The following is a 57,671-nucleotide window of genomic DNA, read 5'->3' as shown; positions in this document are numbered from 1 at the left end:
AGCTCGTCACCGGTCGGCGCCGTCTCGAACGCCCTCGCGACCAGCGGCGTGATAAGTGGGTCGATCCGGTGGAACACCTCCGCCGGATCGATGCCGACGTCGCCGAACAGCGTCCACCACCATGCGTTGGCGGCACAGTTGGCGATGACTCCGGAAACCACCGTCACGCCACGCATCCCTCAGGGCGGCGGAGGCTTCCGCCGTCACCCCGGCGCTAGCGCCTTCGACGGCGTAGCCTGCTCGGACCTGTTCATGGTTTGGGGCATCGATGGTGAATGAGATGGCGGCTGGTACCAGGACATCGGCCTCAGAAGACAGCCAACCAGCGCGGGCCAGCGAACAGGCCGTGCAGCGCGAGCGGGTCGCAGACCGGACCAGCGCGGTGAAGTTAGCTGCGGTCACGTCCTGCTCGCCCACCTCGGCGGCTGAGCAGCGCGGCGTAGCCGGCGCGGACAGACTCGTTCTCGCTCAGGGCAAACGCTTCCCGTTCACCTGGCCCCTGGGTGGGACGTCGCCGCCATCTACACCAGCCCTACACCACTTGCCCTGAGGAGCACCTGTGAGCACTGAGATCGATGTCCTTGTCCTGGGCGGCGCCGGCGTGGACACCATCGTCTACGCACCGCAGTTGCCCCTTCCGTTCGCTGACAGCTACATGGTGCCGGCGATCACGACCCGCCCGGGGCAGACCGGCGACTTCGTGGCGATGGCGGTCCACGCCCTGGGCCTGCGTACCCACCACGTCGATGTGATCGGCGACGACCACGAGGGCGACTTGGTCCGCGCCCTGCACGCCGAGCGGGGCATCCCGCTCACCGTCTCTGCGCTGCGGGCCGGTACCCGCCGTGCGGTCAACCTCGTCGCCCCGGACGGACGGCGGTTGTCCCTGTACGACAGCAGCCGATCCGAGGCGGGGGACCGGCTCCCGGTGGAGACGGTAGCCGCCCTCGCCGCGGCGAGCCGGCACGCCCACGTGTCGATCACCTATCCGTGCGCCTTCGCCCTGCCCACGCTGCGCGCGGCGGGCGTAACCATCTCCACGGACCTGCACAACTGGGACGGCAACGAGCCGTACCACGAGGACTTCGCCTACGCGGCCGACCTCGTCTTCGTGTCGTCGGCCGCGCTGGCCGATCCCGAGAAAACGATGCGGCGCATCGTCGAACGCGGCCGGGCCCGCACGGTCGTTGCCACCGCCGGAGCCGAGGGGGCGTACCTGCTGGTCGACGGCGAGTTCAGCCATGTTCCTGCGGTCGATCCGCCGGCGCTGGTGGTGGACTCCAACGGTGCGGGCGACGCCTTCGCCGCAGGCTTCCTGTTCGGCTGGCTCGCGGGGGAGCCGGTGCGGCGGTGCGCCCTGTACGGCGCGATCTCCGGGGCCTACGCCTGTACCGTGGCGGCGACGAACGTCGACTTGATCGACCGGGGCGCGCTGCTCGCCCGGGCGGCGGAACTGGACCCGTCCGCGGGTTGAGGCCGCCGCTGGTGACGGCGAGGCGTGGCGAGGACGGGACGGCCAGGCGCGTGCGTGGGGAGTGCCCGACGCGGCGGCGCCGGCGGGGCTGTTGGCGGCGCTGCCCGTGGACGATGGGCCGAGCCCCGGCGCTTGCTCGGCGCGCACCCGGCGGCGGCGCGACGGACAGCCTTCATGCTTGTGCGGCCCGAAGCGGTCCGTCAGGGCCAGGTTCCGGACATCGTCGCGTGGCTGGGCGAGCGGGGCTTCGGCGTGACCGCCCTTAAGGTGGTGCGCCCGCACCACTGTCGGCTCGAGGAGCTCTACCGCTACACCCAGGTGAGGCTGATGGACGCCGGCGGCCGCCCGTTGTGGTGGTATATGCCGCGCTACTACCGATTCGGCCCGGCGGTGGCGCTCCTCCTCGACCGTCCCGGCGACCGAGTGGCTCTCCGAGCTCAAGGGGCCTTCCAACCCGGGCCTGTCGGAGCCCGGCCTGCTGCGGTACGAATTCGGCTCGCAGAACATGGTGATGTGCGTCGTCCACACGTCCGACCTGCCGGAGACGGCGGTGCGGGAGTCCTGCCTCTTTCTCGGCAGCGACGCGGTGGGTCCGTCCTGCGCGGTGCCGACGGCGGCACCCGCCGTGACCTGGCGCCGGCCGAGGTGGTCGATCGGCTGGTTGCCGGCGGTGGACCCACCCGGGCCGTGCGGCTGCCCAACTTCCACCAGGTTCTGGCTGGCCTACAGGCCCGGATCGTCCGGCGGAGCGCCAGCCCCACCTCCGATTGGGCGGCGCGGTCCCTCGAGCAGCTCGCTCTCGGATCCCGACTATGGCCGTCGTACGGCGGCACTGCATGAGGGTGGAGCCATCCGTCCGACGATGTCGGCGGCGTCGGTGTTCGTGGCGACGTGGTCGACCTCGTCGGGGCGGATGTTGGCGAATCTGCCGGTTTCGTGTGCGCTGCTCATCGGGTCATCGTGCCTGTTATGTAGGAAAGTCGGTCTTTCGGGGTCGGCTAGCTTTGATGTTGCGGGGCGGGCTGGTGGTGGTGCGTCGACATCCGCCCCTGGGTCACCCCTGTTGCGATCCCTTCAGGGGTGATGAGCGCCCCGAACCTTAAGTCGCAGGTCACGGCCCGCATTTCCACGGTCAAATACAGCCACGCTTGGCAGCGATCCGTCGGTAGCGCATCTGCGCTGGTCACAGTACTGCAGCCCACGAGAAGCGCGCAGCCCTTGAACCACCGCGATCTCCCACCGGATCGGCGGTAGTCATGCCGAGGCCTCCCCCTGCCCGGACGTGGCTGAAGCGTTGTCGGGCTTCACTTGATGCGTTACACGATGGCTCCAGCTGATGGATTAGACCGCGCGGAGTGGACCGGCACAGATCGTGATGTCGGATGCACCGCGACCTGGTGCGCCACATATCCGCTTCTGTCGATGTGGAGGTGGCGCAGCAACGAGAAGGCGCGAGTTAGATGGCGCATGCCCCAGCGGTCGTGCACCATGCTGTCTGTGTGTATCGAGCGGTTGAGCTTCTTCGTCGAGTCTGTCCATGTCTTCCCTGAAGGCTGGCGTCTGGAGGGTGGGCCGGGGTATCACCCACGGCATTGGGCTCGTCCTGGAGACCGCTTCGACCGTGCATGCGACGAACACGGCCGGCAGGAACGGGACGTGGACCTGGTCGTGGTGGAACTCAGCGCGTCTCACGCCATCGTCACTGGCTCTGGCCGCGATCAACTCCGACCCGACGATGTCCTTTCGGGGGAGCGCGTAGCGGAGCCTGACAGAGACCACAGCACCGGGAGCGACATGGCAGAGGCCCTGGGTGAGATTCTGCGTCTCCCGGCGCTCAAAACCGGAGGCAGAGGTGGTTTCGACTGGTCACCTGTCGAGGCGAAGCTGGGTGCCACTCTTCCGCAGGATTACAAGCGCTTCATCGACTCCTACGGTGCCGGACTCATTGACGATCACGTCGCCGTCTGCGCCCCCGACGAACCGCGCGACTGGGCAGACCTGCTGCAGCACAACGTCTATGCCCAGGAGTGTGTTCGCTTGGATTTCGGCGGACCCGACAACGACTCCAGAGGTTGGCACCTGGGCGACTCGCTGCAGTGGGAACCTCGGCGTGAGGATGTCCCATCCTGGTTCAACCCTGGTGACAACCTGATCTCGTGGGGGCACACCGGCAACGGCGACCTGCTCTTTTGGCACATCAAGCCCGGCGTGGCCCCCGACGACTGGCCGGTGGTATTCAAGGAGGAAGGACCGTACTGGGAGCAGTATCAGTCCGGCTTTTCGGCGGCACTCGTCGGCTTACTAACGGGCGCGATTCGGTCCGAATACCTGAGCCGCTGGCTTGGAGGACCTCACTTTTACACATCCTGAAGCGAACCGTCGGACTAGCTCAGGCATCCGGTCATGGTCACTGACCGAAGGTCTTGACCGACGTTCTTGATTGCCTGCCCCGACAGGCCGCGCATCAGTAGCGGACCGTGATGCCGGTCTTCGAAGGCGGCTGCTGATTGTCACCCGTCAAGCGAAACCGGTATGTAGCGCATCAACCGGAGTCGGACAGGACGTGGCTGAAGCTGCCTGGTCTCGCATGATGGTTGACGAATCGGCGTCGCAGGATGCTTGACGCCAGGTCGAGATCGAATAGTGCTGGTGTTTCGGTCGATGGTAGGGGTGTCGGGCCCTGAGTGGTCATGGTCCTGTGGGCCGTTGCGCCTGTAGGATCTGCTGATGATCGAACCGTCGCTGGTTACTCGGTCGTCGTTGCGGCGCGTGTTGCCGATCGTGGCACCGATACCGATGGCCGAGCTGCCGACCCGTATGTGGTCCGACGAGCATTGGGAACGGATCAAGCTCGGTTACAAGGCTCGCGGCATGGACGAGAAGTGGAACGTGTTCGTTGAGGACCAGGTCGCGTTCCTGCATCGCAGTTGGACCGGCAACGGGGTCTTCGAAGTGTCGTTTGCGCCCGTTGGTGGCGGTGGTTGGCGTATTTCAGCGGCAGCGGTGGAGTCCGACCCGTCGCGTTACCGTCGCAGCTCTGAACGATGCGACCGGGTGATGGTCGAGCTGGTGCTCAGCACGATCGTGCTCGGTGAGCCTGCCCTGGATCTGCGCGGCGAGCTGGTCGCGCTGACATCGCAGGAGTCTGGACGCACCGATCTCCCTGCGGGCGTCACCGAACACAGTGCGCTCGGGCAGAGGTCCGCCCCATAGCCGACGACAAGTTGCCAGGTCACGCCCGAAGGCGAGGCTGACCCGGGGTGGTGATCTGGTGTTTGGCTCTGGTGCGGTTCAGTTCGGTGGTGCTGCGGCGGGGAACGGCCGCGATCGGGGTCTCGGCGTTGTAGACGGTGATGGTGTGCTCGTCGAGGGCGACGGTGACGAGTTTGCGGGCGTGGACCTTCCCCACTTGGACTTTCTGTCCGGCGACTTGGAAGCTGCCGTTGATCGACACGACCCGCTCGACGGTCGGGGCGGTGGCCGGTGGTGGGACTGGTGAGGCGGGTCGGGCGTCGCGGATGCGGCCAAGCGCGGTAGGCGGAAGTGGGCAGCGCCCTTCGCATCGTTTCAGGCGAAACTGAGACTGTTCCAATAGGACAGCGCGAAGCACGGCTGGCAGGGATATCCCTGCCAGCCGTGTGCTAGTTGAGTAAGGTCAACAAAGACCGGACAGGCGGTGATGGACGAATTGGGTGAGTCGCCACCCTGTGTCGAACACGAAGATCTGTCCTACGTACAGGTCGATGTCATCCGGGAAAGGCTTTAATCACTACACCGTGTAGTTCACGCCGACGGTAACCAGCCACGCATACTCGTGGCATCGCGCGCTGGAAGTTGCACCACTGGCTTTCCAGGATCCGTAGGCGGTGTACCTGTTCCCGCTGTTTTCTTCACACAGAACCTTCACCTGATGCTGCTTTACTCCAGAGCAATTCGAGTATCCCCATCCGCCGTAGCTACCTGACGACGAGAGGTTGCAGGACGGGGCGGCTTGCGCCGGGGCTGCCGCTAGGGCCACTGTGCCGGTTGCCATAGTGATCGCCACTGCTGTCGAAATCCCCATTTTTCTGATGCTGCTCATCCATTGCTCCTCTAGCAAATCGTCCGGTGCTGAATGTTGCAAGGTGCAAGACAGGCTTAGATGTGACCCATTATCAGATGCTGGAATCATATCAGCACGCTGACGCTTGTCAAGGCGTAATCAACGCGCTGACGCTTGTCAAGGCGTAATTAGCACACTGGGGTTTGTCAAGTCATAAGTTGCATGCTGACAGAGCTTTCGCTGCTGGAGCAGGGCTATTGCAAAGTCGTGTCGCTGCTGGTCACGTACGGTTTTCCGTCGTCACGGTGGTGATGAGGTCGTGGGGGCAGTGGTTGGCTTCTCGGGTGGCTTCGGCGATGTTGGTGGCACCGTTGAGGCGGTGGTACCCGTCGAGGCGTTACGGAGGGTGGCGAATGCGGCGGGCCGTGGCCAGTTCGGGCTTGATGTGCGTCTTCACGTAACGTGACGTCCCGCACATAATCGAGACGGTTCTCGATGTGTCATTCCGAGCGTGCCCACGTGCCCAGATCTGCGGGCCGGGCCTGTGCGGTGGGCAGTAAGATCGTCAGGTACGCCGTCTCTCGGCTGGTCTTGCCCTTGATCGTGCGAGTGCGGGTGATCCGGACGGCCTGTTCAGCGTTCGGCAAACCCAGCCCGCCCGGCGTCTTGACGGTCAGCGCCTTGACCGTGCGGGTCTCCTTGCGGCCGTGACCGGGTCTCGCGGGTCTGCGTCCCGACCGGGACCTGCGCCCAGGGCAGGGCCTTGAGCTGGGCGAACAGCTTCGGCTGGTTGGCCTTCGCCGTGACCATCAGATGCGCACCGTGCTCGGCGAGCAGTTCGGCGTGCCCGGCCTGGGCATGCAATGCGTCGGCCACCACCAGGACACCGCCGAGGGATCCCAGAACGGACTTGACCAGGCGCAGCAGTGGCGTGAACGCCGGGATTTCGTTCGATTTCGCGGCGATCTGGACCTGAGCGAGCACGATACCGGTGCTGGTGTCGTAGGCCGAGAGCAGATGAACCTGGCGCCCACCGTCAAGCCGGGCACCTCGTTCGACCCCATCGACGGCAATGACCAGAGGCCACCACCGGCCGGCGGCCAGGACCGGCGTTGCCCGACCCCGTAGCCAGCGGGCCAGGACCTGCGACAACACCTCGCCGTCGATACGGATCAGCAACCGCCACACCGTCGTCGCGGCGGGAACCCAGCCGGTGAACCCGAGCCGTGCCCACACCGTGCGGTCCTGGAAACGCACCCAGTCCGTAACCGCGGCGAACGTGCACGCCCCAGCCATCACCGCGCACACCGCTGCCGCCAGGATGCTGACCAGCGGATACCGCCGACCCCGCGGATCCCGCGGGTCGTCCACCGCTTCCAACGCGACGAACCGGCTCAGTCGATCACCGTCGGTGACCGTGGTCAGGCACGGCATGCCCGGGGGTCACTGCGGCAGCACGATCTCGGTCAGTGATGCTGACATCAGCGGGTGCGGTCTTATTCTCGATCACGGTTGTCTTCGCAAACACCATGATCACCAACGGGCCGCACCCGTCCTACATAGACCCCACGGGCAACAGGGCCCCCAAGCTCCAGGTCAGCACCCCTCAACCGACTACGCAACAGCCCTGGCTGCTGGAAGCTGGTACTCGAATGCCACGAGTAGCTTGCTCGTTCTAGGTGCGATGCCAGCGGCCCCGTTGGAATGCGTGACGGTGGTCAACGGCGGCCAACTCCTAACTTGATCTTTAACCTGTGCGGCGCGGCCGGGGATTGGTCGATTTCTTCTTCGAAGAGGTTGTCTTCCCGGTCGCGCGACGGCCGGCCGCGCCCGCGCCGCCCGCCGGAGCACCCCACGTGCGTGGGGAGGACGCCGCCGCGCTGATCGTCTCGGATCCACAGTCCGGAGCACCCCCACGTGCGTGGGGAGGACGACGCACTCCACCACGCCGCCGCACAAATCGCCGGAGCACCCCCACGTGCGTGGGGAGGACAGGAGGATTTGCGCGGAAATCCTATCGAGCCGCGGAGCACCCCCACGCGCGTGGGGAGGACCGATGAAGTGCACCGGCCGCGATGTCGACAGCCGGAGCACCCCCACGTGCGTGGGGAGGACCCATACCCGAAGTACCGACACGCAATTGCAGCCGGAGCACCCCCACGTGCGTGGGGAGGACTGGAGGCCATCCAGGTCGCGGGCAGCATCCAACGGAGCACCCCCACGTGCGTGGGGAGGACAACCGGGCCGGCCTGCACGAGGCCCTGTCCGACGGAGCACCCCCACGTGCGTGGGGAGGACCGCCGCAAAGGCTGCTCGTGTCGCCGAAACCCGGAGCACCCCCACGTGCGTGGGGAGGACTCTCTTACACAACGCAGGCGTTGTAAAAACTCCGGAGCACCCCCACGTGCGTGGGGAGGACGGTTTCGAGGTTCGCGTAGTGCGCCACGCCCTCGGAGCACCCCCACGTGCGTGGGGAGGACCACCTCCACCACTCTCCGTAAAGCAACCGAGGCGGAGCACCCCCACGTGCGTGGGGAGGACGTGGTTGCCCAGGGCTCCAACCCGGCGCAACACGGAGCACCCCCACGTGCGTGGGGAGGACGTCCCTCCTGTCCCTGGTGTCCCCCAACCCACCGGAGCACCCCCACGTGCGTGGGGAGGACGATCGGCGTTCACCACTACCGGTGTGCAGGACGGAGCACCCCCACGTGCGTGGGGAGGACTGTCTGCGGATGAACCGCCGCGCCGATGTCGGCGGAGCACCCCCACGTGCGTGGGGAGGACCCACTAACGCCGGGCATCCCGCCGGTACTCGTCGGAGCACCCCCACGTGCGTGGGGAGGACGCCAGCCACACGAGCATGCCCCAATCCGGGTCCGGAGCACCCCCACGTGCGTGGGGAGGACGCCCATTTGCCGCAACCAGTGAGCCCGAGCGGCGGAGCACCCCCACGTGCGTGGGGAGGACATCGCGGCGTCGATGTCGTCGGCCTTGGCTCCCGGAGCACCCCCACGTGCGTGGGGAGGACGAGCAGCGTCAGGACACGCTCGGCCAGGTCGGCGGAGCACCCCCACGTGCGTGGGGAGGACACTTCGTGACCTGCGCGTCTATCAGCCGTGGGAGCGGTTTTGCGTCGGTCGAGTCGTGGTGTCGTATGGCTGTGGTTGCATGCTGATGCCCTTGCCGAGCGGGTACGAATGGAGGGGGTCGGATTGGGGGTCGATCATGACGGGGTCGATGCTGGGATTTGGGGCAAGTCTAACCATCTCCTGAGACCGTATCCGTTGCTCTGGCATCTGATTGATACCGCGGCCGTTGCTGGTGCCTTGTGGGATCGCTATCTGGCCCCGAACCAACGGAGGGTCATCGCGGAGGGGCTGGCCACCAACGACAGTCACGCTAAATCGTTGATCATGTTTTGGGCGGGATTACACGATGTCGGCAAGGCAACCCCGGGGTTTCAGAAGAAGGATGGGAGCGCGTTTGATGCGCTGCGGAGTGCTGGTTCGTATGAGGATGTTGTAGGCGATGGCTCGTTGAGGCATGACACCGCTGGTCAGTTGGCTTTGCCGGATCTTCTTGCTCCTTTGGGGTATCCGCAGTTGGTCAGGCGGGTCAGTGAACGCTTGGCCTATCGCGTCGCTCAGATCGTCGGCGGCCATCACGGGCGTTTCCAGCAAACCAGTGGTCCCCATGGTGGCCGGGCGCAGCTGGGCAAGGGCGGCTGGTCGAAGCAGCGCGCGGCCCTGGTACGGGTGGTGCACGAGGCCGTGGGTTCACCCGAGCGGCCGCCGGCGATAGGTGCCGCGGCCAGTGTGCTGGTCACGGGGGTCGTGATCCTCGCGGACTGGCTGGCCAGCCAGGAGCACTTCTTGCGTCTGCAGTCTTCACGAGTGCCGCAGTACACGGGCGCCGAAGCTGTGTCGACTCATCTCGCGGCCTTATCCGCGCCCGCTGCCGCCCTGCTCGACGACGCCGGCTTGGGGTCACCGTCGTTTCGGGCGGTGGGTTTCGATGATCTGTTCCCGCACCGTCCGAACGCTCTTCAGCGGTCGATCATTGAGGAGTTGCTGCCGGTGGTCGACAGTCCGGGCCTGTTGGTCGTGACAGCGGCTATGGGGGACGGGAAGACCGAAGCCGCTCTGGTGGCTGCCAAAAGGTTGGCCGAGGTATGCGGGGCGCACGGGTTCTTCTTCGCTTTGCCGACTATGGCGACCTCCGACGAGATGTATCGCCGGGTACGGGCGTTTGCCGCCCGGCTTGCCGCCGGTCCGGCGCCGGTCACGCTGTTGCACAGCATGTCGTGGTTGAACGCTGAGTACGAGGCTCGGGCGGTTGTCGACCCCGGTGGTGCGGCTGAGGTGGTGTCCGATGAACCCAGTGGTGATGTGGTGGCACCGGAGTGGCTGCGCGGCCCCAAGCGGGGGCTGCTGGCGCCCATGGCGGTGGGTACGGTTGACCAGGCGTTGCTTGCCGTGCTGACCACCAAGCACAACGCGCTGCGTCTGCTCGCTCTCTCGGGCAAGGTGTTCGTCGTTGACGAGGCGCATGCGTACGACGACTTCACGACCTCCCTGCTGTGTCGCCTGTTGAACTGGTTGGGGGCCTACGGATGCCCGGTCGTCCTGCTGTCGGCGACGTTGCCCTCGTCGCAGGCGGCGACTCTTGTAGGGGCGTACGAGGAGGGTGCTGGCGTCGGGCCGACCAACACGTCTGTGCCATATCCGGGTTGGACGTTCGTGCCGGCGATCCAGGGGCGCCCCACGGTTTCGATCTCACCAACGATGCGGGAGGCCCTGGTCTCGGGTAGGACCGTGGAGTTCACGCTCGACGTACGCCCTGTTCGTCACCTCGTCGGGTCGGAGAGCGACCCAGCGGATCGTAGGGCCGTGGTGCGGCAGGTGCTGGCGCCGGTGGTCGAGCAGGGTGGGTGCGCTGCCGTGGTCTGCAACACGGTCAACGACGCCCAGCAGACCTACCGCGTCGTTCGTGACTGGGCGTCCGAGGGAGTGGATGTGGTGCTGCTGCACTCCCGTTTCCCGGCTCGGTGCCGGGAGGAGATCACGACGCAGATCATCGGTCGGCTGGGGAAGGACGGCAATCGCCCTAGATCGATGATCGTAGTTGCTACGCAGGTGCTAGAGCAGTCACTTGACCTGGACTTCGACCTGTTGGTGACGGATCTGGCGCCGATGGCGCAGCTGTTGCAGCGTGCTGGCCGGTGTCATCGACACCGCAGGACGAGGCCGCCTTGGGCTGCGCAACCGCGGGTGGTGGTTCTCGACCCGCGGGGCCCGGACGGTGTCGAGCATGTCAGGCCGGCTGCTTGGGGAGACGTGTACGCGCGGTACCTACTACGGGCCACACACCTTCGGCTGATTGGTGTCGATATGTTTGCTGTTCCACGCGCGGTGCAGGGTCATGTGGAAGCGGTGTATGTACCCCAGGAGATCCACAACGACCCGGTAATGAGCGCGGAACACAACGAGTATCGCGCCCAGGCGATGGCGGTACGTGGGATGGCTGAGCTCGGTGTCAATCCGGAGCCCGCCGGGTTGGCCGACCTGGTCGCGCTGAGTCAAACCGAAACGCCGGAATGGCGTGCATCCACCCGACTGGGAGCGGAATCAGAGCGGGTCCTGTGCTGCTACCACGACTCTGACGGCATGCAGTGGCTCGACCCCAAGGGACGCATCCCTCTTCCGCAGAGGGGATCCGGGCGCGACGGCCGTTTCCGCAGCGAGGAGGTTCGTGCCATTCTCCAGGAGACGATCCCGCTTCGCGCGGACATCCTCACGGGATACGAGCCGCCCGCCGCCTTACCAGCAAGCTGGGGCAACAACGCTTGGCTGAAGCGTATCCGACCGCTGTGGCTTCCGATCCTCCCGATGGGCCCAGGCCCGGCCGCCTGGGCCCATCGATCGGTGCACCTTGACCCCGAGCTTGGCCTCGTCGTCGGAACCGCAGGAGCGGAGTAGGGGCTGTTGTTAGTCATTAATCCGACATGGGGCTTCGCGCTGGACGAGCGGCTCGGCAATATCAGGCGATCTGTCGTCAGGAGTCATACTATTGACGAAATCTTTCGATCTAGTTGATCAGCTGTGGATACCGGTCGCGGCAAACGGCGAGCCGGAGTTGGTCGGCCTTCGGGAGCTTTTTACCCGTGCGGCCGAGTTCGATGACCTGGCTGTTCCGGTGCCGCCGGCGGCGTCCGGGTTGTGGCGAATTCTCTACGCGATCACTGCCCGGGTGACGGGCCTGGACATGCTGCGCGGGCCACAGTGGCGGCAGCGGCAGGAGTGGCTGCTTGACCAGGGCGGGTTCGCCGCCGGCGACGTCGATGCCTACTTTGCGAAATACTCAGACCGCTTTGACCTGTTCGATGCGCTTCGTCCGTGGATGCAGGACCCCCGGCTTGCTGTCGAGTGTCCGAAGTCCTCCGGGGTCAACAAGCTGGTGTTCGACCGTCCAGCGGGCAACTCTCAGGTGTGGTTCGGCCATCACACGGATGCCGACGCGGTGGCTCTGGCTCCAGGGGAGGCGGCGTGGTATCTGATCGCGCAGCTGTATTACGGCGCATCTGGGCGGTGCAGCAGCCGTGAGGTGGCCGGGCAGAAGTTCGCCAACAGCAACGCCGGCCCGCTGCGGGGGGCCATGTCTTATCACCCGCTCGGGGAGAACCTGTTCGAGTCGCTGGTCGTGGGGGTGCCCCCACGGGTGTCATCAGGGCAGGACGAGGGGCTCGACCTGTGTCCGTGGGAGCGCGATGAGTTGCCGGATCCGCTCGGTGCGCCATGGTCGGTGTCGTGGCCGTGTGGCGCGTTGACGGGCCGTGCGCGGCATGCTGTGCTGCTGGTTCCAGACGTCGCCGGTGAGGCCGTGTCGGATGCCTACGTCACCTGGGCGTGGCGGCTTCCCGGGGCGGCGTCCCCTGATCCGTACGTGGTGCGTCGGCAGAACAAGGAGGGCGGCTGGTACCAGCTGCCGGCCGACGGCTCCCGGGCTCTGTGGCGGGACGTCGACGCCCTGCTGGGCGGCAACACCGAGGTCAAGACGCACCGTCCCGACATCATGGCTGTCGCCGCCGACCTCGGTCTCGACGGACGGGTGCGCGCGTATGGCTTCGATCAGGACGGGCAGGCCAAGGATCGGCAGTGGTTCATCGCACTGACCCCACCAGTTCTTGGCTGGTTGAGTGAGCGCGACCCGGTGACCGCCGACGGCGTGGCCCTGTTGACCCGGGCGGCGGAGTCGATCGGCCGGCGTGTCGGGGTCGCACTGCGGCAGGCCTGGCGGGAGCTGGTTAGCGTCAAGGACCGAGAGGGCCCGTGGGCTCATACGGGTGAGGCGTACTACTGGACGCGAGCCGAGGCGGTGTTCTGGGAGCACGTGCGAGACGGCCGTTTCGCCGAGGGCGGGCGGGCTTTCGCGCGGTTAGGGCACGAGGCCATCGACCACGCCACGGATGGCGATGCCAGCTCACCGCGGCTGGTGCGGGCCACGCAGACAGCGCATCGGCTGTTGACAACTCCGTTGAGGAAGGGATCGGGCGCGTGATGTCCACGGAGATTGAAGAACGGCCTTCCGACCGGTTCGCGAGGCGGGTCACCGAGCGGTGCCGCCGTGATCGTGGTCAGCGTGCGGCGCTGCGCCGAGGTCTACGTCGTCCTCCCGAGCAGGCGCACACCATGCATGCCGTTGTCGCCCCATTGCTGTCGGCGTCGGTGACGCGGGAACACGAGTATGCCCACTACGCCGTAGCGGCGATGATCGCCGCGTCGGTTCGTGACAGGCCAAACGTCGAACCCACCGACGTCGAGCCAGCGAACGTCACTGACGCCGAGCAGGTAGCCGCAGCGGACGTCGACATCACGCCGGGGAACCGCCCCAATCTGGGGCAGTCGTTGGCCTGGGCGGTGTGCCGGCCGGGCCTTGGCCGTCGGGCGATGAACCGAGCTACCGCGGAGAAGCGTCTGCATCTGCTGGTCCGGCAGGGCTACCCCGGCGTCTACCAACACCTAGCCGGGGTGGTGCGGCATCTCGCCACGGTCGAGGTCCAGGTGAACTGGGGGCAACTCCTTGACGACCTCTGTCAGTGGCGGTACCGCCGTGACCAGGTCGCCAAGCGATGGCTCCAGTCCTACTACCGCACCCTGCACGAAGCCGACCGCCGCGTCGAGCAGCAGAAAAACAACCCGAGCCTGGAGGAGCCCGCATGATCGCCCGTTACGTCGACATCCATGTGCTGCAGACCGTCCCATACGCCAATCTCAACCGCGACGATCTGGGCTCACCGAAGACTGTGCGCTTCGGCTACGCCGATCGCACCCGGGTCTCCAGCCAATCCTGGAAGCGAGCCGTTCGGCGGGAGCTGGAGGAATCGTCAGGTGACAAGGCCAAGCGCACCCGGCGACTGCCGCAGGCCATCCAGGCTCGGCTCACCGGGCCCGACTGGGACTCGGAGCTGGCGGCCTTCGCGGCGACGCAGGTCATGGCCACGCTCGCCACGATCGCGGTCAAGGCCGACGGTTTCAAGGTGGACAAAGCCACCGGTGAGGCACAGGTGCTGTTCTACCTGCCGGAGCGGGCCTTCGACATGCTCGCTGATGTCTGTGTGCAGCAGCGTGATCGGCTCATCGGCCTGCGGTCCGGCGCGCTCAAGCTCAAAAGGGTGAGGCGCCTTTGCCGGCCGACGCCGTCCGCGCGGCGATGGAACACCGCAGCGATGTGATCAACCTGTTCGGACGGATGCTGGCGGAACTGCCCGGCAGCAACGTCGACGGGGCGGTCCAGGTTGCCCACGCGTTCACCACCCACGGCACGGACCCGCAGGTCGACTTCTTCACTGCCGTCGATGACCTCAAGCAGGACGCCGACCAGGCCGGCAGCGGGCACATGAACAGCGCCGAGTTCAGCACCGGCACGTTCTACCGGTACGCCAGCGTCAACCTGGAAGACCTTGCCCACAACCTCGGCGACCCGGCCACCGCGGTCGAGCTGACCAGGGCGTTCCTGTCGGCGTTCATCACCGCCATGCCGCAGGCCAAAAAGAACGCCACCGCACCGTTCACGGTTCCCGAACTGGCCTACATCGCGGTTCGCACCGACCGGCCGGTATCACTGGCCAGCGCCTTCGAAACCCCGGTACGGGCCACATTCGACAGCGGATACGCCGAGCCGTCACGTCGGCAGCTCGCCGAGTACGCCGGACAGATCTACCGACTGATCGGCGACCAGGGAATGGTCTACCACGGTTGCGCTAGCGTCGACGACAAAGGCCTGGAACAGCTCGGCGAGACTCGCCAGAGCTTCGACAACCTGATCGCCGCCGCCGTCGACAAACTGAGGGCGAAATGACGGGGCTGCTGCTGCGGTTGGCCGGGCCCATGCAATCGTGGGGTGACCACAGCACCTTTAGCGTCCGAGACACCGGCACCGTCCCCACCCGATCAGCCATGATCGGCATCATCGCCGCCGCTCAGGGCAGGCACCGCGGCGAGCCGCTCGGCGACCTCGCCCCGGTGCAGTTCACTGTCCGCGTCGACCGGCCCGGCACGGTCATGTCCGATTTCCACACCGTCGGCGGTGGTACACCGCCGGAACGCACCGTACCGACAGCAGAAGGCAAACGCAGGACGGCGGGTGCCGGCACCATCGTGTCGCGTCGGTTCTACCTGGCAGACGCGGTGTTCACCGTCGCGGTCACCGGCCCGGACGATCTCGTGGGTCAAATTCACACGGCCCTGAACAACCCGGTCTGGGGTCCGTATCTCGGACGCCGCTCCTGCCCCGTGGCGCACCCGTTCCTGGTGTCCGGCCCGATCCCCGACCCCATCGGCCACCTAGAACACCTGCCGCTCAACCGACGCCGCCCCACGGGCGACGAGGAGACGGTCCGGGTGGACTTCGTCACCGGGGCACCCCACGGCGACGGCTCCATCAGCCGGATGACACTCAACGACGTACCCATGGAACCAGTGCCCGGAAGCCCTGACCCACGTCGACGGCGATACCTCACCCGCCAGGTTTACGTCACCACCCGCAGCCTGCCCGCCGATCTGTGCGCCGGCACCGGCCTCAACTACCTGGACGCACTGGACGAGCACCTGCGAGGAGTCCGAACGTGATCGCCTGGCTGACCCGGATCGCACTTGACCTCCGCCATTCGGCGGCACGACGGGACCTACGCGACACGACCGCCCTGCACCGTCGCGTGATGTCGCTGGTGCCGGATGGTCTGGGCGAACAGCCACGACACCACGCGGGCGTGCTCTTCCGGCTCGACCACACCACCACTGGCCCGATGCTGCTGGTCCAGACCACCCTGCCACCTGACCCGAATCGGCTGCCCGACGGCTACGCCACCGTCGACACCCGCGACATCAGCCCGCTACTGAAGGCCCTGACCAACGGAATGGCGATGCACTACCGGATCGCTGCCAACGCATCCAAACGAGCGTGGAAGGGCAACAGCGCCGGCAAGGTCATCGCCTTGTCTGGCCAGCAGGCTGAGCAGTGGTGGCAGCGCAAGGCCGAGGCCACCGGACTCGATCTGCGTCACCTGCGCGCCCAGCCACAACCGGCCGCTCGCGGACGCGCCATCCCCGTACGCCACGCCATCACCCTGTTCGAAGGACAAGCGGTGATCACCGACGCGGACCAGGTCCGCGCAGCGGTGCTGGCTGGCATCGGCCGCGGACGCTCGTTCGGCTGCGGTCTACTCAGCCTCGCACCGATGCGATGAGCACCAGCGCCCAGCGGCGACTCGCCGCACCGACCCTGGCCATGCTGCCCCGCGTGGCGGACTCGCTTAGCTTCCTCTACGCCGACATCGTTCGGATTGTCCAAGACGACACCGGAGTCCTCGCCCAGGTCGATACTCCGAAAGGGGCCGAACGCGTCTATCTGCCCACAGCCGCGCTCAGCTGCCTTCTCCTCGGACCCGGCACCTCGATCACCCACCACGCCCTATCCACCCTCGCCCGCCACGGCACCACCGTCGTCTGCGTCGGCTCCGGCGTCGTCCGTTGCTACGCCGGCATCACCCCCACCTCTCTGACCACCAACTGGCTGGAAAAGCAGGTCCGCTGCTGGGCCGACGACAACACCCGACTGTACGTAGCGATACGCATGTACGAGCAACGCTTCGGCGAAGCCGTCCCCGAGGGCACCACGCTGGCCCAGCTCCGCGGTATGGAAGGCCAGCGTATGAAAGCGCTCTACCGCCTGTTGGCCCAGAAGTATCGAACCGGCAAATTCCGCCGCAACTACGACCCCAACAAGTGGGACACCCAGGACCCGGTCAATCTTGCGCTTTCGGCGGCCAGCGCCTGCCTATACGGAGTGGTCCACGCCGTCATCCTCGCTTTGGGCTGCTCACCGGCGCTCGGCTTCGTACACAACGGCACCCAACACGCCTTCGTCTACGACATCGCCGACCTCTACAAGGCCAAGGTCACCGTGCCGCTCGCCTTCTCCATGAGCACCTCCGCCCAACCCGAACGCGACGTACGCCGCAAGCTGCGCGACGGGTTCCGCCTGCTCAAGCTGATGCCGACGATCGTTACCGACATCCAACATCTACTCGACCCCGACAGCACACCTCAACAGCGGCAACCCGCCGCCGAAATCACCTCACTCTGGGATCCAGAGATGGGAGCCATGCCGTCCGGAGTCAACTACAGCTCAGACCCCTGGGACTAGCATGGCTTCCCTTGTCGTCCTGGCGACCACCGCCGTACCCGATCACTTAAGAGGCGCACTCAGCCGCTGGATGATCGAAGTGACACCCGGCATGTTCGTCGGAACGCTCTCAGCCAAAGTCCGCGACGAGCTATGGAACGCAGCAAGCAGCGTCGTCGGCGACGGCGCCGCCGTCCTTATCCACCCAGACGACACCGAGCAAGGCTTCTCCCTACGGACCGCAGGAGCACGCAGACGCCGCCCGGTCGACTTCGACGGCCTCACCCTAGTAGCCATGAGCCCCAATGAACACCACGACGACGCTTGCACCCCAGCAGAAACCATCTGGCCGGAAGGCTGGTAGAACCGCAGGTCAGTAAGTGTCCTCCCCACGCACGTGGGGGTGCTCCGAGGTACGGCCGATCGTGGCACGCCGTCTGGACGTCCTCCCCACGCACGTGGGGGTGCTCCGGGAACGGGTGATGCCATCCCGACTCAGATCCGGTCCTCCCCACGCACGTGGGGGTGCTCCACCACCACAACACCCCACCCGCCGAACTGGCGGGTCCTCCCCACGCACGTGGGGGTGCTCCGGACCGAGGCGTGACCTGGAGTGTGCCGGTCGTGTCCTCCCCACGCACGTGGGGGTGCTTGTCGGCGACGCGTGAAAAAAAATCGGGCTCTGGCACACATTTTGTGAGTCGCGCTCGTCGGTAGTTCGGGTTGGGTTGCCGGGATGGAGATCATTCCGGCGTTGCTGCCGCACCTGATGGGCTTGCGGTTGGAGGCGGTGGTGGTCCGGGCCGTCGGGGTCAGGATCACTGCGGCGACGCAGACGGTGCGGGCACGGTGTGGCGCCTGTGGCGTGTGGTCGACCACTGTGCATGGCCGCTATGTGCGGCGGCTGGCCGATGTCAGGTTGGGTGGTCATGAGGTGCTGGTCGCGTTGACGGTCCGCCGATTCACCTGCGCCAACACCGAATGCTGGCGGCGAACGTTCGTCGAGCAGGTGCCCGGGCTGACGCGGCGGCATGCCCGTCACACCGTCGTGGCCGCGGGCGACCTGGAAGCCGTCGCGGTGGCGCTGGGCGGTCGACCGGGCAGCCGGCTGGCGCATCGGTTAGCGGCATCGGTATCGCGCTCGACGTTGATCCGGATGATCCGCCGGATGCCCAACCCGCCGCCGGTGACACCGACAGCGCTGGGCGTGGACGACTTCGCCCGCCGTCGGGGCCACCGATACGCGACCGTGCTGCTCGACATGCACACCCGCCGACCGATCGACATTCTGCCCGACCGCACCGCAGACACCCTCGCCGCCTGGCTGCGCGACCATCCCGGCGTTCAGATCATCTGCCGCGATCGAGGCGGCAGCTATGCCGACGGCGCCCGCAAAGGGGGCACCTGACGCGATCCAGGTCGCCGACCGGTGGCACCTGCTGAAGAACCTCAGCGACACCGTCGAGAAAGTCATCCGCGGGCACCGCCGATGCCTACGCACCCACGCCGAACCGACATCTGCCCTGGCCGCCCCGGCCGACGAGCCGAGCGAGGCGGGGCGCCGGGCGGCGAACACACGCCAACGCCACGCGGCCGTGCACGCCCTGCGAGCCGAAGGACTGTCGATCAAAGCNACCGCCCGCCGCCTCGACATGAACGTCAGAACCGCCCGCAAATACGCCCACGCCGCCACCGCCGAAGCGTTGATCGGCCCGAACGCCAGCAGCCGACCCAGTGTCCTCGCCCCGTTCCACTCCTACCTGCGGCAACGCCTCACCGACGGCATCCACTAGACCGCTGACCTGCACGCCGAGATCGTGGCCCGCGGCTACCACGGCAGCTTGCGGGTGCTGCGCGACTGGCTCACCATCAACCGCACCCGGCCTGCCCCGGCGACCGCTGTCTGGGTGCCGTCGGCCCGGCGGATCACCGCCTGGATCATGCGCCCCGGCCACAAACTCACCGACGACGACCACGCCAATCTCGCCGACGCCCGCCGCCGCTGCCCGGACCTCGACACCGTCGCCAGCCTCGCCCGCGGGTCCGCCACCAAGGCACCGGGCAGCACCTCGACGCCTGGATCGACCGCACCCGCCACGCCGGATACCCCGAAATCCGCGGCTTCACCGCCGGCCTGGCCAGCGACCGCGACGCCGTCGTCGCCGGCCTCACCCAGCCTTGGAGTTCGAGTCCGGTCGAGGGCCAGATCAACCGCATCAAGACGATCAAGCGGCAGATGTATGGCCGGGCGAACCTCGACCTCCTGCGCAAACGCGTCCTGACCAACTCGTGAACCGCCACCAAGATCAATCACAAAATATGTGCCAGAGCCAGTTTGGCTCTGGGTTTGTTCTCGGTGGCTACATGGCCATGTCGCGTCGGGTGGTCAATTCCGGGGCGTTGTTCAGCTACGTGTCCCGTGGTCTGGGCAGGGTTGCCGGTGTCGGGGCGTCGTTCGTCGCGGTGGTGGTCTACGCCACGACGCAGATCGGCCTGTACGGCGCGTTCGCCGCGTGGGCCGTGATCGCGGTCCTCGGGATGCGGCGCATCGACCTCAGCGGCCGGTGCTATCGACCCACCGTGTGGCAGCCTGCTGAGGTGGGAGAACATCCAGGGGACCCGCTTACCGACTCCGAGGTGGCAACCATGTTCCGCTTGTTGGCGCGGTTTGCTGAGCACGATCTGGACCAGTGGGACAACTGGCGACTGAACACGTCCTACGGGCCGGTATATGTCAATGTCAGGCGAGCGCTGGGACCGGGCTGGCAGGACGACGCGTTCATCCCCGTTTGGCCGCTGCTGCCACGTTTCAAGGAGGCCGGCCGAGGTGATGCTTACGGCGGGTAGTGCCTCCGGCCATACGACCCGGAGACGGCCTCCGGCGGCCGGGGCTACTCGCCCCGGACCTCGGCGACTCTGGAATGCCTCGGCCGCGACCGGGGACCGTCGCACACCGGAGGCCACCAGACCGCGTGGCCCGGCAAGGCGGAGCCTGCGCGACAGGATGCCGGATTTGGCTCGCAGCGGGCAACTGAGGGCTTCATGCTTGACCGTTACGGTCGCTACTTCGACGCCGGCATCGTGCTGCTTGAAGATGCCGGCGTGCTACGGCTGGAGGCGCTGATGGAACGCGATCCCGCCGCGGCGGCCAGGCCGACATCGATGGTCCTCAGGTCCTGTGTGTTGGTCGGCGTCGGTGGGTGGCGAGGGTCAGGGCTGTGCCGGTGAGGGTGAGGAGGAAGCCGGTGGTGAGGATGGTGGGTAGGTTGGCGCCGGTGACGGGGATGGTGGGTTTTGGGCTGGTGGGGTTGGGGATGGTGACTGTGGTGGGGTTGGAGGTGGAGGCTGGGCAGTTGTTGTCGCCGTTGTAGCGCGCCTGGATGTGGTGTGTGCCGGGTGTCAGGTGTGTGGCGGTGAGGGTTGCGGTGGTGGTGGGGTTTCCGGTCAGGGGTGTCGTGTCCAGGGTTGTCGTGTCGTTGTGGAAGGTCACGGTTCCGGTGGGGGTGCTGCCGGTGCAGGTCACGGTGGCGGTGAGGGTGAGGGGTTGATCCGGTGTCGGGTTGGGTGGGGTCGCCTGCAGGGTCGTGGTTGAGGTCGACGGGACGACAGCCAGACTGTGGAAGCTGCCGGCGGCGGTGGCGGTGATTGTGGTGTCGGCTGGCAGGTCGACCGCGATGGGGGTGCTGCTGTTGCTGTTGGTCCCGTCGCCCAGCTGGCCTGAGGCGTTGTAGCCCCAGGCCAGTATGGTGCCGGTGGAGGTCAGCGCCAGGCTGTGGCCGGCCCCGGCGGCGACGGTGGTGATTGTGGTGTCGGCCGGCAGGTCCACCGCAATGGGGGTGTTGCTGGTGGTGGTGCTTCCGTCGCCCAGCTGGCCGGAACCGTTGCCGCCCCAGGCCAGCATGGTGCCGGTGGCGGTCACTGCCAGACTGTGGCCGCTGCCGGTGGCGACGGCGGTGACCGTGGTGCCGGCCGGCAGGTCCACCGCAACCGGGGTGCTCCTGTTGGTGATGGTCCCGTCGCCCAATTGGCCGGTGAAATTGGCGCCCCAGGCCAGCATGGTGCCGGTGGAGGTCACCGCCAGACTGTGGCTGCTGCTGCTGGCGGCGATGGCGGTGATCGTGGTGCCGGCCGGCAGGTCCACTGTCAACGGGGTGCTGCTGGGGGTGGTGGTCCCGTCGCCCAGCTGGCCGGAACTGTTGGTGCCCCAGGCCAGGACGGTGCCGGTGGAGGTCAGCGCCAGACTGTGGGCGTTGCCGGCGGCGACGGCGGTGACCGTGGTGCCGGCCGGCAGGTCCACCACAACAGGCGTGCTGCTGTTGGTGGTGGTTCCAGCGTCTAGCTGGCCGGTGACGTTGAGGCCCCAGGCCAGTACGGTGCCGGTGGAGGTCACCGCCAGACTGTGGCGGTCGCCGGCGGCTACGCCGGTGATCGTGGTGCCGGCCGGCAGGTCCACCGCAACGGGGGTGCTGCTGGGGGTGGTGGTCCCGTCGCCCAGCTGGCCGGAACTGTTGCCGCCCCAGGCCAGCACGGTGCCGGTGGCGGTCACCGCCAGGCTGTGGCCCTGGCCGGCGGCGACGGCGGTGATCGTGGTGTCAGCCGGCAGGTCCACTGTCACGGGGGTGCTGCTGTTGGTGGTGGTCCCGTCGCCTAACTGGCTCTCGGCGTTGTCGCCCCAGGCCAGGCCGGTGCCGGGAGGGCTTGCTGCCGCCGACGGCACGCTCTGCGCGAGCACGGGTGCCGCGCCGACCGAGGTTATGCCCAGCACGATCGCCACCATCAGCGGCGCCGCGAACAGCTCCCGCAGACTCGCGGGCCGGACCCAGCTTCTTCTCACGTCCGCGACCGTGCCGGTCCAGAAGCTCTCCACCTACCCCTACCCCTCTGTCTCCCCGTCACCGGCCGCGTCCGACCACGGCCTGTACAACGACTCCAGCCGGCCGCAGGTCTCGACCGCGTCGGGGAGGTCGGTGCGGGTGCGGTTGGCGCGGTAGAGGCCAGCGTCGTAGCGGCCGCTCAGCGCGGGGCTGACACGGGTGTGCGCCTGAAGAAGTTCAGCCGGCGTTGACAGTGTCGTTGATGAGTGGTTCGTGGTGATCTCCTTGGAGACCACCACTGGTCGCGGGGCTCCAACGTATGCGGACAGGCCCCGACGGCTTCCTGGGATCGCGGGCTTTCGGAGCGCCGTTGACAAGGCGATTGACGCGTCGTACGACAGCGTGCTCGTCTACACGCTTCCTCCTGCCCCGCCTGTGGCGAGGCAACCAGAAAGGGCTGGGCGTCTGGCGGGACCCACCGCTGTGCACCCTCTCCTGAGCACGATGGCGCTGGTCGCCCGGGTCTTTGTGTCTCGGCCACGCACGTCACCGGGCGGGTGCGGAGCTACTGGGGACCGGGCAGCATCCGGTGCAGGGCACGGCGGTCGACCTTGCCGGTGGAACTGAGCGGCACTTCGGGCAGCACCAGCCAGCGGGCCGGGATCATGTAGCCGGGCAGCCGTGCGCCGAGCGCCATGTTCAGCCGCCGCGGCAGCGTGCCCGGCGAGTCGCCGCCCGCGGCCAGGACGAACCCGACCAGCATTGAGTCGGGGCCAGACCCGACCTTCTCCACGAACGCGGTGTCGACGAGCCCAGTGGCCAGGACCGCGGATTCGACCTCCTCCAGCTCGATCCGGAAGCCCCACAGCTTGATTTGGCGGTCGAGCCGGCCGAGCACCTCGTAGTCGCCGTCCGGCCGAAGCCGGGCCAGGTCGCCGGTGCGGTAAATAGTCTCGCCGGTGTCGGGATCGGTGACGAATCGTGGCGCGGTAAGGTCGGGCCGGCGCAGATAGCCGAGTGCGACGCCGGGGCCGCCGACGCACAGCTCGCCAGTCCCGCCCGGCGGTACGGGGCGCAGGTTCTCGTCGAGGATCCGCAGCGTGGTCTGCTGCAACGGCCGGCCGATCGGGATCCGGTCCAGATCGGAGAGACTCGCCTCGGTGCAGTCGAAGTAGGCGGCGAAGGTGGTGGTCTCTGTCGGCCCGTACCCGTTGACGATCCGGCCGGGCGGGCCGGCGGCGAGGACTCGGCGGACCGCGGTCAGGTCCAGTTGCTCGCCACCGACGACGAGGTTACGCAGCGGGGCGAGCGCGGCCGGTCGTTCCCGGGCGATCAGGTGGAACAACGACGTGGTGAGAAACATGGTGGTGATGCCCGCCGAGGTTAGCAGCGCGTTCCATTGGGCGAACGTCACGTCGGTCAGCGCCGGGAAGACCACCACGGTGCCGCCGGCTACGAGCGTGTTCCACACCTCGAATGTGGTGGCGTCGAACGCGGGGTTGGCCGCGTGCGCGACCCGGTCACCGGGCGCGATGGTGCAAAACAGCGGGTTGACGGCGAGCCGCCGCACCGCGCGGTGCGGCACCACCACACCCTTCGGCGCGCCAGTGGACCCGGACGTGTACATGACGTAGATCGGGTCGTCTGGGGTGGTCGCCGGCGGCAGTGCGTTTCCGGCGGACGCGGCGTTCCGGTGCGCGACCAGCCGCAGGCCGCGGGTGACCGGCGTGCCGTCGGCAGCGCTGGCCGGCTGCAGAATCGCGGCGATCTTGGCCTGGCCGAGGATCGAGGTGATTCGGTCCGGCGGCGCGTCCGCGTCCAGGCACAGATAGGCCGCGCCGGTCCGGGTGACGGCCAACATCGCGATCACCAGGTCGACGGAACGGTTCATTCGCAGGCTGACAATGTCACCGGCGCCGACGCCGCCATCGGCCAGGTCGACCGCGAGCGCGCCGGCCGCCGACCACAGGCCGGCGTAGGTGAGCGTGTCCCCGGTCGTCGCGTCCGTCACGGCCGGCGCGTTCGGGCGCGCTGCGACCTGTGCCTCCACCAGGTCGTGGACGCCGTCGCCGCGCGCGCTGCGCGGGCGCTGATCGGTCCATATCCTGCCGATGTGGTCTAGGCACTCCACGCGGCTGCCGGTGAACCCGGTCTCGCGCCAGCCGTCCGGTGGCGCTGTGCCGCCAGCCGGCCAGATCGAGTACTGCTCCTCATCGTTGACCACCACGAGGTGTGTCATCGCGCGCCCCCGTTCAGGAGTCTGACAATCTGCTCCACGAGCCCGTCCACGGTTGCCGTGCGGTGCACTCCACTGCCGTGGTGTACGGCGAGTCGCAACCGCCCATCGCGCAGCTCTCCGGCGATGTCGAGCAGGTAGGGCCAGCGGCCCTCCGGGTCCTGGGCAGTGCCGGACGGGTGTGTTGACGGCCGCAGGATTCGGGCAGCCGGCTGCCGGTCCCAGGAACCGATCTCGCCCAGGTAGTTGAAGCTGACCTGCGGCCCGGCCGATCGCGCCTGTTCCTCCCGTACCGCCGGATCGGGGTGTGCGTGGGTGAGGAGGCCGTGCCCGAGCCCGTGCATCGGCACCGCGCCGATCTGCACGCGCAGCTCGCCGGCGAGCCGTGGCAGGGATGATGTGTGGCCCAGGCGCAGACGGAGCGGGTAGAAGTACTGAAACCAGCCGACTGTCCGCGTCACGTCGACGTCGTGACCGGGTGGCCCGCTGCGGCCCGGCGCGGCCAGTGCGACGGTCACCTCGTCCCCGCCCTGCCACGCGGCGATCGTGACGGCGGTGGCGGCCAGCAGTAGGTCGCTGAGGCCGGCACCGGCTGCGCGGGCCTCCGAGGCAAGCCGCGCGGTGACGTCGGCGGTGAGGACCCGGTGCACTCCGGCCCGTGAGCCGAACCGCACGGCGGTACCGGGTAGATCGACTGGCAGGTCCTCGGCGCGGGCCTGCGCGCGCCAGAATGCGCGCTGGCCGGTCAGCTCCGGGGCGGCGGCCGCCGCGCTGAGCAGGCGCGCCCATGCGGCGTACGGCAGCGACGGCGGCGCCGGCCGGGCAGCGGGGTCGAGCATGTCGGCGAGGTCGTTCATGAGCAGCGTGCGGGAGAAGCCGTCGACCAGCAGGTGATGGCAGATGAGGAGCAGCCGGTCCGGCTGCCCGCCGGGCATCCGGAAGTGGACGGCCCGCATCGGCGCTGTCGACAGGGACAGGCCGCGCTGTGCGGTTTCCGCGATGTCCGCGCCGAGCCGGTTTGCCTCTTCCGCGTCGGCGTCGCGTAGATCGTGCGTGTCGAATGGTACCGGCCCGGTGTCCGGGGTGCTGATCTGCCGCCGCTGTCCGGCGCCGTCGGGGACCAGCCGCAGCCGTAGCGCGTCGTGCCGTCGGGTCAGCGCGTTCACCGCCCCGGACAGCTCGGTCGCGGTCACGGGCCGGACCAGTTCCGCATGGTACGGATGGTTGAAGTGCCCGGGACGGCTCAGGTGCGGCAGGATCTCGGTCAGAAACCACGCCTGCGCTGGGGTCGGCGGCACATCACCCGTGACCACCGTCTCCCGTCGCTGTGGCTGACGGCGTCCCAGGGCGGCGAGTCCGGCGACGGTGGGGTGGCGCAGCAGGTCGCCCGGGGAGAGGGGCAGCCCGGCGGCGGCCGTCTCGGCGATCACCTGGATCACCTGCATGGAGTCGCCGCCTAGCTGGAAGAAGTTGTCGTCCGCGCCGATCCGGTCCACCCCGAGCACCCGCGCCCAGACACCGGCCAGCAGTGTCTCCGTTGGAGTGCCCGGCGCCCGGTAGGCGGCCGCCGCGGGTGCCGCCAGGACCGTGCGGACCCCGTCCGGTATCGGCGCAAACCGGCTGATCGGCTGGTCCGCACCGCTCGCCATCCGATCCAACAACCCGATCAGGTCATCCGCCCACGCGGCCACGTCCGGCTCGTCGAGGTGGCCGGCGAACCGGCACACGCCGGCCATCCCGCCACCCGCGCCGACCGTGACGGTCACGAACAGGTCCATGTCGGTACGCCCGGCCGGCGCCGGGTCGAGCAGGAACCGCGCCCCGCCGCCGTGCCGCTCCGCGACCGGCGCGTCGAGCAGGCTCAGCATGGTCTGGAACAGCGGGTTGTGCCGGTCCCCGCGGGTCGCGCGTAGGGCCCGAACCACGTCCCCGAACGGCACGTCCGCGTTTGCCTGGGCTCCGCCGACGGCACGGTGGGCGCGACGCAGCAGCTCCCGGACTGTCGGGTCGCCGTCCAGGTCGAGCCGCAGCGCCTGCGGGTTGTAGAAGCAGCCGACCACCCGGGCCAGTTCCGGTCGGGTACGCGTGCTCGCCGGCACGCCGACGATCATGGTGTCCTGCCCGTTCGTACGCCGCAGCGCCAGACTAGCCGCGGTGAGCAGCGCGGCATACCGCGTCACCCGCTCTGCCCGCAGCAGCCCGAACAGCGCGGTGGTCCGGCTGGCCGGCAGCTGCAGCGGCACCTGCCCGCCTGGCCCGGACTCGGCCCTGGCCCGGTGCGCCGGCAGCGTGGACAGCGGTGGCGTGCCGCGCAGCGTATTCGTCCAGTACGCAAGCCCGCGTTCCCGGTCCGCGGCACGCTCCGCGGCGCAGTGCTCCCCGAACTGGTGGCCGGCGTCGGCGGACCTGCGATGCCGGCCGGCGACCGCGTCGTCGTACGCGGCGGCCAGGTCGTCGAGGACGATTGTCACCGAAGTCGCGTCGAAGACGATGTGGTGCACGGCGGCCAGCAGCACGGTCTCCCGATCGCCGAGCTGGACCGCGTGCAGCGCCACCGGCGGCCCGTTGGTCAGGTCGAAGGTCCGGATCCCGTGCTCGGCCGTGAGCCTGTCGAACGTGGTGTCACGCTCCGGCGCCGGCAACCCGGACAGGTCGGTCCAGGCGAGCGTGGCGCGCAGGTCGTCGCGGACCACCTGCGCCGGACCCTCCTCGACGATGACGGTGCGCAGCGCGCCGTGTCGGTCCAGCACCGCCCGGATCGCAGTCTCCAATGCCTGCCGGTCGAGCGGGCCGGCGATTCGGATCGCGAACGGCACGGTGTACGCCGGGTGACGTGGCGTCAGCGTCTCCAGCAGCCACAGCCGTTCCTGGGCGGGGGACAGCGGCCAGGACGCTGCCGATACCGCCGGGCGTTCCTCGGCGTTCTGCCGGCGTCGGCGCAGCCGCAGCCGTTGCAGGAACAGTCGCTGCTGTTCTGGGGTGAGCCCGGCCAGCTGCGCGGCGAGAGGATCGCTCATCGGTCCGCCAGCAGCTGCGCGCGCACCCGGGTGAGGAAGTCGGCCACCGCCCGGCCGCTGGTGACCCGGTGGTCGAAGACCGCGGTCAGCGTCATCGGGCGGCCGGGCAACGAGGTGTCCGCGCCGACGCCGACTGCGAGCGTCTGGTCCTGGTTGATCCGCGGCTGGAATTGCAGGATGTTCTGCCCGGACAGGTCGCTGACGGTGACGGTGGCACCGGCGACATCGTCCGCGTGGAGGCTGCGATCGTGGTAGGCGGCGAGCAGGTCGAGCAGCTCCAGCGTGATCTGTTCCGGATCGAGCCGGTCCGCGTGCTTGACTACCGGTACTCGCAGGCCGTGCCCAGCGTCCACCGCCACGCCGACGTTGATCTCGGTGTACTGCTCCACGTGGTCACCGGCGAACCGCGCGTTCAGTCCGGAGAAATCGGTCAGGGCACCGGCCAGTGCGTGAATGATCAGTGCCAGCGGCAGTGGTGGCACGTTGCCCTTGGTCGGGGCCCGGTCGAGCGCGTCCGCGCCGAAGGCGACGGTGAGTGCGCTGGCGAGTGCGGCGCCGCCCGCGTGCAGGCGGGCAATCTCGGTCTGTTTGGCCGGGCCGATCGGCGCACGCCGCACTGCGGGCCCAGTTCGCGTCAGCTCCTCAGCGGTCCGGCGGACGATGGCGCCGGTGACGAGGCCGCGTTCCTGGAACAGATCCGCGCTCAGGTCGAGTCGTCTCAGTTCGCGCAGACCCTCGGCGGAGAAGCGCGGCCCGCTCACGGTGGGTACCGTCTCGTCATCGCCCGGCCCGCTCACGGTCGGTGCCGTCTCGCCAGAGCCCCGTGCGGTCGCGGTCAGCTCGTCCAGCGAGGGGAAGAGCAGCGCGATCGGCGTGCCGGTGGGAACCACGTCGCCTTCGGCGGCGAGCTGGCGCAGGTACCCGGGACCGGGTGACTCGATGACGGTGACCGCCTTGGTCGACTCGACCTCGAGCAGGTTGTCGCCGGCGGAGACCTGCTCGCCGTCGGCGACCAGCCAGCGGAGCACTTCGGCGGCGTCGTCGTTCGGGTTCTGTTTCGGCAGGGTCACTTCAGCCGGCACCGTGCAGCACCTCCAGCGTGGCGGTGACGACCGAGTCGGCCGCGGGTAGGACCGCCCGTTCCAGCGAACGGGCGGCCGGGATCGGAACCGGCGCGGCGGCGACCCGCGCCAGCCGGGGACTCCCGGGGACCGGGCGCTCGGCGAGCTGGGCCAGGACCTCGGCACCGAAGCCGGCGAAGCCCTGCCCCTCCTCGGCGACCACGATCGCGCGACTGCCGGCCAGCAGGGGGCGCAGTGGGCCAAGGTCGAACGGGAAGATCTGGGCCGGGCAGAGGACCTGGGCGAGGACATCGTGTTGGACAAAGAGCCGGTCGGCGGCGGTGAGTAGCTCGTCGAGCATCCCGCCGTAGCCGATGAGCGTGACCTCGGCGGTGGTGTCGTCCGGGGCCACCCGCACGGTCGGCAGCGGGTCCGCGGTCTGCCAGGCGATGAACCCGTCCGGCAGGCTCGCACCGAGCCGGCGGCCGTAGAGCAGCTTGTTCTCCAGCACGACCGCAGGGTCACTGTCCCCGTCGAGCAGTCCACGGTAGATGGTAAGTGGGTCGAGCAGGCTGTGCAGTGCGGCGACTCGCAGGCCGGGGACACCGACGAGGTGCCGGTCGAGCGTTTGGCTGTGGGTAGGCCCGTAGCCGCGATGTCCGCCCATCGGGGTGCGCAGGACCAGGCGGCCGGGCCCGCTGGCGCCGTAGACCGCGTGCAGCTTCGCCGCCTGGTTGATCAGCTGATCGGCGGCGAGTAACACGAAGTCGCCGAACATGATCTCCACGAGCGCGCGCCGTCCGCCGAGCGCGAGCCCGGTGCCGACTCCGACGATCGCGGCCTCGGAGATCGGCGTGTTGCGAACCCGGCCGGGGAACAGCGTGCTCAGCCCGGCCGTGGCCTTGAACGCGCCACCGTACGGATCCTCGACGTCCTCGCCGAGCAGGAGTACGCCCGGGTCCGTGTCGAGTAGCGCCTTGAGGCCATCGCGTAGCGCGGTGACCACACGCCGGCCGTCGGCGGCGGCCATCTGGTGGAAGCACGCCGGCTCCGGGTCGGCCGGCCGGGGCAGCAGCACGGTCGGGTCCGGTATCGGCGAGGCCCGGGCGGTCTCCACCGCCTGCTCGACCCGCTCGCGCGCGGCCCGGTCCAGCGCGGCGATGGTCTCCCCGCCCTGGTCCAGCGCGCGGCGTAGCGGGTCACGGAACCATCTCGCGGCGATCTGCGCGGGGTCGCGGTGGTCGTCGCCCTTGGAGTGCGGGGCCAACCGGTACGTGTCGATGATCAGCATCGCCGGCCCCGCACCGGAGCGGACCGTGTGGGCGGCGTGCGCTGCGGCGGCGGACAGCGCGGCCGGATCCGCGGTGCCGGTTTCCACGACCGGGATGCCGAACGCCTCCGCGCGCCCGGCGGCGGTGCCGGCGGTGGTGGTGCGGGTGTCGGTCGACTGCGCGACGCCGTTGCGCTCCAGGACCAGCAGCAGCGGCAGGTGCCAGAGCGCGGCCAGGTTCATCGTCTCGTAGAGCACGCCCTCGCCGAGCGTGCCGTCGCCGATGAGCGCGACCGCGATTCCGGGGGAGGCGTCGAGCCGGTGCGCCATGCCGGTGCCGGCGGCGATCGGCACCAGGCCGCCGAGGACGCCGCCCGAGTAGAAGCCGTCCCGGTGCAGGTGCTGGCTGCCGCCGAGGCCGCGGCAGGCCCCGTCGTGGCGGCCCATGATCTCGGCGAACAGCCCTTCCAGGTCGTGCCCGGCGCCGAGATAGTGCCCGTGGCAGCGGTGGTTCGAAAAGACGGTGTCGTCCCGGATCAGGATCTCGCCCAGCGTGGCACCGACCAACTCCTGGCCGATGCAACAGTGCACGGTACCGGACAGTTCACCGTCGGCGAAGAGTTCGAGCAACCGCTCCTCGGCCCGGCGAATCAGCAACGCCCGCTGCAGCAACGGTGTGGCGGGAAGGTCGGTCTCGGGCGCCGGCGGGAGCGGTGCGGTCACCGGTCCCGTCCTCACCGCTCCGGCTTCGTGGCGACGAACGTGACGACCAGCGGCAGCGGGTCACCGGGGAGCCGCCAGTACCCGTCCTCGCCCTGCGCCATCGATGGGAATCGTTGCCGCATGTCGAACGGCAGCTCCCGGAGTCGGTCGATGCGCAGGCCGGCGTTGATGAGCGCGGTCGCCAGGCTGCCGACGGACCATCGCCAGAAGTACTCGGTGTGCGGCTCGACCGGCTTGAGATCGGCGTAGGTCTTCGCGACCTCCATCCGATTCGGACCGTCCTGGAACAACGAGTAGGTGAGGCGTAACTCTCCGTCCGTCTCGGTGAACAGTGGTAGCACCGGGTGGATCTCCACGATGCACACCTTGCCGCCGGGTTTCAGATAGGAAGCGGCGATTTCGGCCCACCGGTCCAGGTTGTGCATGAACACGAGCGCGCCGTAGCTGGTGAAGACGATGTCGAACTTCTCGTCCAGCGTGTTGGGTAGCTCGAAGATGTCGCTGCGGATGAACCGGGTGTCCAGCCCCAGTTCGGCCGCGATCGCGCCGGCGTTTTCGATCGCCTCGTCGGACAGGTCGACGCCGGTGGCTCGGGCGCCGAGTCGGCTCCACGACATCGTGTCCAGGCCGAAATGGCATTGCAGATGCAGCAGCGATTTGCCGGTGACGTCACCGACTTCCTCGATTTCTATTCTCTGTACCGTGTTGCGGCCGTTCTTGAAAGCCTCGACACCATAGAATTCGGTGTCGAGATGCTCCTTTGCGCGTAGATTCCAACCATTTCTGTTGGCGCTTACGCACTCTTCGATGGAAGGGGTGACAATCGCGTCGGAAGTGGTCATAAAATGATCACCTTCGCTGGTCGCGGCTCGTGTCCAACGCAATCTAACTGGCCGATCTGAGCTCGTCAATAGCGTCCGGATGGCCCGATTTTTGTGGTGTTGCAGCGGCTCTGTCGGCGATGTCGGCGCATGCCGGACACGGAATAGCGCATCCTCTATGTCAATTCCTCGAAATTTTGTGACCTAGCCCTGCCCCTTTCGCGGGTTCGTTATTCATGCCATACTTCCCGACGTAGTGCATTCGATCATCGACTTTTCGTGCTATAGGTTTCCCGCTGGCGACACATTCGGGGGATTAAATGATCGACGATGCAGCTCAGGTTGGCGACGCGGGCCTTCTTTCGGCGTCGCCCGCTCAGGAATCGATGTGGTTCGCCCTGCAGCTCACTCCGGACCCGGCCTACCACGTGCCGTATCGGGTCCGACTGGACGGCCCGCTCGACCCCGGCGCGCTGCGCGCCGCCCTCGGCGACCTGGTCACGCAGCACGACGCGCTGCGGGCCTCGTTCCCGCTCACCGGCAGCGAGCTGCGGCAACGGGTCCGGTCGGCCGGCGCGTTCACCCTGCGCGTCACCGATCTCGTCGCGCTACCGCCCGGAGCCGCGACGACGCGCGCGGAGGAGTTGGCCCGGGAACCGTTCGACCTGGCGGGCGGCCCGCTGCTGCGAGCCGAGCTGCTGCGGCTGGCACCGGACCGGCACGAGCTGATCCTGGTGGTCCATCACCTCGTCTTCGACGGCGGGTCGGCGCGGGTGTTCTTCGCCCAACTCGCCGAGGCGTACGCGGCCCGCGCCGCGCACCGTATCCCGGAGCTGCCGCCGCAACCCGTGGCGTACCCGGACCTGATCGACGCCCAGCGCGTCCGCCCGAGCGGTGTCGACCTCGCGTACTGGCGAAACCGCCTGCGCGACATGCCACCACCCCTGGCTCTCCCCGGCTCGCCGGCCCCGGGCACCCCGGACGGGCTGCACCGCGTACGCCTCACCCCCGACCTGGCCGACCGGGTCCGGGGCACCGGTCGTCGACATCGGTGCACCTCGTTCATGACCATGCTCGCCGCGTTTGCGGTGCTGCTGCGCACACACACCGGCCGCACCGACGTGGTGATCGGGTCACCGGCCGCGGATCGCCGACGCCCGGAGACCGCGCACGCAATCGGCCTGTTCGTCAACATGCTGCCGTTGCGCGTGACGATGACCGGCGCTCCGGCCTTCGCGGATGTTCTCGCCGGGGTACGGGACGCGGTGCTGGATGGATTCGGTCATCAGATCCCGGTCGAGGACATCATCCGGGAGACGGGTCCCGCCCGCGGCGGACACAGCCCGCTCTTCCAGGCCGTGTTCTGGCTGCATCCGGCGCAGGCCGAGTCGCCGACCCTCGGCGACTGCCGCACCACGGTGGAGGAGATCTTCACCGGCGCCGCCAAGTACGACCTGACGCTCGGCGTCCGCGAAGCCCCGAATGGCACGGTCTGCGACTTCTTCTACCGGGGAACGGCGCTGGACCCGGCCGGGGCTGACCGGCTCGCCACCGCGTACGTGCAGCTCCTCGCCGCCCTGACGGACCCGGACGCGGTCCTTCCGAGCCTGCCCCCACCGGTCGTGACGGCCGCGACGGCCACGGCCGCGACGGTCACGGCCACGGCCAAGCCGATCGCGGAGTCGGCCGGATTGCTCGCCGGCCGAATCGCCGAGGTCTGGCGCGAGGTGCTGGACGTGCCGGCCGTCGGTTCGCAGGACAACTTCTTCGACCTAGGCGGCCACTCCCGGTTGATGCTGCGCGTGCAGGGCTTGCTCGCCGAGCGGCTCGGCACCGACGTGTCCATGCTGGACCTCTTCGACCACCCGACCGTCGCCGCGCTCGCCGGTCACCTGGCCGCCACCGCACCACCAGAGGCATCCGGCGACGATCCGGCGGAGCGCCGGCGTGCCGGCGCGCTCCGCCTCCGACAGGCGAGGGGGCAGCAGGAATGAGCAAGCTTGCGAGCGAACCAGCGACTCAGCGCCGACCACGGCGTGGCCGCAACGTCGAGGTGAGTCCGGCATGACGCGAACATCGAGCCGGCTGGGGACGTTCGTGGCGCTCTGGTTGGCCGAGTTGGTGTCGCTGACCGGTACCGCGATGACCGGCTTCGCGCTCGGCGTCTGGGTCTACCGCACGACCGGATCGGCCGCCCAATTCGCCGGCATCGTAGCCGTGCTCTACCTCCCGCAGGTGCTGGTCACGCTGGTCGGCGGCGTGCTCGCCGACCGGTACAGCCGGCGCCGGTTGATCCTGCTCGCCAACGCCGGTGGCGCTGCCGTGCTGGCCGTGCTGGCGGTGCTGGTGGTGGCGGACGCGCTGAGTGTGGCGTTGGTCTACACGGTCACGTTCCTGGTCGCCACCTGTGGTGCCATCCAGTACCCGGCGTTCGCCTCGTCCGTACCGCAACTGGTCCCAGAACGTCTGCTGCCCCGCGCCAACAGCATGGTGCAGATGGCGACCGCGTCCTCCCGGCTGCTCGCCCCGGCGTTGGCGGCCCTGTTGATCCCAGTCGTGGAGATTCTCGGCGTGGTCCTCATCGACCTGGCCACGTTCGCCGCGATGGTCGTCGTCCTGGCGGTGATCCGGATCCCACAGCCGGCCGCGACCGGGCAGGCCACCGGCGTCCGCCGGATCATCGGCGACATCGGCGCCGGATGGGCCTACATCTCCCGCCAACGTGGTCTGCTGATTATGCTCGGCTTCTTCTCGGTAGCCAACATCGCCGCCGGATTCACGCTCGCGTTGTTGCCTCCGCTGGTCCTGGAATTCGGCACGCAGGGCGACCTCGGCCTCATCCTCTCTGCCGAGGGCCTGGGCTGGCTCGCCGGCGCCATCCTGATGATCATTTGGGGTGGACCGCGCCGTCGCGTCCACGGTGTGCTCGGCGCCGGCATCGTCTTCGGCATCGGCATCGCGATCCTCGGCGTGCGCGCCACAGTCCCGGTCGTCGTGGCCGGCGTGCTCGTCTATGCCCTGGCCCTGCCGGTGATCAACGCCTGTAACGCGACAATCTGGCAGGCCAAGGTGCCGGCTGACATGCTCGGCCGAGCGTTCGCGACGCTCCGTGTGGTGGCGCTCGCCTCGGTACCGGTCTCCGCGCTCACCGCCGGAGTCCTGGCCGACGCGGTCTTCACGCCGCTGCTCGGTGAGGAGCGCGGCATCGCGGGTCTGCTGATCACCGTCGGGTTGCTGCCGATCGTGGCTGGGGTCGCCGCGTACCTCTCCCGCCACGTCCGTGGCCTCGACCGCGAGCCGGCTCCGGCAGCGGGCGTGGGAACGAGCTGATGACGAACTCGCCGGACGAAGTCACCAACCTGGAGATTGCGGTGATCGGTATGGCCGGCCGCTTCCCGGGTGCACCAGACTGCACGCGTCTGTGGGAGACAGTTCTGGCCGGACGCGAGCGGATCACCCGCACCCAACCGGATCGGCCCGGCCACGTTGCGGCGTGGGGACGGTTGGACGACATCGACCGATTCGATGCGGCCTACTTCGGATACTCGCCGCGGGATGCCGCACTACTCGACCCGCAGCAGCGGATTTTCCTGGAAGTTGCGCAGCACGCGCTGGAGCACGCCGGCCACCACAACGGTGGCCGTGCCCGGGTCGGCGTCTACGCGGGCAGCAGCATCAGCACGTACCTGCTGCGCAATCTGCTGGGCGGCACGACCAACGCCGGCTACGGCGAACTGATCATTGCCAATGACAAGGACATGCTGGCATCCCGGGTCTCCTATCACCTCAACCTCACCGGGCCCAGCGTGGCCGTGCAGACGGCCTGCTCGACCTCGCTGGTCGCGGTGCACATGGCGGGGCAGGCGCTGCTGGCCGGCGAGTGTGAGATCGCGATCGCCGGCGGAGTCTCCGTCCAGCCGCCGCAGGGCGGGTACCACCCCGAGCCTGGCGGGGTACTGTCTCCGCGCGGGGTCTGCCGGCCGTTCGACGCCACGGCCGACGGCATGGTCCCTGGCAGCGGCACGGCCGCCGTGGTGCTCAAGCCGTTGATCGACGCGGTTCGTGACCGTGACACCGTGTACGCGGTGATCGCGGCCACTGCGGTAAACAACGACGGTGGTGACAAGGTCGGTTTCACCGCGCCCCGAATTGACGGGCAGGCGGAGATGATCCGGACCGCGCAACGCCTGGCCGGCATCGATGTCACCCGGATCAGGTACGTCGAGGCACACGGCACAGCCACACCGCTCGGCGACCCGATCGAGGTCGCGGCGCTGACCCGGGCGTTCCGTGCCGCGACCGACCGGACCGGGTTCTGCGCGCTCGGGTCAGTCAAGGCACTGATCGGTCACCTGGATGCGGCGGCCGGTGTCACCGGTCTGATCAAGACGGTGCTCGCGCTCCGCGCTGGCGTGCTGCCACCGAGCCCGTACCTCGGCACGATCAACCCGGAGCTGTCCCTTGCGGACAGCCCGTTCTACCTCCCCCGGGTCCCGCAGCCGTGGCCGGGTGACGGGCCGCGGATCGCGGCTGTCAGCTCGATCGGCATGGGTGGGACGAACGCGCACGCGATTCTGCGGCAGGCACCCGTGCCGCCGGCCCCGGTGGGCCGGCGGCACCGATGGCACGCGGTCGCGGTCTCCGCCCGGTCGAGGAAGGCGCTGGATCGGATGCGCGCCGACCTGGCCGACCGGTTGACGCCCGGCGACGACCTGGCCGAGGTGGCGTTCACGTTGCAGGCTGGGCGGCCGCGGAACGCGTACCGCGCTGTGGTGGTGGCTGAGAACCCGGCCGGTGCCGTCGAGGCGCTCCGCAACGGCGGGCGGCAGGCGCACGAGCCCCCCGGCGACGTACCCGTGATGTTCCTGTTCCCGGGACAGGGCGCGCAGCGTCCGCGGATGGGACACGGGCTGTACCAGACGGAACCGGTCTTCCGGGCCGCGGTGGACGAGGTCGCCGGGCTGGCCCGCGCGCACGGCGTGCCGTTGCTGGAGCTTCTGTTCGATGACACACCGAAGGCCGCAGCACGCCTGACGGACACCAAGATCGCGCAACCCGCGCTGTTCGCGGTGGAGTACGCGCTGGCGCGCCTACTCAACTCGTGGGGGATCAGGCCGGCCGCGATGCTCGGGCACAGCGTCGGCGAGTACGTGGCCGCCGCGCTGGCTGGCACGTTCTCACTGGCCGACGCGGTGGCGCTGGTGGTGACGCGCGGGCGGCTGATGGCGGGCCTGCGGCCTGGGACGATGCTCGCCGTAGCCGTCGCCGCGGACGAGCTACCGACGCTGCCCACCGGCGTCTGGCTGGCGGCGGACAATGCGCCGGGCAGTTGCGTCGTGGCCGGCGAACCCGGCCCGGTCGATGCGTACGCGCAACAGCTGGCTCGCGACGCGGTCCCGACCCGGCGGCTCGCGGTCTCGCACGCGTTTCACACGCCCATGGTCGCGCCCGCATTGACCGAACTGGCCGAGGCAGTGTCCGCGGTGCGGGCGCGCCCACCGGAGGTCCCGTTCGTATCGTGCCGGACCGGGCGGTGGATCACCGCGGCGGAGGCCACCGACCCGGGCTACTGGGCTGGGCAGGCCGCCGATCCGGTGCGGTTCCGGCCGGGGCTTCGCACGCTGCCGGATGGCATCCTCCTTGAGGTTGGGCCAGGTATGGGGCTGATCGGCTTTGTCACCGACCGCACCGCGTTGCCCACGCTCGGCCGCTGGGCTCCCGGTGACGAGCCGGATGGCGAGGAGAAAGCCCTGGTCACTGCGCTCGGCCGACTCTGGCTGGCTGGCGCCGCCATCGACTGGACGACCTTCCACGGCCCCACTGCCGGCAGGGTGCCGCTGCCTGGATATCCGTTCGCGTCGGACCGGCACTGGGTCGCACCCGGCCTTCATTCCGAGACTCCTCGCCCGGCCGGTTCCGACCTGGTGGATCTCCCGGCCGGTTCCGACCTGGCGGACCTTCCGGCCGGTTCCGACCTGGCGGACCTCCGGGCCGCGTCCGCCGACGACGTGACGGTCCGGTTGCGGCGGGTCTTCGCGGAGCTGCTGGGCATCGCCGAGGTCGGCGACCACGACGACTTCTTCGAGCTCGGCGGCACCTCGTTCCTGGCCACCCGGGTTGTCGCCGTGGTCAACGACGAGTTCGCGGTGCGCCTGACCTCCGGGGACCTCTTCGACGCGCCGACCGTCGACACCCTGGCCGAGTTGGTCTGGCGGCAGCTCACCGAAGGAGACGATGAACTACTCGAGGAGATCAGGCGGCTGTCGCCGCAGGAGGTCCGCGCGGCACTAGAGACTGTCGGGACACCTGGCGACGGCTTCGGCGGGTCCAGCCGCCGACCGGCGGCGGCAGAGCTTGGTCCAGACACCACACCGGTATCCGGACCGAGCCCCGCGTTGCCGGACCGCCCCCTGGACTCCGCCTCGCTCGCCCCGGAGGGTCCCGACCGCCACTTGGGCGACGATGACGGCCGGGGCTGAGTTCGCCGCCGCCCGGCACCTCGTGCCGTTCGGCGAGCGGTGGGCGATCTGGCGGTGGGTGGCGCTGCGCGGTGCGGGCATGCCGGTCGACTGGCTCGCCCGGCTGAGTCGCCCCGGGCTCGCGACCATGGGCGAGGAGGAGTTCGTCCGGGCAAGCGCTGAGCTCGCGGCGGACCTGCGAGCGCTCGCGGCCGAGCCGGCGCTGCGGGAGGCGATCACCTGGCAGAACCGGCACGCGCTGCGAACCGGGGTGGACGTGATGCTGGCCTCGCCGGGGCGTCGTTCCTCAAAATTCCGGCAGAAGGAGGCGTTGGTCGCCCGCTACCTGCAACGCTACTGCGCGAAGAACGACACGATCGGCTTCTTCGGGCCGGTCGGCTGGGCCACAGTTCGCGATGACGGGCCGGCCATTACGATACGCCCGGGATCCGGTCTGGTCGCGGAACGGACGACATATCTTGAGGGCTGGTGCGCGGACGAGATCGCGGCCGTGATCGCCGCGGACGAGGAACTGTGGCCGTGGCTGGCGCCGCGGATACCGCCGTTCCTGCGCCTGGACGGCGATCAGCTGCACCGACCGCTCGCCCCGCCGCTGATGCTCCGGCCGGACGAGGCCGCGGTCCTGGCCCGCTGCGATGGCGTGACCCCGGCGCACGCGATCGCCTCCGCGCTCGCCGGTCAGGGCTTCGACAGGCCCAGGGAGGTCGTCGAGGTGCTCTACCGGCTGGCCGCCGCCCACCGGATTGTCTGGGGCCCGCAGATCGCCGCCGACGATCCCAACCCGATCCGCGCGCTGCGAGACCTGCTGCGTCCCCTGCCGGCCGGGCCGTCGCGGCAGCGTGCCGACTCCATTGTGGATGCCTTGGCCGAACGGCACCGAGCGGTCGCCGCAGCCACCGGCGACCCGGATCGACTCGGCACCGCGCTCACCGCGCTGGAGGAGTGGTTCACCGAGATCACCGGCAAGGCCTCCACCCGCAACCACGGCCGGTTGTACGCCGGCCGCACGCTTGTCTATGAAGACTGCCGCCGTGACCTCACCGCCGAGCTTGGCCCGGAGCTGCTGGCTGGCCTCGCACCGCCGCTGGAACTGTTGCTCACCTCTGCCCGCTGGTTCACCGAGCGCGCACTGGCGCTCTACCGTCGAGAGCTGCTCGCGCTGTACAGTCGACTCGCCGCCCGGCACGGCCCTGCGGTGCCGTTCGAGAACCTCTGGCTATACGCCCAGGACCTGGTCTTCCGGGACGCCGGCGATGCGTTCGATGTCCTCGCCTCCGAGGTCCGGCAGCGGTGGGCCACCGTGCTCGCCACCGCGCCCGGCCCCGACTACGCGTCCGCCGACCTCCGTGATGCCGTCGACCGCGCCTTCGCCACCACCGTCACCACGCCCGGCGTGACCCGGTACTGCTGCCCCGACGTGATGATCGACGCCACGAGTGTCGACGCGATCCGCGCCGGCGAGCACCGGTTCGTTCTCGGCGAGCTACACGCCGGATTCAACACGCTGACCTCCGCGTTCTTCGCCCGCCAGCACCCGGCTCCGCACGAGTTGGCCGACGCGGTCGAGCATGACTTGCCGGACCCGCAGATCGTCGCGGTCTTCTCCCGCGAGGTGCCGTCCCGCATGATGCGGGGCCTGGTCGCCCCCCGCGACCTACGCATCCTCTACGCCCAGGACAGCTGCGGGGTGCCGCCCGAGGTGTCGGTGCCGGTGAGCTCGCTGGTCGCTACGCGTGCCGACGACAAGCTGATGATTTCCAGCCGGGACGGCCGGATCATGTTCGAGAGCATGGTCTTCTTCGGTGAGCTGGTTATGGTCCGGGCCCACCGCGCGTTCGGCGTGTCCGCACCCGCCCCGCACACACCCCGGCTGACCGTCGATCGGCTCGTCGTCGATCGCGAGACGTGGCGTTTCGCCCCGCGCGACCTGGCCTTCGCGTGGATCACGGGTGAACACGAACGACTGGGGTCTGCGCGACGTTGGCGAGAGGAGCGGGGCCTTCCCCGCTACGTCTTCGTCCGCACTGCCCGCGACGCCAAGCCGCTCTACGCCGACTTCGACTCACCGGTGCTGATCGACCTGCTCAGCCGCGCCGTGCGGCGTGCTGCCGACGACGGTGAAGACGTGACGATCAGCGAGATGCTCCCTGCCCCGGAGCGCACCTGGCTGCCGGACGCGCAGGGCCGCCGATACACGAGCGAGCTACGCCTGGTCGCCATCGCCCGCCCGTGAAACCGATCGGCACAACGCCGGCCACGTTCACGGTGAGCTGGGCGGCTGATTCGGATGTCAGGCGAGCCGAGCGGCGAACTCCGGCACCGTGGGGGCATCGAAGATCCAGCGAGCAGGGACGTCCACACCGAACGCCTCGCTGATCCGTAGCGCGACCGACAAGGCGAACAGTGAATGCCCGCCCAGCTCGAAGAAGTCTCGGTCGCCGGTCGCCAGTTCGCGCTCCTCGTCCGGTCCGCAGCCGAGTACGTCGGCCCAGATAGCGGCGATCCGGCCTCGTATCCCCTGATCGTCTGGGTCCTCGTCGACCGGCGGCGCGGCCGCGACCAGCCCGGCCAGCGCGACCGGATCGACGCCACCGGCACCTGTACGTGGCAGCCGGGGCACGACCACCACCCCGCCGAGGGACTGCCGGCCGGTCGACGCCGCGCGGGTGCGGCGCAGCAGGAGCGCGGGCGCGATCGTGGCACCCGGTGCGGGTACCACCACCGCCACTCGTCGGCCGTCGACGGTGGTGACGGCCGCGTCCGCCACGTCCGGCTCGGCCCGCACGGCGTCGGCCGGCGACGCCGCCAGCTCCAGGTCGCCCTCCGGTGAGACCCGGGCGACCTCGTCCCCGAGGAACACCCGTGCGCCGCGCCGGTCTCCGAACGGGTCCGGGCGGAACCGGTCGGCGGTACGCACCGGATCCCCCGCGTAGCCGATCGCCAGTCCCGCGCCGGTCAGGCACAGCCGTCCGCTGTGCCCGGCAGGCATCAGCCGTCCCAGGTCGTCAACCAGGTAAGCCCCGGCGCTGCCGACGACGGTCTTCGCGGTGCGAGTAGGCGTCGTGCTGGTCACCGGGTAGCCCGCCTCGACCGGGCCGGCGAGGCATTGCACGGGGAACGGGAGCCGGACCCGGTCACCTCCGGCGACCACGGCGGCTCGCAGCCGCGAACCGTGGCCCGCGGCCCAGACTCCCAACTCCGCGACGTCCGCGCCGCCGGCGAAGGCCACCGTGGCCCTCTCCTCCGGTGCGGTACCTGCCTGCAGGACCGCACCGGAGGACAGTGCGGAACAGACCTCCAGCAGCCAGGCTGCCGGTCCGGCCCCGCGCCACGCCACGACATCGGCTGGTGCGAGCCCGGACAGCGCAGCGGCGCGCCCGGCGAGTTCCGCGAGGACGGACCGGGGAAGGACGACCGGTGCGGGCGGGGAGCCGTCACCCGCCACGTCAAGCAGCACGGCTGCGGCGGTCGCCCGGACCACGCTCGGCAGTACCGGCACGTCCGGCGCATCATCGGGATCCACCATGGTTAGGTGCGCTGGCCACTGGCCAGTCCTGTCCGAGCCGGGCAGCAGCATTGTGGCACCGGCCCGATCGGCCAGCACGGCGCGTCGCTTCTGTGGCATCTCTGGGTCGAGCAGCAGGCAGGCCGCACCGGTCCTTAAGATCCCGAGCAGCCCGGCGGCGGTACTCGGCGCCACCTCGGCGTGCATCGCCACCACGGTGCCTGCCACGCAGCCGACAGCGCCGAGAGCACCGGCCACCCGCCACGCCCAGCGGTCCAGCTCAGCCCAGCTAACCTCGCCCGTGCCCGCGTCCACCGCGACTGCGTTCGGTGTGGCGCTCGCCCGCTCCGCTACAACCGTGCTCACGTCTGGATGCCCGTGCCCGGCAGCCGGTCTGATCACCGCGCGTGCCACCTGTCCCGCCGGCAGCGCCGCGAGGTCCGCGAGCGGCCGGTCCGGGTTGGCTGCGATCGCGGTCATGATCTCGTGCAGATGCTCGGCGTAGCCGGCGATCGTCCCGGCCGGGAACCGGGACTCGTCGTGCAGCAGCTTCAGCAGGACCGCGCGCTCTGCGAAGACCTGGAGAACCAGCGGATAGTTTGGTTGGCGCAACACCCGAAATCGCCGCTTCGTCCAGGCGTCTCCCTGGGCCCGCAGGGCCGCGTCGAGCAGGAAGTTCTCGAAGACCACGAGCGTGTCGAACAGGCGCTCGTCGGCTGTGGCGCGCTGGATCTCCATCAGCGACGCGTGCTGATGGTCGCGGACCTGTACCGCCTGGCCGCGCAGCGCGACGATCAGCTCCCGAACGGTCGACGAGGCGCCGACCCGGGCCCGTACCGGCAAGGTGTTGAGCATCAGGCCGACCATCGTGTCCGATCCGGGAACGGTGTTCCGCCGCACCGACCGTACCGCTCCGAAGACGACGTCCTCCCGGCCGTGACAGCGGCCGAGCAGCACGGCCCAGGCCGCCTGCATCACCGTGTTGAGCGTACCGCCGCACTCACGCGCCACCTCGCGCAGCCGCTCGGACAGTTCCTCCGTCAATTGCAGGTCATGCTCGGTGTGCTGGATAGCGGAGGTCTTCCGCCGATTCCCGGCAACCAACGTCGGGCCCGGCAGATCGCTCAGCGTCGCGCGCCAGAAGTCGCGCTCGGCCGTATCGTCCCGCGTGGACAGCCAGTCGATGAACGCGCGATAGGGCACGACCGGCGGGAGGTCCGGGACCGTGCCGGTCCGCAGCGCGTCGTACGTCGCGAAGACCTCCCGCAGGAGCAGCAACAGCGACCGCCCGTCCAGCACCGAGTGGTGGAATGTGAGCAGGAACCGCACCGCACCCGACTTCCGCTGGACGGCACCACGCACCAGCGGTAGCCGGTCCACCCGGAATCCGTGCGCCCGATCCGTACGCAGAAACGACTCCCAGTCCCCGGTCACCACGGTGATCGGGAAAGGCATCGGCGGATACACCTCCTGACGCACCTCGCCGTCCCCGCCGATCCGGAAGGCGGTCCGCAGGGCGCCGTGCCGGTCCGCTGCCCGCTGCCATGCCGCGGCGAAGGTGTCGATGTCGAGATCAGACTCCAGGTCACACTCCAGCTGTATGACGTCGAGGCTCGGCCCGTCCGCGAGCGGGTTGTCCGCGACGATGCCCAACTGCATGGGTGAGAGAGAATAGGTGTCGATCGGGCCGTCGGTCATGGCGGTCCTCCCGGGCGCGAAAGTCTGCGCCAAGAATACGTATCGATCATCATGATCGACATGACCGGATTTCCGTCGCTCGGCCGCCCCCAGCTTGCGTCATCCACAGCCCGGCATGTCCTAGCGTCGGCGGTCTGCCGGCCGTTGGGCGGGGCGAGATCGCCGAATCACCGGCGCGGGGAATCGCTGCTGCGGGCGATGGCCCGACCGGCGTGGCCGCCGTCCCAGCGACGCGCCACACCCAGGATGACTGTTGGCTCGGTGGCCACGAACGCTCACCTCGGTTCGAAGACGCCGGCGCGAAGGGCTGCGGTGGCCGCGGCGGCAGCGCGTCGGGCAAACTCACCTTGTCGCCACAGGACCGTGCGACCCGCCTTGTACGGACTGCCGCCCGGGATTTCAGCCGTTCCGCCCCGCTTCTGTCCGTAGCCGCGTGGGCAGACGCTGCCGGGTACCGCATTCCGATTGGAAGCGCTGGCACGGACGCGACGCTTGATAGCTCTATCAGTTCCGTTTCACCTCCGAGATAGGCGACAGGGCCGACGGACCACTTTAGAGCTACAACCCCAGACGTCCGGCAGGGGTTACGAGACAAGCTGGGAACCCCTGCTGTCGCTATCGAAAGTGTGGCGAAATCCGCTGCACATTCCGCAGAGGAGTCATTTACCCGTCCCGGCCGTTTTGGGTAGGTGAGTAGTGCTGGGGTGGTTATGACAGATTGATCTGATATAGCCATACCTAATGGCGTTTTGGGTTTGAGATTCTTACTCTCTTGTGATTGGCATGGGACTTTTGCTTCCAGGCGGCTTGAGTTACGGTCTCTGACGATTGTCGATAGCGGGGACGGGGGGTGGGTGCGGTGCGGTCACGGTTCTCCGGGCAGGGGTTTGTGACTGGGGCTTTGGCGCCGGTGGTGGTTGCGCCCGTTCGGTGGGGTGGTCCTGCCGGTGTCGCCGGCTTCGGCCTCGACATCGGTTACGTGTGTGGGTGAGATGGCCTCTGCTGAGGCCGCGTTGGGGACGGCCGAGGCCTGCGATTCGCAGGTGGAGGTCAGCTCGATGCGGTCGGCGACATCGATTGCCTACGCGAATCCGGACCAGACGATGACGGCGGTGCTGTCGCCAGTTCCGGTTCGGACATTCGAGGGATCGCAGTGGGTCGATATTGATACGACTTTGAAGCGTGCTGATTGTGGCCTGGTGTCGCCGGTTGCTACCACTCAGGATCTGACATTGTCTCACCCGGTCGTTCCGATTCGAAAGCCGCTGCTCCCGAAATAACGAAAAGGTGAATCCGCTGAAACTGGCCTTCCTGGCGGGGCAGCGGTTTGTGTCAACGATGCACTCAGACAGCATCGGAAGGGCCACACGATGGCTGGTGACGAACACGGGCGGGCGTTGTGCGTATGTTCACGAACTGTGGGTCTGCGAGCAGGGGCGGCTGCCGTCGAAGGCCAGGGGTGGCGCCACGTACGGCACGACATTCGTCACCGACGTGGCCCCCTGGAAGGTCGGTAGGGATCTCGCTGCTCACGAGAAGTACCACCGCGACCAGCAGTGGAACCAGGATGGTCTACTGTTCCCGGGACTGTATTATCGTGCCGAGGTGATCGACGTCTGGATCGGCGGAGGCTGCAACAGATATGAGGCAGCGGCCGAAGCTGCCAGCAATGGAGGAGGGGGATACACCTGTTGAGGATGCGATTCGCCGCTTGCCTCGTGAGTCTGTTGCTGATCTCCGGTTGTGGTTTGTTCTTGCCTAGCCATGACTATTACGCGGTCGGGGTTGCGCAGATCGGTGACCAACTTTACGTCTATGCGCCGTTGTGTGACGGTGAACGAGTGGTGGGGGTTGAGGCGTACGATAATCTATTGGCCGGGCAGGAACCCAACTATGACCCTGCTTCGATGCAGTTCACCTACTGGAAGGCGCAGGATCCGACTGACGAGTCGGTGGCGAATGGTTGGATTGCGCTTGGAGACAGCAGTGGGTTCCGGACGACTGCTGTGGTGGCGGGCTCGAATATCGAGCTTCCGGAGATCATAGGAGTCACCCTGCAGCTTGACGTGGGGGGTCCACATGCTGTGGAGGGCGTAGTAAGGGTTTCGGAGGCGCCAAGATATCCTGCCGGCGCGGACCCCGGTAGCGTCCGCTACGTGTACCGGCCCTGGGGCGATGGAGAGGACATGCGCGATCCCAGTGAGATCCGCGATGAATCCGGCTGCGCTGCGGGCTACCCGGCGTGATTGGGCTATTCGACCAGATCTGGCGCCAGGTCTGACTGGGAAAGGATGGTGAAGGCCACCCGGCCGGTCCTGGCCGGCTCGCCCAGGGCAGGTGTGGCCAGGACAGGTGTCGGATCGGGGGACCACCACGTCATTCGATCCCGTCGGCCGCCTACCCCTACGACAGCCCCCGCGAGCCGTGCCCGCGTGCCCGATACCGCGGTCGACATCAGCAGACCGCGGTCCGTTGCGCGGCTCCGAGACGTGGCCGATGGCTTTGCCGCCAGCCAGCACCACCCTCTGGGACTGCAAACCAATCCGGTTCCCAAGCTGACCGTCCAATCTCTGAGCGCTGGTCGCAGGCCCGAATCCCGCCAGACGCGCCGGTGGAAGGCTCAGCGGGCGGCCTTGGGATGACGCCTGGCAGTACGAGCTTGTCGGTCTGACGGGAGCCCCTGGGAATGGCCCATACCTCGCCGTCGTCATCCCCGACGCGACGCCGGTTGACGGACCGTTCCCGCCGCGTTCAGTCAGCGCAACAGGTTCCGCCGTCTGCCCCGGCTTGCTGCACCGCGGCGTCTGTGAGGTGCAAGCGCGGGAGTGGTGTGTGGCGGTGCGGTGATCTCGAGCTGTCACCGTCGGCTGTTGCTCAACTACTGTTGATGCGGCGGGGTGGTGGTGTGGGGAGGCGGGATGCGGCATGGCCGGCGTTCGTCGCTGACGTTGCAGCTGTGTCTGCTGGTGGCGGCGATTCTGTTGGAGGTGGTGGCGAACTTCGCGGCGAGCGCGGCTGAGAGTTCCAGTTTCGCCGCCGCGGTGCAGACCTTTTCCGGGCCGGCGTTGATCGTGTTGTTGGTGGTGGTGATCGCTGGTAACGCGATGGTGTTGTGGTGGGAGAGTCCTCGTGGTTCTCGGCCGGTGTGGAGCGGTGATCGGTGTCCGTTCCCGGGTTTGGGGGCGTTCACCGAGCAGGACGCGGCGGTGTTTTTCGGTCGGGAGCAGCTGACCAGGGATCTGGTTCGGCGTCTACATGTGCTTACTGGGCAGCCGGCGGCCCGTTTCGTGTGTGTGACGGGTGCTTCGGGTAGCGGCAAGTCGTCGCTGGTGCACGCGGGTGTGGTACCGCGTCTGCGGGGGCATCGGTGGCATGTGTTGCCGTCAGTCGTTCCGGCGGGGGAGCCGTTGGGGCGGTTGGCGGCGGCGGCGACGCTGACCGGTGGGCAGCGGCATGCGGTGCTGCGTGCGATGTGGGCTGATCAGGATGGTGTGGCGCAGAGTGTCGCGGCGTGGCGGGCGAAGACGGGAAACCGGTTCGGCCGGGTGCTGCTGATCGTTGATCAGCTTGAGGAACTGGTCACGTTGTCCGGCCCGGTTGAGCGGAAGCTGTTCGTCGACCAGATCGCTGCCGCACTCGCGGCGGACCGTCGGTTGTGGGTGTTAGCCACGCTGCGGGTCGAGTTTCTGGCGGACCTACTTGCGAGTGAGCACGCGGAGTTGTTCGGCGGGCCGGTGGCGGTTGGGGCGATGCGTCCCGCTGATCTGGTGGAGGTGATTGAGCAGCCTGCCCGACTGGCCGGGGTGAGTTTCGAGGCGGGGTTGGTCGCCGAGATCGTGGAGGAGACCGGGACGTCGGATGCGCTGCCGCTGCTGGCGTACCTGTTGCAGGAGATGTACCTGACCGTTGGTACGGGCCGTGTGGTGACCCGGCAGATGTATCAGGCATCGGGTGGGGTTGCTGGGGCGCTGGCCCGGCAGGCGGACACGGTCCTCGCCGAGCTGCGCACGCAGTACGACCCGGAGGTGATCCTGTCGACGCTGCTGCGGCTGGTGTCGATGGAGGGGGTGGAGCCCACCCGGCGTCGGGTCCCGGTGGCTGAGCTGTCGGCGCAGCAGCGTCAGATCGTGCAGGTCTTTACCGATGCCCGGCTGCTGACCTCCGACGTCAACGACGGCCAGCCGGTGGTGCAGGTGGCCCATGAGGCGTTGTTCCGTCAGTGGGCGCCACTGCGCCAGCAGGTCGAGACGAGGGCCGTGCATCTGAAACGGCGCGCTGAACTGGAACGCTGGGCGGGCGACTGGCAACGCTCCGGGCGTAGCCCCGACTATCTGCTCACCGGGGATCGGTTGGCGCTGGCAGGACAGTGGCTGGAGGCGATGCGTTCGGCTGGGCAGGACACACCAGCGGCTCGTGGGCTGGTCGAGGCGTCTCGGCGGCGGGACACGGCGTTCCTGCGGAGGGTGTCGGAGTCAGTCGGCCACTACGCGTTGACCAACGTTGACCGGTTCCCGGAACTGGCCGTGCTCCTGACCACCGCGGCATTGACGGAGTGCCCCACAACCCCCGTCGCCGGGCGGGCGTTGATGTCCGCGCTGGCGTCCAGCCACATCGAGGCCGTGTTGGCCGGGCACACAGACGTCGTACGAGGGGTGGCCTGGGCGCCCGACGGGCGCAGCATCGCGACTGCCTCCCGCGACGGCACCGCCAGGGTGTGGGATGCCGACACCGCGATGGTGACCCACGTGCTGCATGGCCACACCGGCATGGTCGAGGCCATCGCCTTCTCCCCGGACTCCACCATGGTTGCTACCGCGTCGCGGGACACCACCATCCGAGTCTGGGACACGGCCACCGCCACCCCGATCACGGTACTGACCTGCGGCGACCACGCCCGCAGCGTGGCCTGGTCCCCAGACGGCACGGCCCTGGCCGGGACCAGCCGCGACCAACTCACCCACCTGTGGGACACCGCCACCTGGACGAAACAGACCACCCTGACCGGCCACGCGGGCGATGTGTGGGGCGTTGACTGGGCACCGGACTCGTCCCGCCTGGCCACCGCCTCCCACGACCGCACGGTCATCGTCTGGGACGCGACCACCGGCCAACCTGCCGTCACGCTGCGCGGCCACCTCGACCTCGTCGAAGCCGTCGCCTTCTCACCCGACGGCCACTGGATCGCCACCGGATCGGCTGACCGCACCGTGCGCATCTGGGACGCCCACAGCGGCAACCAACACCGATGCATCGGTGGACACCGCGACGCGATCTGGTCGCTCACCTGGGCCCCCGATGGTGACCGGCTCACCCTCGCCGCCGGCGACGGCACCATCCGAGTATGGGACGTGACCCGGCTACGAGAAATCGCCGAGCTACGCGGACACGAACACACCGCCTGGAGCGTCGCGGTCAGCCCGGACGGCACCCGGGTACTCAGCGGCTCCGCCGATCACACCGCAAGGTTCTGGGCCCTGTACCCCCGCGGCGCCGAACAGGTCCAACTCACCGGGCACCACGCGGCGGTCACCGCCCTGACCGCCCCCAACGGTCGCATCGTGACCGGATCCGCCGACGCCAGCGTGCGCCGCTGGCACCCCGACCACCGCCCACACCCCACCTCCCACCCGCTGCCGGCGGCGGTGGTCGCCCTCGCCGGCACGCCGACCGACTCCACGCTCGCCGCCGCCACGCTGGACGGGTCGACGCACCTCCTCGACACCGGCGGCACCCACCTGCTACCCGCCGACACGGTGGAGTGTGAATCCCTGACCTTCTCCCCGGACGGTAGCCGCCTCGCCGCCGGCGCCAAGGACAACACCATCCGCGTTTTCGACGTGCGCACCCGTACCCTGGTTGGCATCCTGTCCGGACACGTCGACTGGATCGGCGCGCTCGCCTGGTCGCCCAGTGGCCGGTATCTCGCCTCCGGCTCCGACGACCGCACCGTGCGCATCTGGGACATGCACCACCCCAGCGTCAGCACCGTCCTGGCCGGGCACCAGAACTACGTCGACGGGGTGGCCTGGGCGCCAGACGAACACCACCTGGCCAGTTGCTCCGCCGACTGGACCATCCGCGTCTGGAACCTGACCGACCACACCTCGGCGCGTGAGCTCACCGGACACGACCGGCGAGTACGCGCCGTCGCCTACTCACCCGACGGCCGATACCTGGCCTCCGGCTCCGACGACCGCACCGTGCGCATCTGGGACACCCACACCGACTACGAAAGCCACGTCGTCGGAGTCCACCGCGACGCCGTCACCTGCCTGGCTTGGCTACCCGACGGCAACCACGTCGTCACCGGTTCAACCGACGCCACCACCCGGATCTGGTCCACCGAAGTCGACCTCGACGCGCTCCTACATACCGCACGTCACCGCGTCTTCCGGACCCTCACTCCCGACGAACGCGCCGCCCACCGCCTACCGGCAGCAGAGTAGCTACAAGACCTGCTCCACCTCACGGACCTGCTCACCCACCAGGAACTCCGCCGGATTCACCCCCAACCGCTCCCGCTGCGGCGACGCCCAATAGTCCGCGTTAGCCTCCGCGAATGATCGACCTCCCTCGTAGGAAACCACCCAGATATGAGCATTCGCGTCTCGGTCCACCCACGAACCGTGCACCTCAAAACCGAACTCCCGCCGCAACGGAACAATCAACCTCCGCCACGCGTCAACCCACTCATCCAACCGACCCACCCGCACCAGATACGTACGAACCTGGACTGTCCTCACCGCGCCCACACCCCTCCCAGCACGACAACATGCCAACCACAACGCCGCTTACTTTATGGCCAGGACTTTCAGAAACAGCCAGGCCGACGCCGGTGTGGTGGGGCGCGGACGGAGCACCCCACGTGCGTGGAGAGGGCATTCCCGTGGTCATCTCAACAATCGCGACGTCGCTGGGTGTCGCTCGCCTTATGGGCGGCAGGCCCGCGGTGGTGCGTGGACCTGCCGTCGATCAGCGAACGGCCTTCGCGGTCGAGTCGAAGCGGTCCGCCACGTAATTCAACATGCTGGTCAGCTCCCGCACGCCGACCGCATGCCCGGCCGGACGTGGCCCGTCGATCGGCAGGGAGCCGGCATGTGCCCACTCCAGCCGTCCGTCGGGGCTGACCCGGCTCCTGGTCCGACCCCGAGTGTCCGGGTGCAGGCAGTACGGAACGTCCAGCAGGCCGCGCCGGAAGGCGATGTGCAGGGCGGTGCCCAGGTCCGGGTCGAGTGACCGGACCGCGTCGATCATCGTGCGGGCCTCCTCGTACAGCCCGGATTCAGACGGCGTCCAGGGGTGGTGGCCGGCGGCCCGCAGCTGCTGGGAACACCGGACCTCGCGCTCGGCCCGTTCCACGGCCGCGACGTTGTCGGCGATGTCAGGGATCCGGATCGACTCCATGACTGTCTTGACGATGAGCCGCTCGGCGCCGCCGAAGACGGCGATCCGGGCGCTTTCATCGAGCAGGGCGGAGGAGCCGGCCCGGGTCCGGGGGAAGACGCCCATGTATGTGTAGAGGACGACGTGGACGTCGAGGTCCGGCAGTAGCTCGCCGATCAGGCGCCGGAGGGCGGCCAGAGCCTCCAGATCCTGTTCGGGCTGGGTCTGCTGGGCGTAGCTCAGCGAGATGCTCGGCACCCCGTGCTGGGCGAAGAACAGGCCTTCCAGCACGGCGATGGCCACCAGCAGCGACGGCGGGCACATCTGCCCCAGCATGCAGCCGCCGAAGCTCTCCAGGTGGGCCGGTCGTTCCGGCGTGGACATCTCGGCCAGCCGGTCGCAGGCAGCCGCCCATTCGCTGACCGCGGACCGCAATGGGGTGCGGCCGTACGGTAGGCAGTAGGAGATCGGTCCACCTTCGGTGGCATCGAGCCCGATCCGCGCCATGGCTTCGATGATGTGCCCGGGCCGCGCTGAGCCGTGCCGGATCTGGATCGGGAATCCGGGCCGGTACACCTCGGACAGCATGGACCTGGTGGTGTCGTCGGGATGAGTGCACAGCGGGTAGCCGTTGAGGCCGGTCCGGGTCCGCACGGCGGTACGGGCGCTGTGTAGGTCGCCGACGCGGGTGTAGCTGTCGAGTGTGATCGTGCCAACCGTGGTCGCCCGGGCGTCCCGGACCGCGACCAGTCCCGCCCGCATGGCTGATGGCTCGGCGAAGCCCATCCGGGGCTGGACGACCACCAGACCGTCACGCCGAGTGTTGTTTATCGCACCGGCGAAGCCCGTCTCCGGTGGTGGTGTCATCGCGCTCCTTCCAGTTCGCGGGCGGTAGCGGTAGCGGTAGCGGCAGCGGCAGCGGTAGCGGCAGTGGCAGTGGCAGTGGCAGTGGCAGTGGCAGTGGCACGGAACTCGGCAAGCAGCCGCATCAGCTCCGGCAGGTCGTCCTTCTCGAGGACGGCGGTCACCCCGGCGGCCTCCAGCGTGGGCGCGTGGTTGGCGTTCGGGTCCCCGGCGGTGCCGAGCAGCCCGCCAACGATGATTGGCATCGCGTCGTGCCGGGAGTCGTAGCGCACCATCGCGGCCGCCCGGGCCACGTCTGCATGGCCGTGCCCGTTGACCGAGCTGATCACCAGCGCGTCGGGGCGCAGCCGGACGCATGCCTCGGTCAGCAGGTCGTCCGGGACGCACGGCCCGAGGTTGGTGACGTCGTGACCGGCCTCCTCCAGGGCGAGTTGCAGGTACACGAGGTTCCAGGTGTGGGCGTCGGACGACGTGCCGGTCACCAGTACGTGCAGGCGGCGCGGGGTCATGACGGACGCCCGCCGATCAGGGCCGCCAGCTCGGCCGGAGTGCGGTGTTCAAAGACGTCCACATAGGTCAGCTCAGCGTCGAACCGCCGGTACACCTTCGAGATCAGCCGGGTGGCCTTCAGGGAGTCGCCGCCCGCGTCGAAGAAGTCGTCGTTCACGTCGCACGGGGCGCCCAGGACGGCAGCGCACAGGTCGGCCAGCTCGATGGCGACCGGGTCGACCTCGGGCGTGGCGGGCGGGGTGTCCTTGCTGGAGATCATGCTGAGGTTCACCTTTCCGTTCGGGAGAAGCGGGAGCCGGTCGGCGATGCGCAGGGTCGCGGGTACGAGGTAGCTGGGCAGCCGCCCGGAGAGCCAGGTGCGGATCGCGGCGGAGTCCGGGGCGGCACCGGGTTCGAGCGGGACCACCCAGGCGCTGAGACCGCTCGGGCCGTCCGGGCCGTCAACCGGCGCCACGGCCGCGACGCGCAGCTGCGGGTGGGCGCACAGGGCACGTTCCACCTCCTCGGGCTCGACGCGCAGTCCCCGGATCTTGATCTGCCGGTCGCGGCGGCCCAGGTAGTCGAGCCCGCCGTCCGGCCGTTCGGCGACCAGGTCGCCGGTGCGGTAGTAGCGGCCGGTGCCGTCCGGGCCGGGACCGAACCGGGCGGCGGTCTCCTCCGGCTTGCCGGCGTAGCCGAGGCTGAGCGACGGCCCACCGACGAGCAGTTCGGCGGCGCCGTCCTGGTCCGGCAGGAGTATCTGTTGCACGTGGTCCAGGGGCGTGCCGATCGGCACCCGGTCACCGGGCCCGATCCGCCGGCCGAACCCGCCGCCCAGCTCGGCGGCGTGGGTGACGAGCACCGTCTCGGTCTGCCCGTACGTGTTGAGTAGCCGGATTCGGTCGGGTGCTCGCTCGGCCCAGGTCCGTACCTGGGGCGCCCGGACCTCCTCCCCACCGATGATCACCAGCCGGAGGTCGCCGAGCAGCGCCGCGGTCGCCTCCGGGGCCTCGTCGGCCTCTCCGAGGAAGGCCACCAGCTCGTACCAGAAGGCCGTGGGCAGGTCGATGATGGTGATCTGGTGGCGCCGGACCGCGCTCAGCAGGGCGGGCACGGAGCCGCTGGTCGCCGCCGGGTCGATGACGAGGGTGGCTCCGGACAGGAACGCCGACCAGATCTCCTCGCCGCTGGTGTCCCAGCTCAGTGCGGCGAAGCTCAGCACCCGGTCGCTCGGGCCGGTGCCGCACAGCCTGATCAGCGAGGTGGCCGCCGCGTACAGGGCGCCCTGCGACACCCGGACGCCCTTGGGGTCGCCGGTGGAGCCGGAGGTGTGGATGACGTACACCGGGTCGTCGGGGTCGGTGAGGTCGTCGTTCGGGCCTTCGTCGGACCGCAGAGCCGCATCGATGTCCAGGAAGCCCACAGCAAGGCTGTGCGGGAAGCCCATCAGGGCGTCGCACCGGCCGGCGACCGTCCGGACACCGCTGCCCGCGATCATCCGTGCGAGGCGGGGAGCGGGCTGGGCCGCGTCGAGCGGCGTGTAGGCCGCGCCGATCCGGCCGAGCGCCAGCATGCAGAGCAGGCTCTGCCGGGTGCGTTCGGCGGCGACGCCGACCACGTCGCCGCGGCCGACCCCGTGGCGGCGCAGGGACACGGCGAGTATCCCGGCCTGGGACCACAGGTCGTGGTAGGTCAGGGTTCCGTCCGGGTCGACGAGGGCGGGGGCGCCGGGCCGCAACGCCGCCGAGCGGCGCAGCGCCGCGACGACGGTGCCGGGGCTCGGTCCGGGGTCGGCCACCGGCTCGGCGGCGGCCGAGCCGGTGCGGGGGTAGGTCGCTGTCATGGTGTCCTTGTGGTCGGAGGTGGCGGGGATCAATTCGTGGCGGCGTGCTGGCGCTGCCGGAGGCTGAGCGGTCGCATGTCGGTCCAGAGGGTCTCGATCCGGTCCAGGCAGGTCTGCTTGGGACCGTGGGTCCCCTCCTCCCGCCAGCCTTGTGGGGCCGGACGGTGGGCCGGCCAGATCGAGTACTGCTCCTCGTCGTTGAGTACGACCTTGAACTGTTCGTCGGTGTCGACGTCGGACACGGCTTCGCCTTTCTCGGAGGTGACGCGGGAACGGTGGGTGGGCGTCAGTGCCTGCGGACGCCCTGCGCCGCGCGCAGTGCTTCCACACACGCGCTGACGACGGTGGGACAGTGGTCGGTGGTGAGCATGGTGGCGTGGATCCCTGGCAGGTGGATGGTCCGCGGCGCCGCGGACCGACCCAACAGCTTCCGCCACCCGGCCGCGTACGGGCCGTAGGCGGTGTGCGAGGTACCGGAGGGGCGTTCGGGCGCGGCGTCGGTGCATTCGGCCGAGACCATGAACCGGGTGCGCACGTTCGACTCGTCCGGTAGCGGGAGTGGGTGGTACTCGGCGAAGGCCGCCAGCATCTGACCGCAGGCGCGCATCGGCAGGGCGTCGCCGAGGCTGACCTCGCCGGCCGAGTACCCGGCGTCTTCCAGCAGCCGGGTCAGTTCGGTCCGCAGCCGGTCGCCTTCCGGGTCGCCGGCGGGGAGCCGGAGGATCCGCTCCGCGAGGTCCGCGCCGCGCAGGTAGCTGTCCCGCGCCGGCCGGTGCAGGTCGATGGTCCGGGCCACCTCGGGCAGGGTGGGCTCGAGCAGGATCAGCTGGACCGGCTCGCCGAGCCGGTCCAGCTGCCGCGCCATCTCGAAGGCGATGGTGCCGCCGAGGGACCAGCCGACCACGACGTACGGACCCTCGGGCTGCACCAGACGGAGGTCGGCCAGATACCCGGCGGCCATGTCCTCGATGGTCTCCGCGGGCGCCTCCCGCCCGTCCATGCCCAGCGGCTGGAGCGCGTGCACCGGGTGCGCCGTCGGCAGGGCGCGCGCCAAGGGCAGGTACCAGGCGACGCCGCCGCCGCTGGGGTGCACGCAGAACACCGGACGCCCGTCGCCCCCGCCACGCAGGGTCACCACCGTCCGCGTCGTGCCGGTGTGTCCGGCGCCGAAGACGGTGTCCAGAACCGGAGCGTCCGCATCGTCGCGGCTCCGTTCGATCGCGCGCATGGCCTGCCCACGGACGGTCGGTTGCTCGAAGACGTCCCTGGGTGAGATCTCCACCCCCGCCCGGCGGCAGGCACCGGAGAGCTGGATGACGGAGATCGACGTACCGCCGAGGTCGAAGAAGTTGTCCTCGATCCCGACCCGGTCGGTGCCCAGGACCGTGGACCACAACTCGGCCAGCAGCTGCTCGCCGGGGGTGCGTGGGGCCTGGTACCGGTCCTCGAGTTCCGGTCGTTCGGACGTCGGGTCGGGCAGCGCCCGGTGGTTGACCTTGCCGTGTGGCGTGAGGGGGAAGGCGTCGAGCGCGACCCACTGGTTCGGCACCATGAACTCCGGCAGTTGCTCCGCGCAGAACCGGCGCAGCGCCGACACGGTGACCGGCGGGTGGTTCTCGACCGGGATGAACCAGCTGACCAACTGCTTGTCGCGGACCAGCACCACCGCGTGTTCCACCCCGGGGTGCTCGGCCATCCGGGCCTCGATCTCACCCAGCTCGACACGGTAGCCACGCAGCTTGACCTGGTCGTCGACCCGTCCGACGAAGTCGAGGAGTCCGTCGCCGCGCCACCGCACCAGGTCTCCGGTGCGGTACATCCGCGCGCCCGGCTCGCCGGCCGGATCGGGCAGGAACCTCTCGGCGGTGAGGGCGGGCCGGCCGAGGTAGCCGCGGGCGATGCCGTCGCCGCCGATGAAGAGCTCCCCGACGGCCCCGACCGGAACCGCCCCGAGCCACGCGTCGAGAACCTGGAGCCGGGTCTCGCCGAGCGGGCGGCCGAGCGGCAGTGGGCTGTCCGTGGCCAGTTTCCCGGCATCGTGCACCGGGTGCACCACGCGCCCGATCACCGTCTCGGTCGGCCCGTAGTGATTGATGACCTCGGCGTCCGGGCGCAGCTCCAGCAGCTGTTTCACCAGAGCCGGGTCTAACGTCTCGCCGCCGACGACCCAGCCGCGCGCCGCCGGTAAGAGCCCCTGGCCGGTCCAGTGCCCGACCAGGTGGCGCAGGTGCGACGGGGTGAGCCGGATGTAGTCGTACGCCAGTGGCCCGGACAGTTCCTCGGCCAGATCGACCAGGGTCGCATCGGCTGACAGCAGGGTGACACCGCGACCGGACACCAGCGGCTCGAAGAGGGCCGACATGGTCAGGTCGAAGCCGACCGACGAGTGCGCCAGGGTGCCGCGCCGTCCGGCGGTCGGATAGTTCGCGGCCGCCCAGCAGAGGTAGCGCACCATCCCGATGTGCTCGACCGCGACGCCTTTCGGCTGCCCGGTCGAGCCGGACGTGAAAATCGAGTAGGCCAGGCTGCGGGGGTCGACGGTCACCTCGGGGCGTTGGTCCGGCATCGCGGTGAGCCGGTCGGCCACCTGGTCCAGCGCCACCACCGGAATGCCGCCGAAGGCCTCTGGCCCCGGTGGGCACCCGCCCCGCCCGGTGCGGGTCAGGACCAGCGCGGGTGCCACCGTGCCGGCGATTCGGGTCAGCCGGGCCATCGGATAGCCCGGGTCCACCGGGATGAAGTAGCCCCCTGCCTTGAGGACGGCGAGCATCGCGACCACGAGCTCCGGGCTGCGGTCCAGCAGAAGCAGCACCGGCGTCTCCGGGCCGACCGGCGGTGCCCCCAGCGCCCCGGTGCGCAGGGCGTGGGCCAGGCGGTTCGCCTGGGCGTCGAGGCCGGCGAAGGTGAGGCTTCTGTCTCCGGTGCGCAGCGCGGTCCGCCCCGGGGTCCGGTCGGCCTGCGCCTCGACGAGCTGGTGCACCGTACGGTCGTCGCCGACGTACTGCTCGGAAAGCCCCCACCGGGACGTGCGTACCGTGTCGCTCTCGGACGTGATGGCCAGGCGGGTGACCGCGATGTCCGGGGTACGGACGGCTGCGGCGAGCAGATTGGTCAGTGACGTCACGAGCCGTTCGGCGGTGCCGGGCAGATAGCGGTCGTCGGCGTACTCGAGGACGCCCTCAAGCGCCGAGCCGTCGTCCACCACGGTCAGGACGAGGTCGAACTTGCAGGTCGTGACCGGTACGGGTACGGGTTCGAGGTCGACGTCGCCGGCGCTCCGGGCGGTCGGCTCCTGGCTGCTGAAGCTGTACATGATCCGGAACGGCGGCCCGCTGCCGGCGCCGCGGTCGGCAACCAGATGCGCGAATGGGAGCTCCTGGTGGGCCAGGGCGTCCGCGGTCCGGGCGTGGGTGCGGCGCAGCAGTTCGTCAAACGTCGGTGTGCCGGACAGGTCACCCCGCAGGACCACCGTGTTGACCAGGCAGCCGACCAGGTTGTCCAGCCGCGGGTCGCCGCGCCCGGACACGGTGCTGCCGATCACGACGTCGTCGCCGCCGGTGATCCGGTACAGCAGGGCCTGCAGTGCCGAGAGCACCACGGTGGAGACCGTGGTACCGCACCGGCGGGCCAGCTCACGGATGCCCTGGATCTGCCGCGGTGCCAGCGCGAACTCCACCGCGCCGCCACCGCCGCCGGGGCTGGCCGGCCGCGGGAGGTCGCCGGCCACCTCGGTGGCGACGGCGCCGGTCAGCTCGGTGCGCCAGAAGTCCAGCTCCGTCGCGTACCGCCCGCGCTGCGCCGACCGGCGCTGCCAGACCGCGTGGTCGGCCGGCGCAAGGGCCGGCTCGGCGAGCTCGGGTTCACGATGCCCGGTGTCGGCCGCGTACAGCTCGGTGAGGTCGCGCTGGATCAGGTCCATCGACCAGGCGTCCACCGCCACGTGGTGGGCGGTCAGCAGTAGGACGTGCTCCCGCTCATCGAGGCGCCACAGCACGGCGCGCAGCGGGTGTTCGGTCGCGAGGGCGAAGCCGAGGGCGGCCTCCGCCAGCAGGAGCTGCGCGAGGTCCGTGCCCGGTGCGGCATCGCGCTCGTCGAGTGTCGCGCCGCCGCCGGCGGGGTCCACGACCTGGACCGGCATCCCGTCCGGGCCGGGGTAGATCCGGGTGCGCAGCATCTCGTGGCGGTCGACCACCCGGTTTAGTGCGCGGCGCAGCGCCCCGCGGTCCAGTGGGCCGACCAGCCGCAGCGCCAGCGGCACGTTGTAGACGCT

At 69.1% G+C, this 57,671-nt stretch carries 35 protein-coding genes, 5 pseudogenes and 2 CRISPR repeat arrays (2 of these 42 only partly in view); of the genes and pseudogenes, 22 read left to right on the top strand and 18 right to left on the bottom strand.

Annotated features, from left to right (window positions below):
• Positions 1-167, bottom strand: partial view of a hypothetical protein gene (locus SALPAC3_RS28585; RefSeq protein ID WP_232430463.1) — the 5' portion only. It extends 73 nt beyond the left edge of the window; only the first 167 of its 240 coding nucleotides appear in the window; its start codon is at positions 165-167; its stop codon lies beyond the left edge, outside the window.
• A gap of 19 nt (positions 168-186) precedes the next feature.
• Positions 187-402: pseudogene (locus SALPAC3_RS29360) on the bottom strand (hypothetical protein); the annotation flags it as partial.
• A gap of 157 nt (positions 403-559) precedes the next feature.
• Here SALPAC3_RS29360 and SALPAC3_RS0104545 point away from each other — a divergent pair.
• From SALPAC3_RS0104545 to SALPAC3_RS0104530, 4 genes are all read left to right on the top strand, one after another.
• A complete protein-coding gene (locus tag SALPAC3_RS0104545) occupies positions 560-1,474 on the top strand; it encodes an adenosine kinase (protein ID WP_018220090.1) in 915 nt (304 codons plus the stop codon).
• A gap of 174 nt (positions 1,475-1,648) precedes the next feature.
• Positions 1,649-2,314: a nucleoside-diphosphate kinase gene (locus SALPAC3_RS26670; RefSeq protein ID WP_018220089.1), complete on the top strand. Its 666-nt coding sequence runs from the start codon at positions 1,649-1,651 to the stop codon at positions 2,312-2,314.
• A gap of 816 nt (positions 2,315-3,130) precedes the next feature.
• Positions 3,131-3,844, top strand: a complete 714-nt coding sequence (locus tag SALPAC3_RS0104535; protein WP_018220088.1) for an SMI1/KNR4 family protein — start codon at positions 3,131-3,133, stop codon at positions 3,842-3,844.
• A 357-nt stretch (positions 3,845-4,201) separates the two neighbouring features.
• Complete coding sequence (locus SALPAC3_RS0104530; RefSeq protein ID WP_018220087.1) at positions 4,202-4,687, top strand: hypothetical protein; 486 nt, start codon at positions 4,202-4,204, stop codon at positions 4,685-4,687.
• A gap of 19 nt (positions 4,688-4,706) precedes the next feature.
• On the opposite strand, the pseudogene SALPAC3_RS29495 reads toward SALPAC3_RS0104530, so the two are convergent.
• Positions 4,707-5,027, bottom strand: a pseudogene (locus SALPAC3_RS29495) (IS481 family transposase); the annotation flags it as partial.
• A 1,122-nt stretch (positions 5,028-6,149) separates the two neighbouring features.
• On the bottom strand, positions 6,150-6,950 hold the full coding sequence (locus SALPAC3_RS27830; RefSeq protein ID WP_232430461.1) for an ISAs1 family transposase: 801 nt from the start codon (positions 6,948-6,950) through the stop codon (positions 6,150-6,152).
• Positions 6,951-7,419: 469 nt separating this feature from the next.
• Positions 7,420-8,605: a CRISPR direct-repeat array (repeat unit 29 nt; unit sequence CGGAGCACCCCCACGTGCGTGGGGAGGAC).
• 108 nt (positions 8,606-8,713) lie between these two features.
• On the opposite strand from SALPAC3_RS27830, the gene SALPAC3_RS0104515 reads away from it, so the two are divergent.
• From SALPAC3_RS0104515 to SALPAC3_RS26655, 10 genes and pseudogenes are all read left to right on the top strand, one after another.
• Positions 8,714-11,494, top strand: a complete 2,781-nt coding sequence (locus tag SALPAC3_RS0104515) for a CRISPR-associated helicase/endonuclease Cas3 (protein ID WP_080635117.1) — start codon at positions 8,714-8,716, stop codon at positions 11,492-11,494.
• Positions 11,495-11,585: 91 nt separating this feature from the next.
• Positions 11,586-13,073, top strand: a complete 1,488-nt coding sequence (gene casA / locus SALPAC3_RS0104510) for a type I-E CRISPR-associated protein Cse1/CasA (protein ID WP_018220084.1) — start codon at positions 11,586-11,588, stop codon at positions 13,071-13,073.
• Positions 13,073-13,735 (top strand): type I-E CRISPR-associated protein Cse2/CasB, encoded by a 663-nt coding sequence (gene casB, locus SALPAC3_RS0104505; RefSeq protein ID WP_080635116.1) that lies wholly within the window; start codon positions 13,073-13,075, stop codon positions 13,733-13,735. Before casA ends, casB begins: the two co-directional genes overlap by 1 nt.
• Positions 13,732-14,873, top strand: a pseudogene (gene cas7e, locus SALPAC3_RS25315) (type I-E CRISPR-associated protein Cas7/Cse4/CasC). The gene casB and the pseudogene cas7e overlap by 4 nt, the downstream one beginning before the upstream one ends.
• Positions 14,870-15,643, top strand: a complete 774-nt coding sequence (gene cas5e, locus SALPAC3_RS0104495; protein WP_018220082.1) for a type I-E CRISPR-associated protein Cas5/CasD — start codon at positions 14,870-14,872, stop codon at positions 15,641-15,643. The pseudogene cas7e and the gene cas5e overlap by 4 nt, the downstream one beginning before the upstream one ends.
• On the top strand, positions 15,640-16,260 hold the full coding sequence (gene cas6e, locus SALPAC3_RS0104490; RefSeq protein WP_018220081.1) for a type I-E CRISPR-associated protein Cas6/Cse3/CasE: 621 nt from the start codon (positions 15,640-15,642) through the stop codon (positions 16,258-16,260). Before cas5e ends, cas6e begins: the two co-directional genes overlap by 4 nt.
• Positions 16,257-17,219, top strand: a complete 963-nt coding sequence (gene cas1e / locus SALPAC3_RS0104485; RefSeq protein WP_018220080.1) for a type I-E CRISPR-associated endonuclease Cas1e — start codon at positions 16,257-16,259, stop codon at positions 17,217-17,219. Before cas6e ends, cas1e begins: the two co-directional genes overlap by 4 nt.
• A 1-nt stretch (position 17,220) precedes the next feature.
• Positions 17,221-17,562 (top strand): type I-E CRISPR-associated endoribonuclease Cas2e, encoded by a 342-nt coding sequence (cas2e, locus tag SALPAC3_RS26660; RefSeq protein ID WP_080635115.1) that lies wholly within the window; start codon positions 17,221-17,223, stop codon positions 17,560-17,562.
• Between the two features lie 18 nt (positions 17,563-17,580).
• Positions 17,581-17,853: direct repeats of the CRISPR family, unit length 29 nt; unit sequence GTCCTCCCCACGCACGTGGGGGTGCTCCG.
• A gap of 81 nt (positions 17,854-17,934) precedes the next feature.
• A pseudogene (locus SALPAC3_RS29490) lies at positions 17,935-19,491 on the top strand (ISL3 family transposase).
• Between the two features lie 39 nt (positions 19,492-19,530).
• Positions 19,531-19,763 (top strand): annotated as a pseudogene (locus tag SALPAC3_RS26655) (amino acid permease); the annotation flags it as partial.
• A gap of 604 nt (positions 19,764-20,367) precedes the next feature.
• Here SALPAC3_RS26655 and SALPAC3_RS0104470 read toward each other — a convergent pair.
• The 7 genes from SALPAC3_RS0104470 to SALPAC3_RS0104440 form a co-directional block, all read right to left on the bottom strand.
• Positions 20,368-22,065: an RCC1 domain-containing protein gene (locus SALPAC3_RS0104470; protein WP_018220078.1), complete on the bottom strand. Its 1,698-nt coding sequence runs from the start codon at positions 22,063-22,065 to the stop codon at positions 20,368-20,370.
• A 6-nt stretch (positions 22,066-22,071) separates the two neighbouring features.
• Complete coding sequence (locus SALPAC3_RS0104465; protein ID WP_018220077.1) at positions 22,072-22,311, bottom strand: hypothetical protein; 240 nt, start codon at positions 22,309-22,311, stop codon at positions 22,072-22,074.
• A 266-nt stretch (positions 22,312-22,577) separates the two neighbouring features.
• Positions 22,578-24,251 (bottom strand): amino acid adenylation domain-containing protein, encoded by a 1,674-nt coding sequence (locus tag SALPAC3_RS0104460; protein ID WP_018220076.1) that lies wholly within the window; start codon positions 24,249-24,251, stop codon positions 22,578-22,580.
• Positions 24,248-27,265 (bottom strand): condensation domain-containing protein, encoded by a 3,018-nt coding sequence (locus SALPAC3_RS0104455; RefSeq protein WP_020493368.1) that lies wholly within the window; start codon positions 27,263-27,265, stop codon positions 24,248-24,250. The genes SALPAC3_RS0104460 and SALPAC3_RS0104455 overlap by 4 nt, the downstream gene beginning before the upstream one ends.
• Complete coding sequence (locus SALPAC3_RS0104450) at positions 27,262-28,347, bottom strand: 2-oxo acid dehydrogenase subunit E2 (RefSeq protein ID WP_018220075.1); 1,086 nt, start codon at positions 28,345-28,347, stop codon at positions 27,262-27,264. The genes SALPAC3_RS0104455 and SALPAC3_RS0104450 overlap by 4 nt, the downstream gene beginning before the upstream one ends.
• On the bottom strand, positions 28,337-30,319 hold the full coding sequence (locus SALPAC3_RS0104445; RefSeq protein WP_018220074.1) for a thiamine pyrophosphate-dependent enzyme: 1,983 nt from the start codon (positions 30,317-30,319) through the stop codon (positions 28,337-28,339). The genes SALPAC3_RS0104450 and SALPAC3_RS0104445 overlap by 11 nt, the downstream gene beginning before the upstream one ends.
• 11 nt (positions 30,320-30,330) lie before the next feature.
• Entirely contained in the window at positions 30,331-31,203 is an 873-nt protein-coding gene (locus SALPAC3_RS0104440) for a class I SAM-dependent methyltransferase (RefSeq protein WP_232430459.1), read from the bottom strand.
• 257 nt (positions 31,204-31,460) lie between these two features.
• On the opposite strand from SALPAC3_RS0104440, the gene SALPAC3_RS0104430 reads away from it, so the two are divergent.
• The 4 genes from SALPAC3_RS0104430 to SALPAC3_RS0104415 all read left to right on the top strand — a co-directional run bounded on the left by SALPAC3_RS0104430 (position 31,461) and on the right by SALPAC3_RS0104415 (position 39,852).
• On the top strand, positions 31,461-33,134 hold the full coding sequence (locus tag SALPAC3_RS0104430) for a condensation domain-containing protein (RefSeq protein WP_080635113.1): 1,674 nt from the start codon (positions 31,461-31,463) through the stop codon (positions 33,132-33,134).
• A 70-nt stretch (positions 33,135-33,204) separates the two neighbouring features.
• The gene (locus tag SALPAC3_RS0104425) at positions 33,205-34,470 is read left to right on the top strand and encodes an MFS transporter (RefSeq protein WP_018220070.1); all 1,266 of its coding nucleotides are present in this window, start codon (positions 33,205-33,207) and stop codon (positions 34,468-34,470) included.
• Entirely contained in the window at positions 34,470-37,619 is a 3,150-nt protein-coding gene (locus SALPAC3_RS0104420) for a type I polyketide synthase (protein ID WP_018220069.1), read from the top strand. The genes SALPAC3_RS0104425 and SALPAC3_RS0104420 overlap by 1 nt, the downstream gene beginning before the upstream one ends.
• Complete coding sequence (locus SALPAC3_RS0104415; protein WP_018220068.1) at positions 37,603-39,852, top strand: lantibiotic dehydratase; 2,250 nt, start codon at positions 37,603-37,605, stop codon at positions 39,850-39,852. Before SALPAC3_RS0104420 ends, SALPAC3_RS0104415 begins: the two co-directional genes overlap by 17 nt.
• 57 nt (positions 39,853-39,909) lie before the next feature.
• Here SALPAC3_RS0104415 and SALPAC3_RS0104410 read toward each other — a convergent pair whose 3' ends face one another.
• Complete coding sequence (locus tag SALPAC3_RS0104410; RefSeq protein WP_018220067.1) at positions 39,910-42,822, bottom strand: condensation domain-containing protein; 2,913 nt, start codon at positions 42,820-42,822, stop codon at positions 39,910-39,912.
• 983 nt (positions 42,823-43,805) lie between these two features.
• Between SALPAC3_RS0104410 and SALPAC3_RS26650 the strand changes: the two genes are divergently transcribed.
• From SALPAC3_RS26650 to SALPAC3_RS0104400, 4 genes are all read left to right on the top strand, one after another.
• Positions 43,806-44,102, top strand: coding sequence for a hypothetical protein (locus SALPAC3_RS26650; RefSeq protein WP_232430458.1), 297 nt, complete (start codon positions 43,806-43,808; stop codon positions 44,100-44,102).
• A 7-nt stretch (positions 44,103-44,109) separates the two neighbouring features.
• Entirely contained in the window at positions 44,110-44,517 is a 408-nt protein-coding gene (locus SALPAC3_RS25305; protein ID WP_033774812.1) for a hypothetical protein, read from the top strand.
• A gap of 23 nt (positions 44,518-44,540) precedes the next feature.
• Entirely contained in the window at positions 44,541-45,068 is a 528-nt protein-coding gene (locus SALPAC3_RS0104405; RefSeq protein WP_026185228.1) for a hypothetical protein, read from the top strand.
• Positions 45,069-45,740: 672 nt separating this feature from the next.
• Positions 45,741-49,268 carry an nSTAND1 domain-containing NTPase gene (locus SALPAC3_RS0104400; protein WP_018220065.1) on the top strand — a complete coding sequence of 1,176 codons (3,528 nt, stop codon included), beginning with the start codon at positions 45,741-45,743 and terminating at the stop codon, positions 49,266-49,268.
• On the opposite strand, the gene SALPAC3_RS0104395 is transcribed toward SALPAC3_RS0104400, so the two are convergent.
• The 6 genes from SALPAC3_RS0104395 to SALPAC3_RS0104370 all read right to left on the bottom strand — a co-directional run.
• Positions 49,269-49,535, bottom strand: coding sequence for a hypothetical protein (locus SALPAC3_RS0104395; protein ID WP_018220064.1), 267 nt, complete (start codon positions 49,533-49,535; stop codon positions 49,269-49,271).
• Positions 49,536-49,794: 259 nt separating this feature from the next.
• The gene (locus tag SALPAC3_RS0104390; RefSeq protein WP_018220063.1) at positions 49,795-51,072 is read right to left on the bottom strand and encodes a hypothetical protein; all 1,278 of its coding nucleotides are present in this window, start codon (positions 51,070-51,072) and stop codon (positions 49,795-49,797) included.
• A complete protein-coding gene (locus SALPAC3_RS0104385) occupies positions 51,069-51,578 on the bottom strand; it encodes a cobalamin B12-binding domain-containing protein (protein ID WP_018220062.1) in 510 nt (169 codons plus the stop codon). Before SALPAC3_RS0104385 ends, SALPAC3_RS0104390 begins: the two co-directional genes overlap by 4 nt.
• Entirely contained in the window at positions 51,575-53,401 is a 1,827-nt protein-coding gene (locus SALPAC3_RS0104380; protein WP_026185227.1) for a non-ribosomal peptide synthetase, read from the bottom strand. The genes SALPAC3_RS0104385 and SALPAC3_RS0104380 overlap by 4 nt, the downstream gene beginning before the upstream one ends.
• Before the next feature lie 29 nt (positions 53,402-53,430).
• Positions 53,431-53,643, bottom strand: a complete 213-nt coding sequence (locus tag SALPAC3_RS0104375; RefSeq protein WP_018220060.1) for an MbtH family protein — start codon at positions 53,641-53,643, stop codon at positions 53,431-53,433.
• Positions 53,644-53,687: 44 nt separating this feature from the next.
• A protein-coding gene (locus SALPAC3_RS0104370) for an amino acid adenylation domain-containing protein (RefSeq protein ID WP_018220059.1) crosses the window boundary here: on the bottom strand, positions 53,688-57,671 show its 3' portion. It continues 3,309 nt past the right edge of the window; only the last 3,984 of its 7,293 coding nucleotides appear in the window; its start codon lies beyond the right edge, outside the window — the gene reads right to left on this strand; the stop codon is at positions 53,688-53,690.

It is taken from the genome of Salinispora pacifica DSM 45544 (assembly GCF_000378845.1).
GTDB lineage: Bacteria > Actinomycetota > Actinomycetes > Mycobacteriales > Micromonosporaceae > Micromonospora > Micromonospora pacifica.
Note: the sequence above shows the minus strand (reverse complement) of the source record. Positions and strands in the feature narration are given on the sequence as shown.

What these genes read in the sequence shown, in the direction of transcription:
- SALPAC3_RS0104380 (WP_026185227.1), bottom strand. Translation starts at nt 53,401, where the DNA reads ATGACAGCGACCTACCCCCGCACCGGCTCGGCCGCCGCCGAGCCGGTG.
- SALPAC3_RS0104455 (WP_020493368.1), bottom strand. Translation starts at nt 27,265, where the DNA reads ATGAGCGATCCTCTCGCCGCGCAGCTGGCCGGGCTCACCCCAGAACAG.
- SALPAC3_RS0104425 (WP_018220070.1), top strand. Translation starts at nt 33,205, where the DNA reads ATGACGCGAACATCGAGCCGGCTGGGGACGTTCGTGGCGCTCTGGTTG.
- SALPAC3_RS0104515 (WP_080635117.1), top strand. Translation starts at nt 8,714, where the DNA reads ATGGAGGGGGTCGGATTGGGGGTCGATCATGACGGGGTCGATGCTGGG.
- SALPAC3_RS0104385 (WP_018220062.1), bottom strand. Translation starts at nt 51,578, where the DNA reads ATGACCCCGCGCCGCCTGCACGTACTGGTGACCGGCACGTCGTCCGAC.
- cas5e (WP_018220082.1), top strand. Translation starts at nt 14,870, where the DNA reads ATGACGGGGCTGCTGCTGCGGTTGGCCGGGCCCATGCAATCGTGGGGT.
- SALPAC3_RS0104415 (WP_018220068.1), top strand. Translation starts at nt 37,603, where the DNA reads ATGACGGCCGGGGCTGAGTTCGCCGCCGCCCGGCACCTCGTGCCGTTC.
- SALPAC3_RS0104410 (WP_018220067.1), bottom strand. Translation starts at nt 42,822, where the DNA reads ATGACCGACGGCCCGATCGACACCTATTCTCTCTCACCCATGCAGTTG.
- cas2e (WP_080635115.1), top strand. Translation starts at nt 17,221, where the DNA reads ATGGCTTCCCTTGTCGTCCTGGCGACCACCGCCGTACCCGATCACTTA.
- cas1e (WP_018220080.1), top strand. Translation starts at nt 16,257, where the DNA reads ATGAGCACCAGCGCCCAGCGGCGACTCGCCGCACCGACCCTGGCCATG.
- SALPAC3_RS26670 (WP_018220089.1), top strand. Translation starts at nt 1,649, where the DNA reads ATGCTTGTGCGGCCCGAAGCGGTCCGTCAGGGCCAGGTTCCGGACATC.
- SALPAC3_RS27830 (WP_232430461.1), bottom strand. Translation starts at nt 6,950, where the DNA reads ATGCCGTGCCTGACCACGGTCACCGACGGTGATCGACTGAGCCGGTTC.
- SALPAC3_RS0104400 (WP_018220065.1), top strand. Translation starts at nt 45,741, where the DNA reads ATGCGGCATGGCCGGCGTTCGTCGCTGACGTTGCAGCTGTGTCTGCTG.
- SALPAC3_RS0104530 (WP_018220087.1), top strand. Translation starts at nt 4,202, where the DNA reads ATGATCGAACCGTCGCTGGTTACTCGGTCGTCGTTGCGGCGCGTGTTG.
- SALPAC3_RS0104420 (WP_018220069.1), top strand. Translation starts at nt 34,470, where the DNA reads ATGACGAACTCGCCGGACGAAGTCACCAACCTGGAGATTGCGGTGATC.
- SALPAC3_RS0104460 (WP_018220076.1), bottom strand. Translation starts at nt 24,251, where the DNA reads ATGACACACCTCGTGGTGGTCAACGATGAGGAGCAGTACTCGATCTGG.
- casB (WP_080635116.1), top strand. Translation starts at nt 13,073, where the DNA reads ATGTCCACGGAGATTGAAGAACGGCCTTCCGACCGGTTCGCGAGGCGG.
- SALPAC3_RS0104430 (WP_080635113.1), top strand. Translation starts at nt 31,461, where the DNA reads ATGATCGACGATGCAGCTCAGGTTGGCGACGCGGGCCTTCTTTCGGCG.
- SALPAC3_RS0104390 (WP_018220063.1), bottom strand. Translation starts at nt 51,072, where the DNA reads ATGACACCACCACCGGAGACGGGCTTCGCCGGTGCGATAAACAACACT.